The 57,671-nt window shown below is 70.3% G+C and carries 44 protein-coding genes and 1 pseudogene (1 of these 45 running past the window's edge); 26 read left to right on the forward strand and 19 right to left on the reverse strand.

What is annotated here, in order from left to right; all coding sequences use genetic code 11:
• Positions 1–240 precede the first annotated feature (240 nt).
• The 6 genes from J7E89_RS37000 to J7E89_RS37025 all read right to left on the reverse strand — a co-directional run bounded on the left by J7E89_RS37000 (position 241) and on the right by J7E89_RS37025 (position 7,727).
• Positions 241–2,181 (reverse strand): M64 family metallopeptidase, encoded by a 1,941-nt coding sequence (locus J7E89_RS37000; RefSeq protein ID WP_214980468.1) that lies wholly within the window; start codon positions 2,179–2,181, stop codon positions 241–243.
• 65 nt (positions 2,182–2,246) lie between these two features.
• Positions 2,247–3,491 carry an anhydro-N-acetylmuramic acid kinase gene (locus J7E89_RS37005; RefSeq protein ID WP_214980553.1) on the reverse strand — a complete coding sequence of 415 codons (1,245 nt, stop codon included), beginning with the start codon at positions 3,489–3,491 and terminating at the stop codon, positions 2,247–2,249.
• A 5-nt stretch (positions 3,492–3,496) separates the two neighbouring features.
• A complete protein-coding gene (locus J7E89_RS37010; protein ID WP_214980470.1) occupies positions 3,497–4,813 on the reverse strand; it encodes an MFS transporter in 1,317 nt (438 codons plus the stop codon).
• Positions 4,814–4,960: 147 nt separating this feature from the next.
• Positions 4,961–5,755 carry a hypothetical protein gene (locus tag J7E89_RS37015; RefSeq protein WP_214980471.1) on the reverse strand — a complete coding sequence of 265 codons (795 nt, stop codon included), beginning with the start codon at positions 5,753–5,755 and terminating at the stop codon, positions 4,961–4,963.
• On the reverse strand, positions 5,755–7,047 hold the full coding sequence (locus J7E89_RS37020; RefSeq protein ID WP_214980472.1) for a VWA domain-containing protein: 1,293 nt from the start codon (positions 7,045–7,047) through the stop codon (positions 5,755–5,757). The genes J7E89_RS37015 and J7E89_RS37020 overlap by 1 nt, the downstream gene beginning before the upstream one ends.
• Positions 7,048–7,313: 266 nt before the next feature.
• Positions 7,314–7,727: a cupin domain-containing protein gene (locus tag J7E89_RS37025; protein WP_214980473.1), complete on the reverse strand. Its 414-nt coding sequence runs from the start codon at positions 7,725–7,727 to the stop codon at positions 7,314–7,316.
• 52 nt (positions 7,728–7,779) lie between these two features.
• On the opposite strand from J7E89_RS37025, the gene J7E89_RS37030 reads away from it, so the two are divergent.
• The 4 genes and pseudogenes from J7E89_RS37030 to J7E89_RS37045 all read left to right on the forward strand — a co-directional run bounded on the left by J7E89_RS37030 (position 7,780) and on the right by J7E89_RS37045 (position 13,314).
• The gene (locus J7E89_RS37030) at positions 7,780–8,757 is read left to right on the forward strand and encodes a GlxA family transcriptional regulator (RefSeq protein ID WP_214980474.1); all 978 of its coding nucleotides are present in this window, start codon (positions 7,780–7,782) and stop codon (positions 8,755–8,757) included.
• A 108-nt stretch (positions 8,758–8,865) separates the two neighbouring features.
• Positions 8,866–9,240: pseudogene (locus J7E89_RS37035) on the forward strand (hypothetical protein); the annotation flags it as partial.
• Complete coding sequence (locus J7E89_RS37040; protein ID WP_214980475.1) at positions 9,192–9,953, forward strand: amino acid ABC transporter ATP-binding protein; 762 nt, start codon at positions 9,192–9,194, stop codon at positions 9,951–9,953. The pseudogene J7E89_RS37035 and the gene J7E89_RS37040, both read left to right, overlap by 49 nt.
• Positions 9,954–9,978: 25 nt before the next feature.
• Positions 9,979–13,314, forward strand: a complete 3,336-nt coding sequence (locus J7E89_RS37045) for an NACHT domain-containing NTPase (RefSeq protein WP_214980476.1) — start codon at positions 9,979–9,981, stop codon at positions 13,312–13,314.
• A gap of 6 nt (positions 13,315–13,320) precedes the next feature.
• Here the strand turns inward: J7E89_RS37045 and J7E89_RS37050 are convergent, their stop codons facing one another.
• Positions 13,321–15,120, reverse strand: coding sequence for an FAD-dependent oxidoreductase (locus J7E89_RS37050; protein ID WP_214980478.1), 1,800 nt, complete (start codon positions 15,118–15,120; stop codon positions 13,321–13,323).
• Positions 15,121–15,277: 157 nt separating this feature from the next.
• Between J7E89_RS37050 and J7E89_RS37055 the strand changes: the two genes are divergently transcribed.
• From J7E89_RS37055 to J7E89_RS37095, 9 genes are all read left to right on the forward strand, one after another.
• Complete coding sequence (locus J7E89_RS37055) at positions 15,278–15,748, forward strand: YchJ family protein (protein ID WP_214980479.1); 471 nt, start codon at positions 15,278–15,280, stop codon at positions 15,746–15,748.
• Positions 15,749–15,917: 169 nt separating this feature from the next.
• Positions 15,918–16,196 (forward strand): DUF3140 domain-containing protein, encoded by a 279-nt coding sequence (locus J7E89_RS37060; RefSeq protein WP_251061602.1) that lies wholly within the window; start codon positions 15,918–15,920, stop codon positions 16,194–16,196.
• Positions 16,193–16,903, forward strand: coding sequence for an endonuclease (locus J7E89_RS37065; RefSeq protein WP_251061596.1), 711 nt, complete (start codon positions 16,193–16,195; stop codon positions 16,901–16,903). Before J7E89_RS37060 ends, J7E89_RS37065 begins: the two co-directional genes overlap by 4 nt.
• 86 nt (positions 16,904–16,989) lie before the next feature.
• Positions 16,990–17,190, forward strand: coding sequence for a hypothetical protein (locus J7E89_RS37070; RefSeq protein ID WP_214980480.1), 201 nt, complete (start codon positions 16,990–16,992; stop codon positions 17,188–17,190).
• Positions 17,191–17,294: 104 nt separating this feature from the next.
• Positions 17,295–17,942 (forward strand): class I SAM-dependent methyltransferase, encoded by a 648-nt coding sequence (locus J7E89_RS37075; RefSeq protein WP_214980481.1) that lies wholly within the window; start codon positions 17,295–17,297, stop codon positions 17,940–17,942.
• Between the two features lie 514 nt (positions 17,943–18,456).
• Positions 18,457–20,427, forward strand: coding sequence for an NAD-binding protein (locus tag J7E89_RS37080; RefSeq protein ID WP_214980560.1), 1,971 nt, complete (start codon positions 18,457–18,459; stop codon positions 20,425–20,427).
• 229 nt (positions 20,428–20,656) lie between these two features.
• The gene (locus tag J7E89_RS37085; RefSeq protein WP_214980482.1) at positions 20,657–21,715 is read left to right on the forward strand and encodes a helix-turn-helix domain-containing protein; all 1,059 of its coding nucleotides are present in this window, start codon (positions 20,657–20,659) and stop codon (positions 21,713–21,715) included.
• A 72-nt stretch (positions 21,716–21,787) separates the two neighbouring features.
• Positions 21,788–22,414: a DUF5819 family protein gene (locus J7E89_RS37090; protein ID WP_214980483.1), complete on the forward strand. Its 627-nt coding sequence runs from the start codon at positions 21,788–21,790 to the stop codon at positions 22,412–22,414.
• Positions 22,411–23,523 carry an HTTM domain-containing protein gene (locus J7E89_RS37095; protein WP_214980484.1) on the forward strand — a complete coding sequence of 371 codons (1,113 nt, stop codon included), beginning with the start codon at positions 22,411–22,413 and terminating at the stop codon, positions 23,521–23,523. Before J7E89_RS37090 ends, J7E89_RS37095 begins: the two co-directional genes overlap by 4 nt.
• Positions 23,524–23,550: 27 nt before the next feature.
• On the opposite strand, the gene J7E89_RS37100 is transcribed toward J7E89_RS37095, so the two are convergent.
• Complete coding sequence (locus J7E89_RS37100; protein ID WP_251061605.1) at positions 23,551–25,521, reverse strand: MDR family MFS transporter; 1,971 nt, start codon at positions 25,519–25,521, stop codon at positions 23,551–23,553.
• A gap of 343 nt (positions 25,522–25,864) precedes the next feature.
• Here J7E89_RS37100 and J7E89_RS37105 point away from each other — a divergent pair, with 343 nt between their 5' ends.
• Positions 25,865–27,274: an NAD(P)/FAD-dependent oxidoreductase gene (locus J7E89_RS37105; RefSeq protein WP_214980489.1), complete on the forward strand. Its 1,410-nt coding sequence runs from the start codon at positions 25,865–25,867 to the stop codon at positions 27,272–27,274.
• Here the strand turns inward: J7E89_RS37105 and J7E89_RS37110 are convergent.
• Positions 27,261–28,337 carry an ATP-dependent DNA ligase gene (locus tag J7E89_RS37110; RefSeq protein ID WP_214980491.1) on the reverse strand — a complete coding sequence of 359 codons (1,077 nt, stop codon included), beginning with the start codon at positions 28,335–28,337 and terminating at the stop codon, positions 27,261–27,263. The two genes, J7E89_RS37105 and J7E89_RS37110, sit on opposite strands and share 14 nt — an antisense overlap.
• A 106-nt stretch (positions 28,338–28,443) precedes the next feature.
• Between J7E89_RS37110 and ligD the strand changes: the two genes are divergently transcribed.
• Both ligD and J7E89_RS37120 read left to right on the forward strand, forming a co-directional pair.
• The gene (ligD, locus tag J7E89_RS37115) at positions 28,444–29,457 is read left to right on the forward strand and encodes a non-homologous end-joining DNA ligase (RefSeq protein WP_214980493.1); all 1,014 of its coding nucleotides are present in this window, start codon (positions 28,444–28,446) and stop codon (positions 29,455–29,457) included.
• 7 nt (positions 29,458–29,464) lie between these two features.
• On the forward strand, positions 29,465–30,550 hold the full coding sequence (locus J7E89_RS37120; protein WP_214980495.1) for an ABC transporter permease: 1,086 nt from the start codon (positions 29,465–29,467) through the stop codon (positions 30,548–30,550).
• A 7-nt stretch (positions 30,551–30,557) separates the two neighbouring features.
• Here the strand turns inward: J7E89_RS37120 and J7E89_RS37125 are convergent, their stop codons facing one another.
• Positions 30,558–32,717 carry an OmpL47-type beta-barrel domain-containing protein gene (locus J7E89_RS37125; protein WP_214980562.1) on the reverse strand — a complete coding sequence of 720 codons (2,160 nt, stop codon included), beginning with the start codon at positions 32,715–32,717 and terminating at the stop codon, positions 30,558–30,560.
• Positions 32,718–32,777: 60 nt separating this feature from the next.
• Positions 32,778–35,273, reverse strand: a complete 2,496-nt coding sequence (locus tag J7E89_RS37130) for a ThuA domain-containing protein (protein ID WP_214980496.1) — start codon at positions 35,271–35,273, stop codon at positions 32,778–32,780.
• Between the two features lie 174 nt (positions 35,274–35,447).
• On the opposite strand from J7E89_RS37130, the gene J7E89_RS37135 reads away from it, so the two are divergent.
• The 3 genes from J7E89_RS37135 to J7E89_RS37145 all read left to right on the forward strand — a co-directional run bounded on the left by J7E89_RS37135 (position 35,448) and on the right by J7E89_RS37145 (position 38,625).
• The gene (locus J7E89_RS37135) at positions 35,448–36,425 is read left to right on the forward strand and encodes a multicopper oxidase domain-containing protein (RefSeq protein ID WP_214980500.1); all 978 of its coding nucleotides are present in this window, start codon (positions 35,448–35,450) and stop codon (positions 36,423–36,425) included.
• A gap of 262 nt (positions 36,426–36,687) precedes the next feature.
• Entirely contained in the window at positions 36,688–36,933 is a 246-nt protein-coding gene (locus tag J7E89_RS37140; protein WP_214980502.1) for a WhiB family transcriptional regulator, read from the forward strand.
• 84 nt (positions 36,934–37,017) lie between these two features.
• Positions 37,018–38,625, forward strand: a complete 1,608-nt coding sequence (locus J7E89_RS37145; protein WP_251061597.1) for a GMC family oxidoreductase — start codon at positions 37,018–37,020, stop codon at positions 38,623–38,625.
• Positions 38,626–38,646: 21 nt separating this feature from the next.
• Here the strand turns inward: J7E89_RS37145 and J7E89_RS37150 are convergent, their stop codons facing one another.
• Positions 38,647–39,573 carry a chitosanase gene (locus J7E89_RS37150; protein WP_251061606.1) on the reverse strand — a complete coding sequence of 309 codons (927 nt, stop codon included), beginning with the start codon at positions 39,571–39,573 and terminating at the stop codon, positions 38,647–38,649.
• 103 nt (positions 39,574–39,676) lie between these two features.
• Between J7E89_RS37150 and J7E89_RS37155 the strand changes: the two genes are divergently transcribed.
• Together J7E89_RS37155 and J7E89_RS37160 are read left to right on the forward strand one after the other, a co-directional pair.
• Positions 39,677–40,678, forward strand: coding sequence for a hypothetical protein (locus J7E89_RS37155; protein WP_214980505.1), 1,002 nt, complete (start codon positions 39,677–39,679; stop codon positions 40,676–40,678).
• Between the two features lie 168 nt (positions 40,679–40,846).
• Positions 40,847–44,044, forward strand: a complete 3,198-nt coding sequence (locus J7E89_RS37160; protein WP_214980506.1) for a Tn3 family transposase — start codon at positions 40,847–40,849, stop codon at positions 44,042–44,044.
• 115 nt (positions 44,045–44,159) lie between these two features.
• Here the strand turns inward: J7E89_RS37160 and J7E89_RS37165 are convergent, their stop codons facing one another.
• Positions 44,160–44,729 (reverse strand): hypothetical protein, encoded by a 570-nt coding sequence (locus tag J7E89_RS37165; protein ID WP_214980507.1) that lies wholly within the window; start codon positions 44,727–44,729, stop codon positions 44,160–44,162.
• A gap of 348 nt (positions 44,730–45,077) precedes the next feature.
• Positions 45,078–45,650, reverse strand: coding sequence for a hypothetical protein (locus J7E89_RS37170; RefSeq protein ID WP_214980509.1), 573 nt, complete (start codon positions 45,648–45,650; stop codon positions 45,078–45,080).
• 1,110 nt (positions 45,651–46,760) lie between these two features.
• On the opposite strand from J7E89_RS37170, the gene J7E89_RS37175 reads away from it, so the two are divergent.
• Positions 46,761–47,768, forward strand: a complete 1,008-nt coding sequence (locus tag J7E89_RS37175; protein ID WP_251061598.1) for a recombinase family protein — start codon at positions 46,761–46,763, stop codon at positions 47,766–47,768.
• Positions 47,765–50,287, forward strand: a complete 2,523-nt coding sequence (locus tag J7E89_RS37180) for a hypothetical protein (RefSeq protein ID WP_214980513.1) — start codon at positions 47,765–47,767, stop codon at positions 50,285–50,287. Before J7E89_RS37175 ends, J7E89_RS37180 begins: the two co-directional genes overlap by 4 nt.
• A 36-nt stretch (positions 50,288–50,323) precedes the next feature.
• Here the strand turns inward: J7E89_RS37180 and J7E89_RS37185 are convergent, their stop codons facing one another.
• The 3 genes from J7E89_RS37185 to J7E89_RS37195 form a co-directional block, all read right to left on the reverse strand.
• The gene (locus J7E89_RS37185) at positions 50,324–51,301 is read right to left on the reverse strand and encodes an acyl-ACP desaturase (RefSeq protein WP_214980515.1); all 978 of its coding nucleotides are present in this window, start codon (positions 51,299–51,301) and stop codon (positions 50,324–50,326) included.
• A 164-nt stretch (positions 51,302–51,465) separates the two neighbouring features.
• Complete coding sequence (locus J7E89_RS37190) at positions 51,466–53,127, reverse strand: ABC-F family ATP-binding cassette domain-containing protein (RefSeq protein ID WP_214980517.1); 1,662 nt, start codon at positions 53,125–53,127, stop codon at positions 51,466–51,468.
• 291 nt (positions 53,128–53,418) lie between these two features.
• Positions 53,419–53,835, reverse strand: coding sequence for an SsgA family sporulation/cell division regulator (locus J7E89_RS37195; RefSeq protein WP_214980519.1), 417 nt, complete (start codon positions 53,833–53,835; stop codon positions 53,419–53,421).
• A 184-nt stretch (positions 53,836–54,019) separates the two neighbouring features.
• On the opposite strand from J7E89_RS37195, the gene J7E89_RS37200 reads away from it, so the two are divergent.
• Positions 54,020–55,117 (forward strand): oxidoreductase, encoded by a 1,098-nt coding sequence (locus tag J7E89_RS37200; protein ID WP_214980521.1) that lies wholly within the window; start codon positions 54,020–54,022, stop codon positions 55,115–55,117.
• A 1,035-nt stretch (positions 55,118–56,152) separates the two neighbouring features.
• Here J7E89_RS37200 and J7E89_RS37205 read toward each other — a convergent pair.
• Positions 56,153–56,452 (reverse strand): YciI family protein, encoded by a 300-nt coding sequence (locus tag J7E89_RS37205; protein ID WP_214980522.1) that lies wholly within the window; start codon positions 56,450–56,452, stop codon positions 56,153–56,155.
• Positions 56,453–56,485: 33 nt separating this feature from the next.
• Between J7E89_RS37205 and J7E89_RS37210 the strand changes: the two genes are divergently transcribed.
• Both J7E89_RS37210 and mmpA read left to right on the forward strand, forming a co-directional pair.
• Positions 56,486–57,187 carry an endonuclease V gene (locus J7E89_RS37210; RefSeq protein ID WP_214980524.1) on the forward strand — a complete coding sequence of 234 codons (702 nt, stop codon included), beginning with the start codon at positions 56,486–56,488 and terminating at the stop codon, positions 57,185–57,187.
• A gap of 51 nt (positions 57,188–57,238) precedes the next feature.
• Positions 57,239–57,460, forward strand: a complete 222-nt coding sequence (gene mmpA, locus J7E89_RS37215; protein WP_214980564.1) for a morphogenic membrane protein MmpA — start codon at positions 57,239–57,241, stop codon at positions 57,458–57,460.
• 16 nt (positions 57,461–57,476) lie between these two features.
• Here mmpA and J7E89_RS37220 read toward each other — a convergent pair whose 3' ends face one another.
• Positions 57,477–57,671 carry the final stretch of a trans-acting enoyl reductase family protein gene (locus J7E89_RS37220; protein WP_214980526.1) on the reverse strand. 993 nt of this gene lie beyond the right edge of the window, so the window shows 195 of its 1,188 coding nt (coding positions 994–1,188); its start codon lies beyond the right edge, outside the window; it ends in the stop codon at positions 57,477–57,479.

Here is a 57,671-nt window from a genome sequence, read left to right on the forward strand (position 1 = left end):
ACCTCACAACCAGATCACTAGGCGGGGTGGCGCGGGTGGCGCCTGCGGCGGGCTTCTTCCCCACCCCGCCCCTCCCGAACTGGGGCGCTGCCCCAGACCCCGCTCCTCAACGCCGGAGGGGCTGAGAGTTGCCGCAAGCGGCCAATCCAGCCCGTCCGGGGGCTGGGGCTTGGCCCAGTTCGGGAAGGGGCGGGTAGGGGAACAAGTCCGCCGCAGGCGTCCGCACCCGCCCGCGCACACCTACCGCTCGCCGCCCCCCGCACCCGGAGGGATCAGCGTTGCGCGGAATGCCTTCGCCGGGGCGACGTTGCCCGCCGCATCGATCGTGCGGTACTCGATCGTGTGCGAGCCGTACTCCGGTGTCGCGTCGTCCCACGGCACGACCCGCGGCGTGCCGAGCTTGCCGTAGAGGAGGTCGTCGATGACCGTGCCGCCCGGCGTGAACCGGAACGGCGCGTTCGCGTCCGTCGGCCAGCCGAAGTACGTGTACCAGCCGTCACCGTCGACCCGGAACTGCGTGACCACGTAGCTGTCCTGATCGTCGCGGGCCGTGAGCTTCATCGTGAACGGGCCGTCGTAGACGTACTCCACCGGCTTCCCCGCCCGCCGCACTGTCCGCAGTGGTTCGGACAGTTCGTACGCCGCCCTGGCGGGCGTCGCGTCGACGGTCCAGGTCAGCGTCCGGTCCGTACCCGCGATGCGGGCCTTCAGCGTGTGGTCGCCGCCGCGCAGCGGCAGCTCGCCCAGGTCCAGGTCGCGGTCGTTGCCCGGGTTCGGGACCGGACGCCCGTCCAGGGTCCACCGCACCCGCGGGGCTTCGCGGCCCGCCGGATGCGTCGTGTCGGCGTACACCACCGATTCCACGCCCACCGGTGCCCCGGTGCGGGTGTGGCCCGTGAACTCCGGTGCCGTGGAAGGAGGTTCCGTGGTGGTAGTGACGGACGGGTCAACCGTCCACGTGACCGTGCGGGTCAGCGCCGCCGAGGCGCGGATCTTCGGGTCCCGTACGAACGGAGTCGGGTCCGAGACGGTCGCCGAAAGCCGGTGGTCGCGCCCCTCCGCGAGGCCCAGGCGGCGCAGGTCCAGGCTGCGCTCGCCCGCCGTCCCGTCCACCTTTCGGCCGTCCAGCCGCCATACAGTGTCGAGTTCCCCGCCCACCGGATGCAGGGTGTCGACCCACACCGTCCGGTCGTCGCCGATCGGCGCGTCGTTCGGGGTGTGGCCCTGCACCAGGTCCACCTTGGCGGAGATCGCCTGCGTCATGATCTCCCGCTCCACCTGGTCGAAGGCGTACCCGAGGGTCTTCATCATCGAGTGCTTGCTCGGTCGCCAGACCCCCTTCGTCTGGTACATGCCGCCCTCGTGGCGACCTATGACGCCGCCGGAGTCGCTGCGCTCGCCCAGCCAGCGCCACCACTTGCGCTGCTTGGCGCGCATCTCGTCCTCGGTCAGGAGCGTGTGGTGCGCGGAGCTCGGCTCGCCGCCCTCGTACACACCGCCGGGGACGCCCCGCGCGTAGTAGTCGTACTCGTCCTGGAGCTTGCCCAGGGAGTGGCCGATCTCGTGCGGGGTGATGAGCGAGGACAGCGCGTTGCCGCCGGACGCCGTGGCGAAGGTGCCGCCCGCGCCGCCGTACGTCGCGCTGTTGGCGAGCCCGACGATCTGCCGGTTCGTGCTCTTCGAGCCGGGGATCAGGTCGGCCAGTGCCGTCGCCGCCGTCGAATCGATCGACAGCAGGCGCTGCACACTGGCCGGGTTGCAGCCGCCCCAGAAGCCCATGTCCAGCGCGGTGTCACGGCGCGGCGCGTCCAGGCCGGGGTCGCAGTCGACGCCCGACTCGGCCGACGGCACTTCCACCGCCCAGACGTTGATGTAAGAACGGTACGAGGCGAACGGCTCCATGTTCCACAGCACATTGATGTGCTTGTCGACATCGGCACGGAAGCCGGGCATGTCGCCCGTGGTGTAGCCGTCACCGAGTACGACGAGATTGAAGCGCTTGTCGGCCGGGCCCGTCTGCTGGACGGGCACCACCTTGGCGTTCGCGGTCACCGGGTGCGGCGCTGCTGTGGACGCCGTCGCCGCCGTCGCCGCTGTAGCCGGTGGCGTGGTGCCTATGGCGCAGGCTGCGAGAAGTGCCCCCGCCACCGCGAGAAGCGCGGGTCTGTTCAGAAGTCTCATGGTGGTGCACCCTCCGTCTGCCGTACGACTGGTGATCACGCGGTGGCGGGAGCGTACGGGTGCGTTCAACGCCCAGTAAAGGGGACGGAGTTGTCTGTGGCCGAGATGGTGAGCCGGGCGGGCGCCGTCGCCATCCGCTCCGGGAGCCTCAGGCCGGGCCCGCCGGGCCCGCCGGGCGTGATCGAGCCGAGGACGCTCGGGCGGCGGGCGCCCGTGCACGAAGGGACCGTGCCGGGCAGGCCCTGCGCGGTCAGCCAGCCCAGAACGGCGAAGGCGTACGCCTCCTTGGCCGCCGACGGCAGCCCGAGCTCGTCCGACGTCCGCAGCGGTACGCCAACGCCCGGTTCCCCGACTCCGAGTACTCCGCCGCCGAGCTCTTCCCGCAGCCACTCCATCAGCACCGGATTGCGCGTACCCCCGCCCGACGCGATCACCTCCGTCGCCCCGAAAGGCCGGATGGCGTCGGCCACGGTCCGCGCCGTGAGCCGGGTCAGCGTGGCGACGACGTCCGCGGCGGGCAACGGCCCGAAGCCGGCGAGCGCGGCCCGCAGGTAGGGCAGATGGAACAGTTCCTTGCCCGTCGTCTTGGGTGCGGGCCTGGCGTAGTACGGCTCCTCCAGCAGCCGTCGCAGCAGCGGCCGGTGGACAGTGCCGCGGGCGGCCAGGGCACCCTCGGCGTCGTAGGCCGCCGCCGCCAGCTCGCGCACCGCCGCGTCGATCAGCGCGTTGGCGGGCCCGGTGTCGAAGGCGAGAGGTTCGCCGCGTGACGAACCGTCCCCCGCCACCGTGACGTTGCCGATCCCGCCGAGGTTCAGTGCGACAGGCACACCCGGCCGCCCGCGCAGCCACATGACGTCGACGATGCTCACCAGCGGCGCGCCCTGGCCCCCGGCGGCTACATCGCGCGTACGGAAGCCGGATACGACGGGGCGGCCCGTCGCCTCGGCGATCCAGGCCGGCTCGCCGATCTGGAGCGTGCCGTGCACCCGCCCGCCCTCGGCCCAGTGGTAGACGGTCTGCCCGTGCGAGGCGATCAAGTCGGCTTTGCCAGCGCACAGTTCGCGGTCGGCGCGCACCGCCGCGTCGGCGAAGGCCTGCCCGATGCGCGTGTCGAGCCGGCACGCGGCGGCCAGGGTCGTCCCGGCGGGCGGCAGCGCCTCGGCCAGCGCCGCCCGCAGCTCGTCGTCGTACACCGCGCTGATCATGCCGAGCGGCGTGAGCACCAGGGTGTCCCCGTCGAGGGTGAGGTCGGCGGCAGCGGCGTCGATGGCGTCGTACGACGTGCCGGACATCAGCCCGATCACCCGCAGGCTGCTCACCGCAGTGCCCGCTTGTGGTCGTCGCCGCGCAGCGACAGCAGCGCCAGGACGCTGACCGCGCACGTCACCGCCGCGTAATAGGCGGGGACGTCGACGTCGCCGGTCCGCTTGACGACCTCGGTGATGAGGAGCCCCGCGCAGCCCGAGAACACGGCATTGGACAGCGAGTACGCCAGGCCGAGCCCTGTATAGCGCACCGTCGTCGGGAACATCTCGGCCAGCATCGCCGGCCCCGGCCCCGCCATCAGTCCGACGGCCGCCCCCGCACCGAAGAGCGCCGCCCCTTTCGCGTACGTCGGTACGCCCGCATCCTGCACCAGATTCAGCAGCGGCAGCGCGAGCACGGCGACCAGCAGCGCACCGGTCAGCATCACCGTCCGCCGCCCGATCCGGTCGCTGACCAGGCCGGCGGGCAGGATCGACGCGGCGAAGCCGAGGTTGGCCAGAACGGTCGCGATCAGCGCCTCCTGGAACGTCGCGTTCAAGGTGCTCTGGAGGTACGAAGGGAGGACCACCAGGAAGGTGTAACCGGCCGCGGACCACCCCATCAGACGCCCGGCGCCCAGCGCGATGGCCCTGACCGTCTCGGCGGCGGGTGGCGGCCGTACGGGCGTGCTCTTCTCGACGACGGCCGCCGCGAAGGCGGGCGTCTCGTCCAGGCGCAATCGCAGCCACAGCGCGACGAGCCCGAGTGGCAACGTCAGCAGGAAGGGCACCCGCCAGCCCCACCCGTTCAGCTGCGACTCGGTCAGTACGGTCGCGAGGAGCGCCGCCATTCCGGCGCCCGCGAGCAGCCCGAGCGCCACCGTGAACGACTGCCACGCCCCGTACCGTCCCCGTCGGCCCGGCGGCGCGAACTCCGTCATGATCGACACCGCGCCGCCGAACTCCCCGCCTGCCGACAGCCCTTGCAGGATCCGCAGCAGCGTCAACAGCCACGGCGCTGCCGCGCCGATCGAGGCGTACGTCGGAAGCACACCGATCAGCGTCGTGGCGCCGGTCATCAGACAGATCACCAGGATCAGCGTCGGCCGGCGGCCGATCCGGTCACCGAGCCGCCCGAACACGGCGGCCCCGACGGGCCGGAAGAAGAACGCCAGGGCGAACGACGCGTACGTCTTGATGAGCCCTTCTACGTCGCTGCCGCCCTCGGGGGTGAAGAAGTGCGCGGCGATGATGGTGGCGAAGTAGCCGTAGACGCCGAACTCGTACCACTCGATGAAGTTGCCGACGGACCCCGCCACCAGCGCCCGGCGTGAGCGGACCGGTCGGGCGGCTGTCGCGGGGCCTGGACCATGGACGGGAGCGGTCATGAGGCAAGGGTGCGGACCGGGCAGCCGCACCACAAGTCCCTTGCGCCACCTGCCGTACGCCCCACCCCGGTACGGCGGCCCGCCCCGCCCCGCCGAGGCGGAACAGGGCCGGCTGCGTGGCTGTTCGTACGTGCCGCGCGCGAGCGCTCAGACGCCCGGCGGGACGCGCGAGGGCCGCCCGGAGCCGCGCGTCATGTTGTACCCCGCGATGGCCGCGGCCGCCGCGAGGACGCCCCCGCCCGCTGTCCAGAGCCAGCGCGACGACCACCAGCCGGATGAAAAGCGGTCATCGGCGGCCTCCGCCACGTCCGCGTCGGACACGCCGGGAACCAGCGGGACGGACAGCGCGCCGTCCACCGCCCGCGAACCGCCCGCGTCCTTCGCCGATGCCACGACCTCCGCGCGCACCGGCAGACCGAGGTCCTCCTGCGGCAGGTCGACGACTGTCAGCCGTACGTAGTAACGCCCCGGCAGCGGGTCGTTCGCCCACGGCTCCGCCCAGGCCCTGACCGTACGCAGCGTGCAGGACACGGTGACCGACGCGGCCTCCTTCGGTGCCGCCTTCGCCTGGCTGCCGTAGACGCAGGCCTGCCGCCGGCGCAGTCCGTCGTACACGTCGAGCTGCCAGGTCGCCGCGCCGTGGCGAGCGGCGGCCTCCGGCAGCTTCACCGTGGCCTTCACCGTGGCGGTACGCCCCGCGTCGGCGTCGAAGACCCAGTAGAGGTAATCACCGGTGGACGCGTCGGCCGTGGCCGGCTGGTCCTGCCGGATCTGCGTCGCCGTACGGAAGGTGGTGCCCGCCTCGGTCGGCGCGGCCTCCTCCTCGCCGCCCTGACTGGCGCCCGGCGAGGGCGTCGAGTCCGCGAGGACAGGGGCTGCCGTGCCGAAGAGCGCGGCAGCCGCCAGCACAACACCGCTCAGCACACGTGTCGTCGTACGCATCAGTTGGTCCTCCATACGGCGAAGCGCCAGCGCGAGATGCAGCCCCACAGGAGACCGGCGAGCAGGCCGGTCAGGGCGAGTACGCCGAGCAGCCACCAGCCGCGGCCCAGGCCGAAGGCCGCGACGTCCGACGCCTCGTCGGGGCCGTCCACCACGTCGATGGTCAGCTCGACGGGCAGGCCCGGTGTGGTTTTGACGGACGCGGGAGCGGAGAAGGAGTTGCTGACCTGGAGGCATACGCTCTCCGCCGCCGGCTTCACCTCGTCGGCCGTGGCGTCGTCCAGCGGTGCCTTCGGGTAGCGCAGGCCGGTCGAGATGACGTCCGTACGGCCGTCACCCGCCTCCGAGCCGCGCACGATCTCCCTGCCGTTCGTGGTCACCGCACGCAGGAGTACGGCGTAGTCGCGGTCGACGGCGCGGTCGGCGCCGATGCTGACCGAGGCCCGCAGTTCCTGGCCGGGCAGTACGTCCACCCGGTACCAGCGGTGCTCGGAGAACTTCTCTCGGTCGGTGTAGAGACCGGCCTTGAGCTGCGGCGCGTCCACGCACCGATCCGCGCCCTCGGTCGCCACCGGATTGACGACGGGGTCGGCGGCGCGGTCCACCAACTGCTTGACGCGGCCGGAGAGTTCGTCGGTGTGCTGCACGGCGGTGTAGGTGCCGCCGGTGGCCTCCGCGATGCACGTCAGCTGCTGGCGGATCTTCGCGTTCGGGACCAGGCCGAGCGTATCGACGACCAGGTGGGTGCCCTTCGCGGCGATCTCGCGGGCGACCTCGCACGGGTCGAGGGGGCCGCAGGTGTCCTCGCCGTCGGTGATGAGCACGATCCTGCGGGTGCCGTCACCGCCTTCGAGGTCGTCGGCCGCGCCGAGGAGGGCGGGGCCGATGGGGGTCCAGCCGGTGGGGGCGAGCGTGGCGACGGCGGTCTTCGCCTCGGTCCGGTCCAGCGGGCCGACCGGGTACAGCTGCCTGGTGTCCTTGCAGCCGGTCTTGCGGTTGTCGCCGGGGTAGTCGGCGCCGAGCGTGCGTATGCCGAGCTGAACCTCGGCCGGGACCGCGTCCAGCACGTCGTTGAACGCCTGCTTGGCGGCGGCCATCCGGGACTGGCCGTCGATGTCCTTGGCCCGCATCGAACCGCTGACGTCGAGGACGAGTTCGACCTTCGGGGAGTCGCGTGAGTCCGGTTCACCGGCGGCAGCGGTGGCTGCGGCGAGGCCGGCCGGGAGGAGGCCGGCGGCCAGGGCGACGAACAGGGCGAACGCCCCGGCCGCCAGCCGTTTTCTTGTGATCATCGCTGGATCCTATTGAAGACCGGCTCCGGTCCCCAACGGCGGGTCTTTTCCCCTACCCGCCCCTTCCCGCAACTGGGGCGCTGCCCCAGCCCCCGGTCCTCAAGCGTCGGACGGGCTGAAGTCGCCGGGGGGTGGGCCGCTGGGGCTCCGCCCCAGACCCCGCTCCTCAAACGCCGGAGGGGCTGGATGGTGCGTCGAATCCAGCCCCTCCGGCGTTTTGAGGACACGCCCGGAGGGCGTATGTGCTGAAGGAAAGCCCTCGTCCCTCAGAGCGCGTGGCCAGTGGTCGCGTCCACGTGTGACGGGACCGGGTCGTGGTGGTTGCCCACCGTCGACGTGCCCGTCGGCTCGAACAGCAGAATCGACGCCCAGTCCGCCGCCGAGGGTTTGTGCCAGACGCCGCGCGGCACGACGTACACCGAGCCGGTCGCCAGGACCACGGACCGCTCCGCGCCGCCCTCACGCAGGGCGATGGTCAGCTCCCCGTCCAGGACCTGGAAGAACTCGTCCGTATCCTCGTGGACGTGCCAGACGTGCTCGCCCGCGACCTTCGCCACGCGCACGTCGTAGTCGTTGACCCGGGTCACGATGCGCGGGCTCCACAGCGCGTCGAAGGAGCCGAGGGCCTCGGTAAGTGCGATGGGTTCGTGCTGCTCGCTCTGCTCGTACGTCGTCGTCATGACCTCACCTTCACCCCTGGTACCGGACCACCGCGAGTGCTAGAAATCGCACATGACGCAAGGATCCTCGCACCGGGTTGTCGTGATCGTCGACGAGAACTCCAACCCCTTCGAGCTCAGCTGTGCGATCGAAGTGTTCGGACTGCGGCGCAAGGCCGAACTCGGCCGCGAACTCTACGACTTCGCCCTCTGCTCCCCGCAGCCCCGCACCCTCATGCGAGACGGGTTCTTCACGCTCACGGGAGTCGCGGGGCTGGAGGCGGCTGACACCGCGGACACCCTCATCGTGCCCAACCGGCCGGACACCGACGTGCCGCGCCGCCCCGCAGTCCTGGACGCCGTCCGCCGCGCGCACGCGCGCGGCGCGCGGCTGGTGGGCTTCTGCAGCGGCGCCTTCACGATGGCCGAGGCGGGCGTGCTCGACGGCCGCCGCGCCACTGCGCACTGGCAGTGGGCGGACACCTTCCGCGCGCGCTTCCCCGCCGTCCGGCTCGAACCGGACGTGCTGTTCGTCGACGACGGCGACATCCTCACCGCGGCGGGCAGCGCCGCCGCCCTTGACCTCGGGCTGCACCTGGTCCGTCGCGACCACGGCGTGGAGGCCGCCGTCTCCGTCAGCCGCCGCCTCGTCTTCGCCGTCCACCGCGACGGTGGCCAGCGCCAGTTCGTCGAGCACCCGATCCCTTCCCTCACCTCCTCCGCCGACCCCTCCCTCGGCCCCCTCCTGGACTGGGCCAGAGGACGGCTCGGCACACCGCTGACCGTCGCCGGCCTTGCCGCCCGCGCTGCTGTCAGCCCCGCGACCCTCCACCGAAGGTTCCGCGCCCAGCTCGGCACCACACCTCTGGCCTGGCTCACCGCCGAACGCGTCGCGCTGGCCTGCCGCTTGATGGAACGCGGCGATCCCGCCGTCGAATCCGTGGCCCGGGCGAGCGGACTCGGTACGGCCGCCAACCTCCGCGCCCAGCTCCGCCGCCGCACCGGACTCACCCCCAGCGCCTACCGCGAGCGGTTCGCACCGGGAGCCTGAACCGGCCGGAATTCACCGGCTCGCAATACATTGCGGACACATTCCAGGATGCGGACGTTTCCAGCCGTGACCTGGACAAACGCACGCGCGCACTGCCACTCTCCCGCCATGCGCCCTGCCAGCCCGTTCCGCCGCCGCACGACCGCCTTCTCACCCTTCGGCGCGCTCACCGCCACGGCCGTCGTGACCGTCGCGGCCGCCACCGGCTGCGCCCCGCAGCCCGAGTCCCCGGCCGCCGCGCCCGGCGACGCCAAGGCGAGCTGCGCGCCGGGCAAACTGGCCACCGAGGTGCCGGGCAAGCTGACCATCGGCACCGACAAGCCCGCGTACGCACCCTGGTTCGACGACGACAACCCGGCCAACGGCAAGGGCTTCGAGTCGGCGGTCGCGCACGCAGTCGCCAAGAAGCTCGGCTACGGCAAGGACCAAGTGGTGTGGCAGACCGTGCCGTTCAACACCGCCTTCGCGCCCGGCGAGAAGAGACCTTCGGACGCGACACAGTCGTGCTGCGTGACGTGAACCTCGAAGTCGCCCCGCACACCGTGACCGCACTCATCGGCGCGTCCGGATCCGGCAAATCGACCCTCCTGCGCTGCGCGAACCTCCTGGAGGAGATCGACGACGGCGCGATCTTCCTCGACGGTGAGGACATCACTGACCCACGGGCGGACGCGGACGCCGTACGTCGCCGGATCGGCGTCGTTTTCCAGGCGTACAACCTCTTCCCGCACATGACGGTGCTCGACAACATCACCCTCGCGCCGAGGCGCGTACACGGCACGTCGCGTACGGACGCGGAGGCACAGGCCCGCGAACTCCTCGACCGCCTCGGCCTCGCCGACAAGGCCACCGCCTACCCGGACCGCCTCAGCGGCGGCCAGCAGCAACGCGTCGCCATCGCCCGCGCCCTCGCCGTACGCCCCCGCCTTCTCCTGCTCGACGAGATCACGGCGGCGCTGGACCCGGAGCTGGTGGGCGAGGTCCTGAACGTCGTACGGGATCTCAAGGGCGACAGCATGACGATGATCCTCGCCACCCACGAGATGGGCTTCGCGCGCGAAGTCGCCGACCAGGTGTGCTTCCTGGACGGGGGAGTGGTGCTGGAGCGCGGCACGCCGGAGCAGATCTTCGGCGACCCGCAGGAGGAACGCACCCAGCGGTTCCTGCGACGGATTGTCGAAGCCGGGCGTCTGTGACCGCTTCTGGTGATAGACCAGAACGGTGACGGTACGGGGGCGACGACTTCTCAGTTACAGCGACGCGGTAGCGATTCTCGGCGGCGACAGCGCGGCACTGGCGGCAGCCGACCAGGCGTTGGGCGGGGCGCTGTCGATGGCTACGGGCGGGGCCAGCGACGCTGTGCTCAATCTGTTCCAGGCGCGGGGAGGGGTGCTCAGGCTCGGGCGTGATCTGACGGCGGGGTTGAGGGAGCGACTGGGCTCGTCGGAGCGGGCGGAGCGTACGGAACGGATCGCGGCGGCGCATGCGGTGCTCGTGGTTACGGCGTACTTCGAGGCTCTCGGGGAGGCGGAAATCCCGTTCGATCTGGCCGAGGTGCGGCTCACGCGGCGCGATCAGGTCGGACTGGCCGGGAGTTGGGATTACGCGAATGACCTCATTCAAGGGCTGGTCGCCAGTGCGGCTCCGCAGCCCGCCCCGCATCTGCCTTACGAGCAAGTCCGCGATGAACTCCAGAGCTACTACTTCTGGCTTTCTCGTAGCGTGTTGCGATTTATTGGGGGGCTGGCCGTATGGGACAGGCTTGACGATACGCAGCGCGATGATGTGACTCACGCGCTGGGCTATGAACTGAGCCGGCAGGCAGTCCGGCGCTACGAGGAGCTCTACGCTCAACTAGCCCTCGAAGTACCGGAATTTGGGTTCTGGTCCGGTCAGATCGAGCACCAGGCCACCCGCACCGGCATTCGCCAGGCCCTCACCGGCATCGAGTCGGCCCTCGCCGGCCTGACCACCGTACGCCGGTTCACCCACGCGGCCGCCGCCCTCGCCACTGGCTACCAGGCGGCTCTGCCCCGCCCGATCCTGGCCGAGGGAGACGCTCCGACGGGCGTGTGCCTGCCCACTCTCGGCGAGGGTTACGTCGACCCCGACTTCCGCGTCCGGGCCGTGACGGAAGGCCCCCACGGGCCCGCCGAAGAGGAGTGGTGGGAGACCGCGCCGGTACGGTCCGACCTCACGGAGTACCTCGCGGGCGCCCTCACCTCGGTCGCCTCCACCACCGCGCCCCTGGTCGTCCTCGGCCAGCCGGGCGCCGGGAAGTCCGTACTGACGAAGATCCTCTCGGCCCGGCTGCCCGAGGCGGGCTTCCTGCCCGTCCGGGTCATCCTGCGCGAAGTGCCGGCCGACGCCGACGTACAGGACCAGATCGAGCACGCCGTACGCGCCACGACCGGCGAACGGGTCTCATGGCCGGATCTGATCCGGGCGGCAGAAGGGGCCGTACCCGTCCTCCTCTTCGACGGCTTCGACGAGCTGCTTCAGGCCACCGGCGTCAGCCAGTCCGACTACCTGGTGCGGGTAGCCCGCTTCCAGCAGCGCGAGGCAGATCAGGGGCGGCCCGTCCTCGCCCTGGTCACGAGCAGGACCGCCGTCGCCGACAGGGCGCACTACCCGCAAGGCGCGGTGGCACTGCGCCTCGAACCCTTCAGGGCGCGGCAGGTCGAGCGCTGGCTCGACCTCTGGAACCGGCTCAACGAGCCGTACCTCACCGCGAACGGACTGCGGCCCCTCCCCGCCGCCGTCGCCGCACGGCACCGGGCTCTCGCCTCCCAGCCGCTGCTGCTGCTGATGCTCGCCCTGTACGACGCCACAGGAAACGCGCTGCAATACGGAGCCGAAAACGACGACCCCCTGGGTGAGGCCGAGCTGTACGAGGAACTGTTGGCGTCCTTCGCCGTCCGGGAGGTGGCAAAGTCCGCCACGGCGCTGCCGCAGCGGCAACTGGCCAACCGCGTGGAGCAGGAGCTCCAGCGACTCTCCCTGATCTCCTTCGGCATGCTGAACCGGCACCGGCAGTGGATCACCACGGCGGAACTGGAGCAGGACCTGACCGCGCTGCTCGGTCGCCCCCAGTCGGCTCGGACCGACGGCTTCCGCGCGCCGCTCGACCAGGCGGAGATCGCGCTCGGCCGGTTCTTCTTCGTACAGAAGGCCCAGGCACTGCGCGACGACCAGCGGCTGGCGACGTACGAGTTCCTGCACGCCACCTTCGGCGAGTACCTGGCCGCCCGTCTCGCTGTACAGCTTCTCGTCGGCCTGCTCGACCAGCGCCCGGCGCTGTCCCTCGGCCGTGCGGGAGTCGACGACGACCTGCTGTACGTCCTGCTGTCCTACGCGCCGCTCTCGTCGCGCCAGATGCTCCGCTTCGTCGGCGCCCGGATCCGCCACCTCGCCCCGCAGGACCGTGAGCGGCTCGGTGAGCTTCTCGTCACCGTGATGGCCGACCACCGCAACCGCACCGAGCACCGCTTCGCCGAGTACCGGCCCACCGTGCGCGCGACCTCCTCGCGGCACGGCGTCTACGGCGCGAATCTGATGATGCTGACAGTGCTGGTCAGGGACGGGGTCAAGGCGAGCGAGGTGTTCCCCGGCGATGCCAATGCAGCGGGCACCTGGCACCGGTACGTCCTGCTGTGGCGGTCGGCCCTCACCGAACCGGAGTGGACGGACTTCGCGATCGCACTCGACCTCCATCACATCTGGAACGACGGCAGGCGGGACCTGGACATCTTTCCGGCGGAAGGCTTTCTCGTCGCGGAACCGGTCGACGCCTACTGGCTCTACGGCCGTCCGCCGGGTCACGGCGACCGCAGTAGCAGGGTCTGCTGGTCCCGCCCCTACCCGGAACAGATCCGGCACAAGATGGTGGTGTCCGGTGGCACCAATGACGCGGTTGTCCTGCATGCCGTGGACCCTGTCTTCCGCCGACTGGGTTCCGCCGTCACCACCTTCGTCGGTACGCCGGACGGCACGGCCACTTCGGTCGCCCACAGTCTGACGGACCTGTGGCTGGCGAGCGGCCTCGGCGCCCCGGACAGTGAACTGGGCGTCCTGTACGAGCGCTGCGGCACGTTTCTCGAGCGGTACTCCGGCCTCGACATGTCCACTCGGCGCTGCGCGACCTGGATCGTCCTGGGGCAACTGGTCAATGACGCGGCCCGGCTGCCGGCGTCCGTGGTGTCGAGTGTGCTGGGCGGGCTGTATCCGGTGGAGCTCGAGCCGCACGCGTTGGAAGCGCTGGCGCGAGCCGCCATGGCGGCGCTGGAGTCGGGCGCCACGGGGGAGGACCGCACCGCGCTCCGGAGCTACTGGGAGGCGGCCGTGGACTCGCTTCTGGGGTCGGGTGCCTTCGGCCGCGTGCTGAACCTCTGGGCACAGACTGGCGCGTCGCAGTGGGCAAGCGGGTGGTTCGGCGACGCCGCGCGTGAGGTGTTGGACCGGATGACCGACGACCAGTTGCGCGACGTCCCGCCGGAGACCCTCGCCCGGGTACGCGGCCTGGTAGCCGCGTACCCGGGACGGGCCGATCGCCCCTGACCGTCGTCACCCCAGATCGAGCGCGTTCCGCAGCCCCAACCGGTAGCGCGTCCGGTCGTGACGCTTCAGGGACTCGACCGCCGGTGGCCGGAACAGCGGCGTCACCGTGCACCGCGGCGCCGTCGAACCGACCCGGTCCAGCAGGGCGTTGACCGCCGCGCGGGCCGACGCGTTCGCGCCCTCCATCGTCGCCAGGTCGATGTCCACGGAGACGTAGTCGCCCGCCAGGAAGAAGTTGGGGATCTTCGTCGCGGCCGCCGGGCGGTTGTGGAACGTACCGACGGGATGGATCAGCAGCTCGTCGTCGTTCGTCGGGTTCGGCGTGCCGATGCCGTCCACGCCCGGGTCCAGGAACCACGAGTGCAGTGTGCTGTCACGCAGCACCGTCTTGCCCGTGTCGTTGAGCGCGGCCTTGAGCTGCGCCCACACCTCGCGCGCGACCTCCTCGCGGGTGCACTGCTTCGCCGTCTTCCCGTACAGAATCCCGGGCTTGTCCCACTCGGAGATGTCGACCGACAGGCAGTCGGCCGCCGTGCCGTCGCCGTAGTCGGCGGGGAAGTCGCGGTCCGGCCAGTGCTGGGCCTGGGCGATGGCGGTCAGGGACCAGGGTGAGTCGATGCAGTTGAGGTGGCCGTGCAGGATCGGCGTACGTTCCGTCAGATAGAACTGGATGCCCGTCATCCAGTCCGTCCTGAGCCTGTCGCAGCGGGCCAGTTGCGGGTCGGCGGCGCGCATTGCCGCGTTCCAGGTGGGGCGGGCGTGCTCCACCGGCAGGGCGCAGACGTAGTGGCCGGCGGTCACGGTCCGGCGTACGCCGCCCGGGTCCTCGATCATCGCCGCCGAGATCTTCCCGTCGGCGTACCTCATCTCCCGTACGGTCCAGCCGACCCGGAAGTCGACGCCCAGGCCCCGCAGATGGTCCACCCAGGGGTCGATCCACGCCTCGTTGGTCGGGGCGTTGAGGATGCGGTCCGGCGGGCCGTCGGCGCCCCGGCCGAGCGCGTTGAGTACGAAGGCCTCGCCGAGTGTTCCGACCGTACGGGTGCTGGCTTCCTCGGCCTTCGTCGCGACGATGTTGCGGGTGACGCCGATGGCGAGGATGCGCTGGTAGTCCTTGGACATGCGCTCGGCCCGTACGAAGTCCCACCAGGGCGTGCGCTCCCAGGTGTTGTCGCGCCGTTCGTCGCAGCTGGTCAGGAAGACGAGCGCGCGGTTCACGAAGTACGCGCTCTCGTGCGCGGGGAGGTTGGCGGCCGTTTCGAGGAGCGCGCTGAGCGCGCGGCGGATGTCGTCGAGGGTGAGGTCGGCCGGCTGGTGGCCGGGCCAGGGAATCGGCATCCGGAGGTCTTCACGGCCCGTGCGCGCGAACATCATTTCCCGCGGTGCGACGAGGTTGTCGTGGACGCCGTTGGCGTTGCCGGGGAAGGGGATGCGGCGCATCGTGTCCGGCAGGTTGTGGTAGATGCCGGGGATGAACCGGAAGCCGTGCTCGGCGGGCAGCGGCCTGCGTCCGCCCTTCGCGCTGTTCGGTACGTCCATGCTGCGGGCCTTGCCGCCGAGCGCCCGTCTCTCGTACACCGTGACCGCGAAACCGCGCTCGGCGAGCTCGTGCGCGGCGGTGAGGCCCGCGACGCCGCCGCCGAGCACGGCGACCGACTCCTGGGCGGTACGCCGGAGGCCGGCCGCCGCAGAGGGCGCCGTCGGTGCGGCCGTCGCGGGCGCCGCTCCGAGCGCCATCGCCCCGCCCGCCGTTGCTGCCGCCGCAGCCGCTGCCCCTGCCACGAACGTGCGTCTGGAACTGCCCATGCCCGTCCCCCTTATCGCCTTACCGGCGGTAACTGTCGCGTCAGGCCCAGGAGACTACGGCCGGCCCCCACGACCCGGAAGGCACGTGCGTGCACATCCCCGCGTCGGCCGCACATTGGCGCGAAAGAGCCCCACCGGCCGCAGGCACAATGGGGACATGTCCCGACGCAGTTCACGCGGTACGAGCCGCCGCCCCCAGAGCCGGTCCGTTGCCGCGCCCTCCGCGCCCCACGCGCCGCTCTCCGCCGCATCGCCCTGCCCCTGCGGGCTCCCCGCCGCCTACGGCGACTGCTGCGGGCGCTTCCACTCCGGGGCGGCCGCCGCGCCCACCGCCGAGCTCCTCATGCGCTCCCGCTACAGCGCGTTCGCGGCCCAGGACGCGGCGTACCTGCTGCGCTCCTGGCACCCCGACACGAGGCCGCAGACCCTCGACTTCGACCCGGACATGCGCTGGCAGAGCCTGGACATCCTGGCCACCACCGACGGCAGTGCCTTCCACACCACGGGAACGGTCACCTTCCGCGCCCACTACACGCACCAGGGCGAGCCCGGCGAACTCCACGAGCAGAGCCGTTTCGCGCAGCACGAGGGCGCTTGGGTCTACCTGGACGCCGTCTTCACGCGCTAGCCGGGCTGCTGCGGCCGATCGCCCCTTTTCTCCCGACCTGGGGGAGTTTCGTGCCACGTCGCAGGGGTACTGCGGACGGGACCCCAGAACCACCGGGAGGCACATCGTGGAAGGCATCACCGACCTGGAACTCGAAGCGCTCTGGGACGATTTCCACCGCGTGGTGAACATGACGTCGCAGGAACTGAGCACCTGGCTGCGCACCAGTGGCGCCGGCGAGAACACCGAGCCGCTGCCTGAGCGGGCCGGGACCGAGACCGGGCGGCAGGTGCTCACGATCCTGGGCAAGCGGCGCACGGATCTGACGGCAGACGACGTCGCGGTCATGCGGCAGGTGGTGGAAACCGTCAGCGCACAGCGGCGCACCGACCTGGAGCCGATATCGGGGGACGGCGTCTGGCGGCACCGGCTGATGCTGCTGGGGCACGACCCCCTGAAGCCGGCATGACCGCCGGCACCCGGACCCGTTCCGGCTCCCGCTCCGGCGCCCGCTCGAAGGGCGGCCAGGACGAGCGCACGGTGCGGGCACTCCTGGACGCGCACGGGCGTACGTACGCCGCCGAGGCCGGTATCCGGCTGCGTGACACCCCGCAGCCGCTCTACCGCCTTCTCGTCCTGTCCCACCTGCTGAGCGCACGGATCCAGGCATCCATCGCCGTGGCCGCCGCCCGCGCGCTGCACGACGCGGGAATGCGCGACGCGCGCCGCATGGAAAGCGCCACCTGGCAGCAGCGGGTCGACGCCCTCGGCGAGGGCGGTTACCGCCGCTACGACGAACGGACCGCCACGCAGCTCGGTGACGCGGCGCGGCTGGTCCTCGACAAGTACGGCGGCGACCTGCGCCGCATGCGCGATGCCGCCGACGGCGATACGCAGGCGCTGCGGAGCCTGCTGCGCGAGGTCCCGGGACTGGGCCCCGCCGGTACGGACATCTTCCTGCGCGAGGCACAGGCCGTATGGGCCGAGGTCGCGCCGTACCTGGACGTCAAGGCCCTCCAGGGGGCGGAACGGCTCGGGCTGCCGACGGACCCGGCCAAGCTGGCCGGCCTCGTCGACGAAGGTGAGGTGGCCTCGCTGGCGGCGGCGCTCGTACGGGTCGCACTCGACCGGCACATCGCGGAGGAGCTCCAGGACGAGCTGCGGGACACAGGCTGATCCCGCGCGAGCCGCGACGGGGCCGTTACGGCCGGGGCGCGTGGGGTACGCGAGGGGCAGCGGGACCTACGGGAGAGGTGAGCACTGTGCCCGAGCCAGGCAGCAAGAAGTACGACACGAAGCGGGCCCGGCTGCGGAAGGAGGCCGAGGACAGCGGCGTACCCGACAAGCACGCCAACGAGCAGGCCAACGAGAACCTACAGGCCGACCCGCACTACCAGAGCAGCGGCCCTCGCACCGAGCGCGGCAGGGGCCCGGAGACCGAACGCTCCGAGCGGCCCGACTGACGCAGTGGCCGCCGCAGGAGAATGAAGCGCCAGGACGGCCGTCGGCAGAGGCAGCTGGTTCCGATGCGCTGCTCGCCTCGGGGCCAGGAACTACTGTCGCGAGCATGGTCGAACACGATGCCCTCAGTTCCACCCGCGAGGCTTACGACGCTGCCGCCCCGACCTATGCGCAGTTGTTCCGCGACACGCTGCGCGACAGTCCCCTGGACCGCGCGATCTTGGGTGCCTTCGCCGAGGTCGTAAGTGCGAGTGGGGACGGTCAGGTCGCGGACCTGGGGTGTGGGCCTGGCCATATCACTGCTTATCTGGACGAGCTGGGGCTGGCGGCGTTTGGTGTTGACGCCTCTCCTGCGATGATCAAGTTGGCTCGACAGGCCTATCCAGGCCTGCGGTTCGACGTGGGCTCGATGGCCGCGTTGAACATCGCTGACGGCGTGCTGGGCGGCGTACTCTCACGTTGGTCCATCATCCACACTCCGCCGCAGGACCTCCCCGTCATCTTGGGGGAGTTCCACCGCGTGCTGGCGCCTGGCGGCCACGTTCTGGTCGGCTTTTCGGCAAGCGATGATCCGTCTCACCTGACGCAGGCCTTCGATCACACGGTCGCCCTGGCCTATCGGTGGTCGCCTGATCACCTCGCCGCGATGCTGCGCAAGTACGGGTTGGCCGAGGTAGCCCGGATGGTTCGCGAGCCTCAGCCCACCGACCGACGGCAGTTCCAGGAGATTCAACTGCTCGTCCGTAAGGCCTAGGCAGGGGCCGCCTGACCGAACACATGAGCGCATCCAACCTGCGCCGGGCCGGCCTTCACGTTCGGCCTCGGCGATGCGGGCGATCAGGTTGTCGCGGATGTCGGCAAGTCGTGTCCGCTGGGCCGGGTCCGGTCGCAGGCCGTTCAGCTGCCCGGCGCCGACGCGGGGACCCCGTCAACACACCACTGATCGGCCCCTGCGCCCCGTCACGACGGCGGCCGTCGGGGACTGCCCGATCGCTCCGACGTCGACCTCGCTGCCGCAGCAGCCGTCGGCCGCGGTGGCGTCGTACGCGCGCAAGTGCCACGGCCCGCCACGAACCGTGCGACATGCGGAGGGGAAGGGGGCCTGACGGGGCGTCTTCTCCGGGGCGCGGCTGGTCTGTTGCGAGACCCGGGCGTTCGCACCGCCGCCTCAAACCCAGGGGCCCACGAACCGGCCGCAGACCGCAAGGCACTCTGGGGGCGTGACCTCACTTCCCCACCAGGGTCAACACGGACCCCGCGACCACCACATGATCGTCAGTGGCGACGACGCACTCGCCCACCGGCTCGCCGCCGAGCTGCGCGAGGTGTACGGGGAGCGGGTGACGCTCGTCGTGCCGCCCGCCCGCGAGTCGCGCCATGCGCCCGCACCCCTCGCGGTCCGCGTTCCGGGCCGGGCGTCCGCCCTCTTCGGGCGGGTGTCGGCCGTCATGGGCCGGACCGGCGCCACGCCTCCGGGAGTCACGGGCGCGGCCGACCGGGACGACCGGCCCGCTGACGCCGTACGCGTCGTCGAAGCGTGGGAGCTCGACGACCTCGTACTGGCCGAGGCCGGCGTGGAGCGGGCCGCCGCGCTCGCACTCGTCCACGACGACGACGAGACCAACATCCGTGCCGCGCTGACCGCCCGCCGGCTCAACCCCCGTCTGCGCCTGGTCATTCGCCTCTACAACCGCAAGCTCGGCCAGCACCTGGAAGAACTCCTCGACCAGGCCGCCGCCCTCGCTTCGCCCGGAATCGACGCCGCCGCCCTCGACGCCGCGACCACCGTGCTCTCGGACGCCGACACCGCGGCCCCCGCCCTGGCCGCCACCGCGGTCGCGGGCACCAGCAAGGTCGTGCAGGCCGACGGACTGCTCCTGCGCGCCGTCGAACGCAACCCGCCCGCTCGCGGCGAGGTCGCGGACCCCGGGCTCTGCACCCTCGCGCTGCTCTCCTCCACCACCAACAACCCGGCCGGCGCCGAGGGTTCAGACCACAGCGGCGAGGAAGCGCCGCGTCTGCTGCCCGACGACCGCAGCGTCGCGGAAGCCACGGGCCGGGGCACGATCGTGCTCGAAGCGATCTCCTACACGGGTGCGAACCCGCCGCCGGGCCGGCTCGCAGGCCGCGGTCTCCCGCTCGCCGAACTCTTCTCCCGCCGCCTGCGGTGGGCGATCGCCGGCATCGCGACCGCCGTACTGGGCCTCGCCGTCGCATCCTGGCTCACCACCGGCGACCACCCCCTCCACGCCGCTTACGTCACCCTGCTCGACCTCTTCGCCATCAACGACCCCGCCGTAGGCGCACCCCTCGACCGCCAGATCCTCCAACTCCTCGCCGGACTAGCCGGGATGCTGCTGCTCCCCGTGCTCGTCGCCGCCGTACTCCAGGCCCTCGGCGCCCTGCGCAGCGCCTCCGGACTGCGCCGCCCGCCGCGCGGCCTCTCCGGCCATGTCGTCCTGCTCGGTCTCGGCAAGGTCGGCACGCGCGTGCTGGCCAGGCTGCGCGAACTCGACATCCCAGTGGTGTGCGTGGAGGAGGACCCGGAGGCGCGCGGTATCGCGCTCGCCCGCCGCCTGCGCGTACCGACCGTGATCGGCGACGTCACGCAAGAGGGCGTACTCGAAGCCGCCAAAATCCACCGCGCGCACGCCATGCTCGCCCTCACCAGCGCCGACACGACCAACCTCGAAGCCGCCCTGTACGGACGCTCCGTCAAGTCCGACCTGCGCGTGGCGCTGCGCCTGTACGACGACGACTTCGCCACCGCCGTCTACCGCACCCTGCGCGCCGCCCACCCCCGCGCCCTGACCCGCAGCCGCAGCGTCTCCCACCTCGCCGCGCCCGCCTTCGCCGGGGCGATGATGGGACGTCAGATCCTGGGCGCCATTCCCGTCGAACGTACGGTGTTGCTCTTCGCCGCTGTCGCGGTGGCCGGCCTGCCGCAGCTCGAAGGCCGTACCGTCGCCGAGGCCTTCAGCTCCGGCGCGTGGCGCCTCCTCGCCCTGGACACCGGGACCCCCGGCGACCGCCGCGACGACCTGAGCGCGGCCCGAGCAGCCGACGAGGACGGCGGCGGCAGGCGCGCCGGCGGTCCGCCGCGCCTGGTGTGGGACCTGCACCCGGGCTACGTTCTTCGCTCCGACGACCGCGTCGTCCTCGCGGCCACCCGCCGGGGCCTGGCCGAACTCCTCGGCCGTACGCCCGCGCCCCGCGCCGACGATCCGTCGACGGGCTGACGGGCTGACGGCGGCGGCGTACGGCCTGCCCGGCCGGGCACGGCTGCCGCGGCGAGCGTGTACGCCGTCGTGTCTGACCCCGCCCGGAGCTGACGACCCCTGTACGGCAGCTCCGGGCCCGCTCATCGTTCCAGGGAGACAACTCCCGGCGTATTTCCGGTTTCCGGCAATCTTTATGCTCTCTTAATGCCGAAGGGCTTCGGGAAGCATCAAGAATCCGGGGAAGCGCGTGACAGAGCCCGAAATATCCGAGGAGTATCTGGACGGCTATGCCCAGATCCTGGCGGAGGTCTCCGCGACCGGCCGCCGCCTCACCAGGGACGAGCTGGACTCGCGCCGCGCCCTCGGGGAACAGGCGGCCGAGGCCGGGCACGGCCTGCGCGCCCTCGTCGGCCGGCACCTGGCCGCCACCCGCGCCGCCTGGCCCGGCGCCTCCGCGGCGCCGGACCGGGTCCTGGCAGCGGTGGAACAGGCCGTCGACGCCTTTGCCGAGGGGTACGAGCGGGCCCAGCGGCTGGCCGTACGCCAGGAAGAGGCGGCCCGCCGCGAGTTCATCGACGACCTCCTTCACGGGCGCAGCGACCTGGGCCGCCTCGCCGCCCGCGCCGAGCGCTTCGGCCTGCGGCTCTCCCAGGCCCACGCCGTCGCGGTGGCCGAAGGCGCCGAGGCGTACGAGGACACCGACCATGTCACCCGCCGGGTGGACCGCGAACTGATCGGCCGCTTCGGCGACCGGCGCATCCTCATCGCCACCAAGGACGGCCGGCTGATCTGCATCGTGCCCGGCGACCAGGCCGATGTGCTCACCCACTTCGCCAAGCAGGCCCACGCCGCCACGGAGGGCGGCCGCGTGGCGATCGGCCGCGCGCATCCCGGCGCGGGCGGCGTGGTCCATTCGTACGAAGAGGCCCTCAGCGCCCTCGAACTGGCCGACCGCATGGCGCTCGACAGCCCCGTGCTGCGCGCCGCCGACCTGCTGGTTTTCCCCGTCCTCACCCGGGACCGGCAGGCGATGGCGGACCTGGTGCTCAGCGCGCTCGGCCCGCTCCGCCGGGCGCGCGGCGGCGCCGAGCCGCTGCTGGAGACCCTCAGCGTGTACTTCGACGCCGGCTGCGTCTCGGCTGAAGCGGCCCGCCGCCTCAGCCTGAGCGTAAGGGCACTGACTTACCGCCTCCAGCGCATCCACCAGCTCACCGGTTCCGACCCGGCCGACCCGATGCACCGCTACACCCTCCAGACGGCGGTGATCGGCGCACGGCTGCTGGAATGGCCCGCCAAAGCGATCTGACGCAGTGGACGGATGCGCGGATGGATACCCTGGGCGCCGTTGTGATTAGTGGGCATCATGAGGAGAACCAGCGTGGCCGAGTCCGTCATACCGCCGCCCGACCCACTCGCCCCCAGAGGCACGCCTCTTGGGGCCTCGCGGCGCGGAATCGTGCGGTGGTTCGCGGCTTTTGTTGCGTTCGTTGCCCTGATTCACTCCAGCATGCTGCTGCTCTACGTCGCCACGGACTTCCCGCTCTCCAAGACCTACGCGAAACAGGTCAATGGGTGGATGCGGCCGCTTTTCCCGCAGGACTGGAGCATCTTCGCCCCGGAGCCATCGAAGTTCAATCAGCACCTCGAAGTGCGCGCGAACGTCGACGGGAAGTTCGGCCGGTGGATCGACCTCACCGCGCACGACAACGCGGCGTACCGGGGTGAGCTGCTCCCCAGCATCGAGGACCAGCTCGTACTGCGCCGGGCCATGTCCCAGTACCGGACCAGCGCGGCGCGCCAAAACGCCCCCCAGGCCACCGCCCGCTCGGCGCGCTACCTGCTCAACGTCATTCTGGTGCGGCTCGACGCCATGGGGGAGAAGCCCGGACAGGCCGTACAACTGCGCCTGAAGAGCACCCGCATACCGGCGCCCGGCACCAAGGGCTCCGCAGCCGTCCCACGTCCGCAGTATCAGAACCTCGGGTACTGGAAGGTCCGCTCATGACCGTACGCGCAGCACTCGCCCAGGGCCTGGACTCTGCCGCGGGCCTCGGCCGCCAAGTCAGGGGCACGGCCCGGAAGCTGACCCTCCAGCCGCTCGCCCCGTACAGCGCGGCCGCGATCCGCATCGGCCTGGGCGGCCTGTACCTGATCCACCTGCTCCGCGAATCGGTACGCGCCGACCACCTGTGGGGGCCGGGTTCGCCGTTCACCGCAGACCTCTTCGACCAGACCCTGAAGTCCAGGGGCTGGGACGGCGCGTTCTCCTGGTGGTACTCGCTCCTCGTCACCGACAGCGCCCTCGTCTTCTGGGCCTGGTACGGACTCGCCGTCGTGGTCAGCGCGCTATTGATGCTCGGCTGGCGCACCCGCGCCACGGCCGTGCTCTTCTGGTTCCTCGTCGTGGCCTTCTACATCCGCGGATCCATGGCCAACAGCGGCTGGGCGCTGCTGAGCCTGCTCTTCGCCAACTACCTGGTCTTCGTCGCGTCGGGCCGCTACTGGTCACTCGACGCGCGCCGCCGCGCCCGCAAGGCGCAGCAGGGGACATCGTCCGCGTCGAAGTTCGTCTTCTGGGGCGCGGAGACGGAAGAGCTTCGCCGGCGCCTGGTCACCGTCCTGCACAACGGCGGCATGGCGATGATCGCGCTCCAGGTCATGGTGATCTACGGTTCCGCGGCCATGTACAAAATCCAGGGCGAGTCGTGGCGCAACGGCACGGCTCTCTACTACTCGATGATGTACGACGACTTCTCCACTTTCCCCGAGCTCTCGGCCTGGATCGTGAGTCACGGCACGTTCGCGGCCCTCATGGCGTACGTCACCGTCTTTTCGCAGATGCTGTTCCCGGCGCTGGTGTTCAACCGGCGGCTCAAGTACTGCATCCTCGTCATCATGCTGGCCACGCACATCGGCGTCGGTGTGCTGATGGCCCTGCCGATGTTCTCCGCCATCACGATCGTCGGCGACCTGGTGTTCCTGCCGACCACCTTCTGGCTGGCGGCGACCCGGCTGGTACGGACGGCGCGGGCGGCCCCGGCGGAGAAGCGGGAAGCGCCGGCCGTTCCGTCACCCCGTGAACCGGCGGACGCCGAGGTCGGTTCGTCGGCGTAATCCCGCGACGGCCGGCCAACGCGGCGCTCAGCGGCGGCCGGCCGGCAGGCTCTTGCCCTGCGCGAGGTCCTCGGCGAGCAGCCGCTTGGCGATCGCGTCGACGGCGGCCATCAGCTCCTCGTTGCCCGGCCGCCCGCCGTCCATCTCCAGCTGGTCGCCGATCCAGCGCGACCACGCGGCACCGATCACCTCGGCCTCGCGCTCGCCCGCCGGGGTGTGCGAGAGCAGGTTGCCGTCGCGGGTGAGGTAGCCCTCGTCCACCATCCGGTCGAAGACCGGCAGCAGGACCTCCGGCGGGACGTTGCGGCGGGCGGCGATGAGCCCGAGGCTGGCGTGTCCGACGATGCGGGTCAGCAGCGCGACCTGCATGACCGCCCAGGCGCCCGCGATGTCGAGACGGGTGTCGGAGCCGCTGACGATCCACCGCGCCGTGTCGGGTCCCTTGGTGCGGAGGATCTGCGCGACGGCCAGCTCCAGCAGCTTGGCCGAGTCACCCGACATGGGCGACGCGAACCCCTCACCCATGTCGGTCGAGCCGGCGCGTGCGGCGTCGCGCAGCTTGACCTGCTTGAGGAACAGCGACACGACGAAGCCCACGATCGCCACCGGGACCGTCCACAGGAACACCGTGTGCAGCGAGTCGGCGTACGCCTGGACGATCGGCCCGGCCTGCGCGGGCGGCAGCGCGTGCAGACCCTCCGGGCTCTGCGCGGCCCGCGTGAGGGCCGCGGGATCCGCCCCGCCGGCGCGGGCGGCCTCGGCGACGCCGGCGGTGAGGTTGGGGCGGAGCGAATTGGCATAGATGGTGCCGAAGACGGCGGTGCCGAAGGACATGCCGAGCGTACGGAAGAAGGTGACACCGGAGGTGGCCGTGCCGAGGTCCGCGTACTCCACGGTGTTCTGCACGGCGATCGTCAGGACCTGCATGCACAGGCCGATGCCGAGGCCGAGGACGAACATGTAGAGCGACTCCAGCCAGGCGCTGGTGCCCGTGCCCATCAGGGACAGCAGGAACAGGCCGATGCCCATGACGAGCGAGCCGATGATGGGGAAGATCCGGTACGTGCCTGTCTTGCTGACGACGTTGCCGCTGAAGACGGACGCGATGAGGAGACCGACGATCATGGGGAGCGTACGGACGCCCGAGACGGTGGCCGAGTCCCCGTCGACGTACTGCAGATACGTCGGCAGGAAGATCATCGCGCCGAGCATCGCGAAGCCGACGACGAAGCTGAGGATCGAGCAGACGGTGAACACGGGGTTCGAGAACAGCCGCATCGGCAGCATGGGCTCGGCGGCGCGCGTCTCGGCGTAACAGAACAGGGCGAGCGCGATCAGGCCGCCCGCGAAGAGACCGATGATGACGCCCGAACTCCAGGCGTACTCGTTGCCGCCCCAGCTCGTCGCCAGGATCAGCGCGCTCGCGCCGAGCGCGACGAGCGCGATGCCGAGGTAGTCGATGACGGGGCGGGTCGCCGAGCGTACGGACGGGATGTTGCGGGCGGCGGCGATGACCACGACGATCGCGATCGGTACGTTGATGTAGAACGCCCAGCGCCAGGTCAGGTGGTCCGTGAAGAGGCCGCCGAGCAGCGGGCCGATGACGGTGGCGACGCCGAAGACGGCGCCAATCGCGCCCTGGTATTTCCCGCGCTCGCGCAGCGGGATGACGTCGGCGATCAGGGCCATCGAGGTGACCATCAGGCCGCCGGCGCCGATGCCCTGGAGTGCGCGCCAGGCGATCAGGAGGGTCATGTTGCCGGAGAGGCCGCACAGGAACGAGCCGGTGATGAAGACGATTGCCGAGACCTGGAAGACGAGCTTGCGGCCGAAGAGGTCACCGAACTTGCCGACGAGGACGGTGGCCACGGTCTCGGCCAGCAGGTAGGCGGTGACCACCCACGACATGTGCTCGGCGCCGCCGAGTTCCGCGACGATCGTCGGCAGTGCGGTGCCGACGATCGTCTGGTCCAGGGCGGCCAGCAGCATGCCGAGCATGATCGTCGCGAAGACGATGTTGCGCTGCCGGCGGTCGAGCACAGGTGGGGCGGAGGCGGCCGCCGGCGCGGGTACCGGGGCCTTGGCCGGGCTGGACTCGCGGGTGGTGGTCACCCTTGCACCCTCACACCGGCATGGGCGGCGCGCATGCGGTGACGTCCGTACACCGTAGGGGCGGTGCGGCCGAATCCAGCCCCTCCGGCGTTTGAGGAGCGGGGTCTGGGGCGGAGCCCCGGGTTCGGGAAGGGGCGCGTGGGGGAAAGGCCCCGCCAGGGCTCCAGGGTCGGGCCGCCCCGTACTGGGCAGGCTTCAGCGACGGGTAATCCGGGCTGAGGGGGACGGCATGGCGGACTTCGCGGTGATCGGCGGCGGCATCGGCGGTCTGGCAACCGCGCTCTTCGCGGCCAGACGCGGCCACCGGGTGGCCGTCTTCGAACGCGACGCCCGAGCCCCCCGCGGCAGCGGGTCCACCCTCGACGAGGACTTCTTCGGCTGGCGGCGCCCCGGCGTACCGCAGGCCGCCCAGCCCCACCTCATGCTGGGCGCCGCCCGCTCCGTGCTCCGCGCCGAAGCGCCCGACGTCTACGACGCGATCATGCGGCTCGGCGCCCGCGAACGGCACGAGCTCGACTGGTTCGAGCAACGGCCCCCCGCCCGGCCCGGCGACGAGGACCTGGTGATGGTCCAGGCGCGCCGCATCGTCGTCGAGACGGCGCTCACCGACGCCCTGCGCGCCGAGCCGCGAGCCGTCCTGCGCTACGGCGAGCCCGTCACCGGCCTGCTCGTCGACCCGTCCTGCGCCCCGCCGCGCGTCCGCGGCGTACAGACCGAACGCGGGGCGTACGAAGCCGAGCTGGTGATCGACGCGGGCGGCCGCCGGTGCGCCTCGGGGGAGTGGCTGACCGGCGCGGGCTGCCGGCCCCCGGTGGTGGAGCGCCACCGTACCGGCATCGCGTACTTCTGCCGCTGGTACCGGCTGCCGGACGGGCGCGCGGACGGCCCCACCCGGCCCTGGACGGTGTCCGGCGGAACGTTCGCCGGGTGCGCCGTCTTCCCCGCCGACAACGGGGTGTTCGCCGTCACGCTGTTCGTCCACACCGAGGACCCGACGCGCGGCGCACTGCGCGACCCGGCCGTCTTCGAGGCGGCGGCCCGCACCTTCCCGCCGGGGGCGGCATGGCTGGAGCTGGGGGCGCGGCCGCTCTCCCCGGTGCTCGCGACCGCCGGTCTCGACAACCGCTGGAGCGTCCTCGTCGACGAACAGGGGCCCATAGCCACGGGCCTGATCGGCGTCGGCGACGCCGTCACCCACACCAACCCCACCATCGGCCAAGGCATGTCGCTCGCACTGTGGGCGGCCCGCCGGGTCGCCCGGGAGACGGACCACGGGAGCAGGGAACAGGGCTCGCCGGACTTCATCGCCGAGCACTACGCCTGGGCGCAGCGCACCCTCAAGCCCTGGTTCGACTTCCAGGTCACGACCGACCGCGCGATCGGCGAGCGCTTCGCCGGACGCGAGTTCACGGCAGGACCCGCCCGCCAGATGGCGGCGCTCTTCGAGTGCGCCCAGGAAGACCCGGAAGTGATGCGGGCGCGCGCCAGGGTCCGGCATCTCGCGGCGCCCCCGGCCGAGGCGTACGGCGCCCCGGAAGTCAGAGCCCGGGTCGCGGCCTGGCTGCTGGCGCACCCCGACTACGTACCGAACACCGTGGGCCCCGGCCGCAGAGAGTGGGAGAAGATCACCGCGCCCTGAGTACGTCGGCCAGGTCGTAGCTCACCGGCTCCTCCAACTGGGCGTACGTACAGCTCTCCGGCGTACGGTCCTCACGCCACCGGCGGAACCTGGCCGTGTGCCGGAAGCGGTCGCCCTCCATGTGGTCGTACGCGACCTCGCACACCGCCTCGGGCCGCAGCGCCACCCACGACAGGTCCTTCTTCCCCGACCAGCGGCTCGGGGCGCCGGGCATCCGGGAACCCTCGTGCGCGGTGACGTCCGACCAGGCCGCCCACGGGTGGCCCTCGGCCTGGGGCGACTCCATCCGCAGCGGACCCAGTTCGTCGATCAGCTCCTGGCGGCGGCGCATCGGGAACGCCGCGCACACCCCGACGTGCTGGAGCGTGCCCGCGTCGTCGTAGAGGCCGAGGAGGAGGGAGCCGACGACGGCGCCGGTCTTGTGGAAGCGGTAACCGGCGACGACGCAGTCCGCCGTCCGCTCATGTTTGATCTTGTACATCAGACGGGTGTCGGGGCGGTACGGCATGGACTCCGGCTTGGCCAGCACACCGTCGAGCCCCGCGCCCTCGAAATGCTGGAACCACTCCTTCGCCACCTCGATGTCGTTCGTCGCGGGCGCCAGGTAGACCGGCGGCGGAGCGCCCTCCAGCGCCCCGGCCAGGGCGCTGCGCCGGTACACGAACGGGGCGTCGAGCAGGCCCTCGTCGTCCAGGGCCAGCAGATCGAAGGCGATGAAGCTCGCGGGCGTACGCTCGGCGAGCGTCCGCACCCGGGAGTCCGCCGGATGGATGCGCTCGCTCAGCCGGTCGAAGTCGAGCCGGCCGTCGTGGACGATCACGATCTCGCCGTCCACGACGCAGCGCGGCGGCAGCGCGGCGCGCAGCGACTCGACCAGCTCGGGGAAGTAGCGGACCAGCGACTTGCCCGTCCTGCTGCCGATCTCCATCTCGTCGCCGTCCCGGTGGACGATCGCGCGGAACCCGTCCCACTTGGCCTCGTACTGCATGCCGGGTCCCGGCGGAATGGTGGCCACGGCCTTGGCCAGCATCGGTTTCACGGGCGGCATCACCGGCAGGTCCATGGACTGATTCTGCGACTGTTTGCGGCGGATCGCTCGATTTCGTGCTGGATGCGGAAGGAGTGCGGCAAAAGTGCGGCAAAAGCCCGTCCCGCTTAGCGTGGCGGGCATGGGTGAAGCGGTGGAGCTGCATACCGGAGAGCGGACCGTACGGCTGTCCAGTCCGGACAAGATTTACTTTCCCGAGCCCGGCTACACCAAGTGGGACGTGGCTCAGTACTACCTGGCCGTGGGGGACGGGATCACGCGCGCCCTGCGCGACCGGCCGACCACCCTCGAACGCTTCCCCGAAGGCATTGGCGGCGAGTCCTTCTTCCAGAAGCGCGTCCCCAAGAACCTGCCGGACTGGATCCCCACCGCCCGGATCGCGTTCCCCAGCGGCCGCACCGCTGACGAGATGTGCCCCACCGAGACCGCCGCCGTGCTCTGGGCCGCGAACCTGGGCTGCCTCACCTTCCACCCCTGGCCGGTACGCCGCGACCGCCCCGAACACCCCGACGAGCTGCGCATCGACCTCGACCCGCAGCCCGGCACGGACTTCGGGGACGCGGTCAGGACCGCCCACGAGCTCCACGCGCTCCTCGACGAACAAGGGCTGCGTGGCTGGCCCAAGACCTCCGGCGGCCGCGGCTTGCATGTGTACGTGCCGATCGAGCCCCGCTGGACGTTCACGGAGGTACGCCGAGCCGCGATCGCCGTCGGCCGCGAGCTGGAGCGGCGCATGCCGGGGCGGGTCACCACCGCCTGGTGGAAGGAGGAGCGCGGCGAGAAGATCTTCGTCGACTACAACCAGACCGCCCGCGACCGCACCATCGCCTGCGCCTACTCCGTACGGCCGCGCCCGCACGCACCCGTTTCCGCGCCGCTGACCTGGGACGAGCTCGACCAGACCGATCCCCGCGAGTTCGACATCGCCACCATGCCGACCCGGTTCGCCGAACTCGGCGACGTACACGCGGACATGGACGATCACGCGTTCGGACTGGAAGGCCTGCTGGAGCTGGCCGAGCGCCACGAACACGACCACGGGCTCGGCGACATGCCGTACCCGCCGGACTACCCGAAGATGCCGGGGGAGCCGAAGCGGGTGGCGCCGAGCAGGGCGAAGCACGAGGGCACGTGAAGGCTGTATGAGCGCGGGGGACGGAGAGGGCGTGCCGCGCGGCACCTCGCACGGCAGAGCGCCGACCCGCGCCGAAGAGTGGGCGGCCTTCAAGGACTCGCCCTTCCTGCCCGCCCTCGTGCTGCTGTTCATCCTGGCAGCCGCCGCCGGCCTGTTCGCCGGGTCGTACACGTACACCATGGCCAACCCCACCCCGCACCGGATTCCCACCGCGGTGGTCGGCGACATGTCCGCACCGGACGGCCGGGCCTTCGTCACCGGCATGGAGAGGGCGCTCAACGCCTCGCTCGTCCTGACCCGTTACGACTCGGACGCCGAGGCGCGCTACGCCGTCGACGAGCAGGAGGAGTTCGCGATCCTGCGGAGGACGGGCCCTGGCGTCGAGCTCGATGTGGCGGGGGCGTCGGGCGCTTCGGTCGCGCAGGTGCTCGCCGAGACGGGCGCGAAGGTCGGTAAACAGACCGGTGTACCGGTCGCGATCAGGGACATCAAGCCACTGCAGGAGGGCGATCCGCGCGGACTCGCCCTCTTCTACATCTCGCTCGCCGCCGTCATCATCGGCTTCGTCGGGGCGATTCAGCTGAGCGTTCATGCCCGCGCGCTGAACCCCGCCGAGCGCGTCGGCTTCACCGTCGCCTACTCACTCCTCGGCGCGTTCGCGATCGCCGCCGTCGTGGACTGGCTGCTCGGGGCGCTCGACCTGCCGTTCGTCGAGTCGTGGCTGATTCTGGCGCTGACGATGTTCACGTCCGGGATGGTCTTCACGATGTTCAACACCCTGATGGGGCGGTGGGCGATGCTCCCCACCTGGGGGCTGATGGTGCTCCTGGGAAACCCGTCGTCGGGCGGGGCGGTGTCCTGGCCGCTGCTGCCGTCCGTACTCGGCCACATCGGTCAGTGGCTGCCGCCGGGCGCGTCGGTCAATGCGCAGCACACGGCCGTGTACTTCCAGGGCCACCAGCACCTCTTCCCCTTCCTGGTGCTGGGCGCCTGGGCGCTGGTCTCCTCCACGGTCTTCTGGGTGTACCGGCACCGGCACCCCGGCGGGCGCGACCGCGCGCCTGCGCACGCGGCCGCGCCCGCCGGGGCGTAGCACTCGGTTACAGCTGCTTGATGCGGATGTCGCGGTACGAGATCACGTCGGTGGTCCCGTGGACCTGGAGGCCGACGTAGCCGGAGGCGTAGCGCCGACCGTCAGAGCCCGGGTCGTCGGCGCGCGGCGGGTAGAAGTCCTGCCCGCCGTTGTTGTCGAATTCATTGATCAGGACACCGTTGCGGAAGACCGAGTAGTGCTGGCCCTCCACCCGGATCTCGTAGTCGTTCCAGGTGCCCTTGGGCGTGACACCCGCGCTGCCCGGACCCACGCGGTCGAAGCCGTAGACCGAGCCCGTCTTGTACATGTCGCCGTCCGGGCGGTCCAGGATCTGCACCTCGTGCCCGTACTTGATGGCGACCCACTCCGGGCGCGGCTCCTCCGGGTGGTCGTGGACCTGCGGGAAGCGGACGAAGACACCGGCGTTGGCGTTGCCCGTGCCCGGTGCGTCGTCACGCCAGCGCAACTTGAGGGAGAAGTCCTCGTACTTGCGCTCCGGGAACCACAGCATGCCCATGCCGGGCGTCGTGGTGCTGCTCGTCATCGAGCCGTCCGCGTTGAGGCCGAACGAACCGCCGCCCACCTGCTGCCACTTGGCGAAGGAGGACTGCGTACCGTCGAAGAGATCGCGGTAGCCGGCCGTCTGTCCCGGCTTGCCGATGCCGGACTGCTTGGCGGCGCGATAGATCTTGCGGTGCTCGCGCTCGTCGATGACACCGTCGTACAGCAGCTTGTCGATGACAGTGTCGACGTGCTTGAGGAACAGGGCCTGGGAGGTCCACTCCCTCTCGTCCTCGATCAGCTCGTTTATCGTGCAGCGGTTGCGGGTGATGCGGTTCGGGACGCCCGTGTCGACCGTGCCGACGATGACGGTCAGCCGCTCGTCGTGCTCGGGGCAGTTCGGCGCGGGTACGCCGCCGCCCTCCGCGATCGTGAACGCCACCTGCTTCGCGACGGACGTGTTGCCCGCCTTGTCGGTGGCGCGGTGATCGACGGTGTGCCGGCCGACGCGGTCGACGATCACTGGTGTGATGTACGCCAGGTACGGGCCGCCGTCGAGCGAGTACTCGACCTTGTCGACGCCCGAGCCGCCCGCGTCCGTCGCGGCGAGCGTCACCTTCGCGCTGGTGATGTACGCGCCGTCGGCGTTCTTGTCGCCGGTCACCGTCGCCGTGGTCTCCGGCGGGGTCTTGTCCTCGGCCGGCGGTGCGACGACCGTGAAGTCGACCGACTTCTCGGCGGCCGCATTGCCCGCCTTGTCGGTGGCCCGGTAGCGGACCTTGTGCGTGCCGCTCTCGTGGACCATGACCGGGCCGTTGTACGCCGTCCAGGCGCCGGCCGCCCCGAGCGCGTACTCGATCGTGTTGACGCCCGAGCCGGTGTCGGAAGCGGTCACCGTGACCGTCGCCATGCCCAGGTACTGGCCTTCCGGGTTCTTCTCGCCGCTTACGGTCGCCGAGGTCTCCGGCGGGGTCTTGTCGTCTGTTGGCGGTGCGACGACCGTGAAGTCGACGGCCTTCTCGGCGGCGGTGTTGCCCGCCTTGTCGGTGGCCCGGTAGCGGATCTTGTGCGTACCGACCTCGTGGACCATGACGGGCGCCGTGTACGGCTGCCAGGCGCCGGCCGCTCCGACGGCGTACTCGCTCTTGTCCACGCCCGAGCCCGCGTCGGTCGCCGCGACGGCCACCGAGGCGTGCCCGATGTATGCGCCGTCGGCGTTCTTCTCACCGCTGACGGTCGCCGAGGTCTCCGGCGCGGTGGTGTCGTCGCCGCCTCCCTCGGTGACGGTGAGGATGCCCTGCATCGAGCCGTGGCCGGGGATGGTGCAGTGGTAGAAGTACCGGCCGGGCGTGAGGGTGACGGTGGCGGTGTGCTTGCCGCCCTGGGCGTCGCTCGGGTTGGCGAGGATGTTCAGCTGTACGTCGTTGTTGTACTCGGGGTCCGACACGTCGAACGTCAGCGTGTGCGGCATCCCGGTCGTGTTGCCGGTAGCCGCGCTGTTCTCGAAGACGATCGTCGTCTCGCCCGCCACCGCCGTTCTGGGGAAGGTGAGATAGCGGTCGATCGGGTCGCCGGCCGTCCAGGTGAGGGTCTGGGCGGCGGCGGTCCTGGTTCTGGCGTCGTCTTCACGCCCGTACGCCGCCGTCGAGGTCAGTCCGAGGACCATCAGCAGGGCGGCCGCGAGCGCCGTCCACAGGTGACGTGCTCTTCGTTTCAGCTTCACTGCCTACTCCGCCTTCCTGGCCAGGTCCTCGGCGGCCGGTGTCGGCTCGCCGCCCTTGTACGTCACGCGCCACAGCGCCGACTTGGCGTCCGAAGTGAAGAACCCGCGCCCGTAGTCGAGGACATAGAGCGAGCCGTCCGGCGCGAACTTCCAGTCCATGAGGTTGCGGATACCGTCCGCGCCCACCGGGATGATCTTCTTCAGTGACTCGGCGTGTGTGGGCAGCCCGCCGTTGCCGACGGTCTTCGGGTCGGTCAGCACGGCGTGGCGTGGCTGGTCGCCGTCGTAGAAGTCGCCCACGAACCACTTGCCGTCCCAGTAGGAGGGCCACTTGTCCTTGCTGTCGGTCGTCGCGTCGTAGCGGTAGACCGGGCCGTTCATGGTTGCCTGGCCGCCGCCCTTGAGCCACGGCAGGAGGATCTTCTGTTCCTCCTGCTTGTAGCTCGGCACGCCGTTGGCGTCGCGCGGGTAGTCGACGCCGCCGCCCTGGGGCGAGTACCAGATGGTGTTGGGCATGACGGGCGGAAGGTTGACGAGACCGTCGTTGTTCGGGGACTCGTTCTTCGGCTTGGCGCAGTCGTACCAGCCGAGCGGCTTCGTCGGGTCCGGCAGATTGCGGTCGCGGTACGGCTGGTTGTTGCCCATGCAGTACGGCCAGCCGTGGTTGCCCGGCTTCGTGATCGCGGCGAAGGTGTCGTACTTCGCCGGGCCCCAGGTGGTGCTGGGTGCCCCCGCGTCGGGGCCGACCCAGCCGGCGTACAGGATGTCGGTCTTCGGATCGACCGCGATGCGCGCCGGATTGCGCACGCCCATCACGTAGATCTCGCCGCGCGTCTTGCCGCCGCCCTCGTCCGGCTCCTTGCCGGTGAAGAGATTGCCATCGGGGAGTGTGTACGTACCGTCGTCCTCGGGGTGGATCCGCAGGATCTTGCCGTTGAGGTTGTTGGTGTTGCCGGCGGTACGGCGGGCGTCGGCGAAGGACACGCCCTTGAAATTCGGCTCCGGGTTGTTGCCCGAGTAACCGTCGCTGAAGCGGGAGGAGTTGTTGTCGCCCGTCGCGATGTAGAGGTTCTGCTTGGAGTCCCAGGCCAGACCACCGCCCGCGTGGCAGCAACTGTGGATCTGGACCGGCCACTTGAGCAGGACCTTCTCCGAGGTGAGGTCCAGTGTGTTGGTGGCGAGATCGAGGGTGAAGCGGGAGACGCGGCGCTCGGCCATGCGCGTGTCGCGGTTGATCTGCGAGTGGGGTGTGTAGTGCAGGTACACCCAGCCGTTGGTGAGGAAGCCGGGGTCCGTCTCGACGCCGAGCAGGCCTTCCTCGTTCTTGACCAGTTCGTCGCCGCCGCCCTTGTTGCCGAAGACGGTGAGGGAGCCGGCGAGGGTCACCTTCTTGGTCTTCGGGTCGTAGACGTGGACCTGGCCCTGACCCTTGCCGATGTCGGGGTTGTTCCAGTCGGTGACGACCGGCGCGTTGCTGTCGCCGCCGCCCCGGCCGATGTAGATGACCCGGCCGTCCTTGGCGGTCACCAGGCCGTGCGGTTCGCCGATCTGGTCCGAGTGGCCCGGCTGGTTGGGCGCGGTGAGGCGCTCGGCCTTGTAGTTGGCGTTGACGCTCGCCTTGCAGTCGGCGCGGGCGATGCGCGTCGTCCACTGGAGAGCACCCCGGAGGTGGTCGCGGAAGTCCGTCTCCTGGAAGGACTCGGCCGTACCGCCCATGCCGGTGTAGAAGGACCGGCCGCCGTCGTAGTCCCGGCACCAGGAGACCGGGTGGTCCCAGCCGTTGGCGCTCGTGCCCGGCTTGTACGTCGCCTCACGGACGCGCGCCACCGTGTGGACGTCGCCGGACGGGTTCTTCGTCCAGTTCAGCCACTTGTCGGGGCGCTTCCACTGGAGCGGCAGGTTCTTGGCGGCCGGGTGCTGCCGGTCGCCGACCTCCACGGTCGCGCGCTGTACGTTCGTGGGTCCGCCCGCGGCGGGCCGCGCGCCGATCAGGCCGCCGAACCAGTCGGAGTACGGCTCGGTGCGCGCCGCGTCGTGGATGCCGAGGAAGCCGCCGCCGGCTTCCATGTAGGCCTCCAGGCCTGCCTCCTGATCCGGGTCCAGGACATCGCCGCCACCGGTCAGGAAGACGACGGCGTTGAACTTGCCGAGCTTGGCGGTGGTGAAGACGCTCGCGTCGTCCGTGGCCTCCACGCGGAAGCGCTGCGCGGCCGGGCCGGACTGGCCGATCTTCTCGATGGCCTCGATACCGGCGTTGACGGTCGGTGGCTCCCCGGCGCCGGCCGATCCGTGGAAGACCAGCACGCGGACATTCGCGCCGCCGGGGGGAGTCGGCAGTGCGGGAAGCGACAACGTTGTCGCGTCAGTTGGCGGGGGTTCCGGATACGGTTTGGCGGAGGCGGCCGTGCCGCCGAGCAGGCCGGATGCGACAACTCCGGCCGTCAGGGCCGCTGTCAGTGCGCGTCGGGGTCTTGACCGGTGATGTGGTGCGCGATGCATGTGTTCACCCATCCCTCAGTGGTCACAGGAACGGCGACGAAGCTAGACCTCTTTTCGTGACGCGCCAAGAGGTATGACCGGAATAGCGCGAACTTTGTCCTTGGTGTGGATGAACTGGGCTCGTCCCGCTACGGTGTGCCCGTCAATCTCCGGACGTTGGTGGGGAGTCAGGCCATGGACAGACGAAGCTTCAACCGACGGCTGCTGGCGGGCGGGGCGGTCGCTGCGACCGGCGTGACATCGTTGTCGCTCGTGGATTCCGCACCCTCCGCGGCTGCGGCGGAGGGCCCGCCGAAGACCGCACCGGCCGGCGGCCAGATCCACCGGCTGAAGATGTACGCCGAGAAGCTGCCCGACGGGCAGTTGGGCTACGGCTTCGAGAAGGGCAAGGCGTCGGTGCCCGGGCCGCTGATCGAGATCGTCGAAGGCGACACCGTGCACATCGAGTTCGAGAACACGCTTGACGTGCCCGCGAGTCTGCATGTGCACGGTGTCGACTACGACATCGCGAGTGACGGCACGAAGCTCAGCAAGAGCCATGTCGAGCCCGGTGGGACCCGGACGTACACCTGGCGTACGCACGTCCCGGGGCGGCGCAAGGACGGCACCTGGCGGGCCGGCAGCGCGGGTTACTGGCACTACCACGATCACGTGGTTGGCACGGACCACGGCACGGGCGGCATCCGCAAGGGGCTCTACGGCGGCGTGATCGTACGGCGCAAGGGTGACATCCTGCCGGACAAGACCTTCACCATCGTCTTCAACGACATGACGATCAACAACAAGCCGGGTCACCAGAGTCCCGACTTCGAGGCCACGGTGGGGGACCGGGTCGAAATTGTCATGATCACGCACGGCGAGTTCTACCACACGTTCCATATGCACGGTCACCGGTGGGCGGACAACAGGACGGGGCTGCTCACCGGGCCCGACGACCCGAGTCGTGTCGTCGACAACAAGATCACAGGGCCTGCGGACTCGTTCGGGTTCCAGATCATCGCGGGTGAGCATGTGGGTGCGGGCGCGTGGATGTATCACTGCCATGTTCAGAGCCATTCGGACATGGGGATGGCGGGGCTCTTTCTGGTCGCCAAGCCCGACGGCACGATTCCGGGGTACGAGCCGCACCATCCGGCGGAGCACGCGCACTAGTTCTAAGGCGGGGTCCTTTTCCCGCGCATGGGGGTCGGTGCCGCGCCGGGGCGTCTCCTCGGGTGCCGAACACCGGGGCGCCGTGTTTCGTTTGGGGTGGTTGCGTTCGACACCCTGCGGGGAGCGCCCCGGCACGACCCCTCCTGCGGGAGCGGGCAATGGGGCCACCCGCCGCTCGACCCGGCAATCCGGAGTTCGTGTGGCCGGCGGTGTTGATCGGACGTTGATCGGACGTTGATCCCCGCGGGGCAGCGTGTGCGGCATGCCGATCAACATCACTACCGAACGCGAACTCTCCTGGCAGGAGACAGCACTGTGCGCCCAGGCCGGGCCCGAGTTCTTCTTCCCGGCCCCCGGCAGCTCCACCCGCGAGGCCAAGCAGCTCTGCGGCGCCTGCGAAGGGCGGGTGGCGTGCCTGGAGTACGCGCTCACCAACGACGAGCGGTTCGGCGTCTGGGGTGGACTTTCCGAGAAGGAGAGACTGCGCCTCAGGCGCGGCACCCGCTGACGGGCGCATGCCCACTGGCACGGCGGCCTGGAGCCGTCCATGCTGAGGTCCCCGCACCGTCAGCGAATCGGCCAGGGAGACGTGTTGACCAGCAGGCAGGCAACGACCGAGTACGACTACGTCATCGTCGGAGCCGGGTCGGCGGGCTGTGTGCTTGCCGCCCGCCTCTCCGAGGACCCCACGGTGCGCGTCGCGATCGTCGAGTCGGGCGGCAAGGACCGTAAGACCGAGATACGGATGCCCGCGGCCTTCCCCAAGCTCTTCAAGACGCCGTACGACTGGGACTTCAGCACCGCCAAGCAGACCGAGCTCGGCGGCCGCGAGCTGTACTGGCCGCGCGGCCACATGCTGGGCGGCTGTTCGTCGATCAACGGCATGATGTGGGTACGCGGCCACCGTGACGACTACGACGCGTGGGGCGAGGCGGCCGGGTCCGAGTGGTCGCACGACGCGATCGTGCCTTACTTCCGGCGGGCGGAAGGGTGGACCGGTGGCGCGCCCGACGGTTCGGGCCGGCCGTCGGTGTACGGAACCGAGGGGCCGCTGTCCATATCGCCACCGCGCGACCCGAATGTGACCACGGCCGCCTTCCTGGCAGCCTGCCGGAGCGCCGGTCTCACGGAGCTGGCGGAACTGAACGTCCCGGATCCCAGCGGCTTCTCCCTGACCCCGGTCAACCAGCGGGCCGGCCGGCGCTGGAGTACGGCCGACGGTTACCTGAAGCCGGCCGCGCGCCGCCCGAATCTCGACGTCATCACCGACGTCCGGGTGCGGCGGCTGGCTTTCGAAGGCACGCGTGTGACGGGGGTGGTGGCGGACGCGGGGAACGTGCTGCGCGCCCGCCGAGAGGTGATCCTCAGCGCGGGTGCCATCGGCTCCCCGCAGCTGCTGATGCTCTCCGGCATCGGAGACCCGGAGCATCTGCGGGAGACCGGAGTGGAGCTGCGGGCGGCCTCGCCCGACGTGGGCCGGCATCTTCAGGACCACCTGTCCACGGCGGTGGCGATGCGCTGCCCCCTGCCGGTCACGCTGACCGGCGCGGACACGCTCAGGAACGTGGGCCGCTTCCTGGTTTCCGGGCGCGGACCGCTCACCTCGAACGTCGGAGAGGCCGTCGCCTTTGTCCGCAGTACGCCGGAACTGGCCGCGCCCGACATCGAGTTGATCTACGCTCCGGTGCCGTTCGTCCAGCACGGCCTTACGCCGCCGACCGAGCACGGTGTCACCATCGGCGTGATCCTCCTCCAGCCTGCGAGCGAGGGCCGCATCACTCTGACCGACGACCAGGCGACTTCGGCGCCCCGCATCGACCCCGGCTATCTGACGGACGCTTCCGACCTGCGCCGGCTGACAGCGGGCGTGCGCCAGGCCGAAGCCCTCTTCGCGGACAGCGCGTTCGCCCCGTACACGGCGGGCCCGATGGCGCCGTACCCGGGGATCGTCGACGACGAGGCCCTGGCCCAGGCGGTCCGGGACTCCTGCGAAACGCTCTACCACCCCGTCGGCACCTGCCGGATGGGCACCGACGACGCGTCAGTGACGGATCCCAGGCTGCGCGTGAGGGGCGTGGAAGGCCTGCGGGTGGTGGACGCCTCGGTGATGCCCCGGATCACGCGGGGACACACGCAGGCCCCCACGGTGGCCATCGCCGAGAAGGCGGCGGAACTGATCCGTGAGGACGCGCGCGTGTGACGTCGTCGCCGGCGCTCCGGTTCAGGAAGCCGGGATGCGGAAGGTCTCGCCGTACATCTGCCACACCAGCGGCGTCTTGAGGTCCAGGTTGCCGCTGCGCAGGAACACGCGCTGTGCGGTGTCGATGCGCGAGGTGTCCTTGTGCGCCTTCTTCACCTTCATCACCGCACGTCCGGCGTCCAGGAACGCGTTCAGGTACGCCTGCTCCTTTCCGCCCTCGGCGACCGTCTTCGCGGACTTCATCGCCGCCTCGCGGATGCCGTAGAAGCCCTTGGGATCGATACCGGGGCCGTGCAGCACCATCGCGTCGTAGTAGATGAACTGGCCGAGCGTGCCGAGGCCGTCCATCTTCGCGATGCGGACGGCCGGCTCGAAGTAGATCCGGTCCCTCGTCTCGTCCTGTGCCTTGCGGAAAGCCGGGCTCTCGGCGGCCTTCGCCCACGCCGCCCGGAAACCGGGGTCCAGGCCTTCGTGCGACGCCGTGCCGTCGACCTCGCGGAGAGCGGGCAGGTACCCGGCGAGCGGGTTGTCCGGGTGGTCCTTCGTGTAGCCCTCGACGAGCTGGAGCATGTCGTTGGTGCCGGAACAGAAGCCGATGACACCGGCGGTGTAGCCGCAGCCGTCGCCGATGTCCTCGATGGAGCCGTACTGTCCGCGCCAGTTCAGGGTGGAGTTCTCGGCGCTCGCCACGATCTGCGAGGCGATCTCCTTCATTTCGGGAGCCGCGAGGCCGGGCGGCATCTTGGCTATCCGCTCGTCGAGTTCCTTGTGCTCTCGTTTCTCCTGATCTGTCCGCGGCTCCCGCTGCTTCGGCTGGTACGCCGGCCGGTCCGCGGTCAGGTCCTGACCCTCGGCGGGGGCGTCCGAAACAAGAACGTCCGAACCGCCGCCGAAGATGATGGAGGCGGCGATGGCGAGCGGTGCGCCAACGAGCGCGAGACGGGTCAGTGGTTTCACGCCGCACAGCGTACGGGGCACATGTTCGAGTGGTACGCGGCGCTCCCCTCGAAACTCAGTGGGGGCGGCCGTCCCCGCCAGGGACAATCTCCCCATGGTTCATCCTCCGCAGCGCCAGGCCGACCGACTGCTCGACGCGCTTGACCCGCTGCCGTACCCGCTGCGCATGCGCCAACTGGCCGGTCGGGCAAGGCAGCTGGCTGCCGAAGGTACGCTCCGGCCGGTCCTGGAGGAGCTCGACGGGCGCGGGCCGTACGAGCGGGGGATCGCCGCCGTCGCGGCCGCCGTCGGACGTGACGCCGACTGGGTCGCCGCACGGCTGGCAGACCCGGACGACTTTGTACGCGGCCAGGCCCTGCGGGTGGCGGGCAGGCTCGGCGTACCCGACGCGGCGTACGAGGCGGCGCTGGACGACGCGCCCGCCGCCGTACGCCACCAGCTAGTGCGCGCGATGGTCAGGGACGGCCGGACCGCCCTCGCGGAACGCATGGTCGATGCCGTACGCGACACCTGGGGCGACGCCGAGGCCGTGCGGCTGTTGCCGATCTGCGGCCACGAGACGGTGGCACGGCTGCTGCCCGCCCTGTTCCACGCCGTACACAGCTGGAAGGCGCTCGGCGCCCGCCACCCCGCCCTGGTGCTCGACGCCGCCGAAGGCGAGCTCGCCGCGCTGCCCGAGGCCCTGCGTGACGGCTGGTGGCAGCGGAACGCCCACGCGGTGGCGTCCGCGCTGGACGCCGAACCGCTGCGCGTGCTCGGACTCCTCGGCCGGTACGCACCCACCGCGCTGCCTCTCGCGCTGCGCGGCCGCCTCGGCGCCCTGGCCGCCGCGGACCCCGCGGGTGTGGTGCGGCTGCTCCTCGGGCCAGGGGGATACGCGATCCGCCGCAGCGGGGCCCTGCGCCGCAGTGTTCTCTGCCGCCTCGCACGGAACGCCCCACAGCAGGTGGTGGTCGAGCTCGGGCGGGCCATGGGGCAGTACACCCGCGACGTCGCCCGGCTCGCCATGGCTCTGCCCCCGGCGGAGCGAGGGCCCTTCTGGGGGTCCAGCCCAGGTAAGCCCAAAACACGCACCGAGATGATCTTGAAGCCCTGACCGGCTCTCCTGACCCTCTGGGGCGAGCATTCAATATCACCGGATGGCGCTGCTGTCCCGGGTATGGACCTTTCAGTCTGCTGTGGATCATCTGGTCAGGACGATGCCCCTGTGGGCCATGTGGCGCCCGCGTTCGTTGTTGGCATCGGGCTTTGTGGGGCTTTCGGGATGACGTCGATCGAGCGGACCGCGTATCCGCGTTTCAAGCGGCTGATCACCGCGCGTGAGCTGCACCTGTTCTTCTCGCCGAGCCGCGAGGAGGTGGAGTGGGCGGCAGGACAGACAGACTCGGACGGGCATCAGCTCGCGTTGCTGTTGGCGCTGAAGTCCTATCAGCGGATGGGGTGTTTCCCGAAGCTGGTGGAGATCCCGGACATGGTGGTGGACTTTGTGCGGCGGGCGGTGGAGCTGCCGGAGGGAACGCTGCCGGGGTACGCGTCGGAGCGTACGGCGGCCCAGCACCGGACGTGGGTGCGCCGGCGGACGGGTGTGCACTACGACAAGGCGAAGGCCCGGAAGATCGCCGAGGCGACGATCCGGGTGGAGGCAGCGGCGAAGAACAATCCGGCGGACCTGATCAACATCGCGCTGGAGAAGCTGGTCGAGGCCGGGCTGGAGCTGCTGGCGTTCTCCACGCTGGACGCGATGGCCTCGAAGGTCCGCGGGGAGGTGAACACGGCGATCTGCGGTGGCATCCACGACCGGATGAGCGAGCCGGAACGGGCGGCTGCGCTGCGGTTGCTGAACGTCAAGGGGTTGGACGGCAAGACGTCCTACAACCGGCTCAAGCTGGCGGCCCAGCGCCCGAGCTGGTCGAACTTCCGCAGGCAGAAGGACCACCTCCAGTGGGTTGACGAGCTCGGTGATACCGGGGTGTGGCTGGAGGGTGTTGCCTCGGGGAAGATCACCGACTTCGCCGGGGAAGCGGACGCCGCCGACGCGGCGGTGCTGCGCGACTACACCCTGGTCAAGCGGACCGCGCTGATCGCGTGCCTGGCGCACAAGGCGCGGATGCGGGCCCGCGACGACCTGACCACGATGTTCTGCAAGCGCCTCGCGGGCAAGGTGAAGAAGGCCAAGGACGAGCTGGAGGACATCCGCAAGCACCAGCAGGCCATCGTCGAGGCGCTGGTGGGCAACTACCGTGCCCTGCTCCAGCAGGTCGATGAAACCGGCCCCGCCCAGTCCGCTCAGGTCAAGGCCGCGCGGATGACCGCCGAGGCGGTCAGCGCCCTCACAGACCTGGACGAGGACGCGGATGCGGCGGAGGTGGTGCGGCGCCTCGGCGGAAAGGTCTCGCCCGCGCTCCTCGCGCTGGTCGGTGGGTTGCGGGTGCAGGCCGGCGGACTGGGTGCGGTGACGCGGGCGGTGGACTCCTTCGGCGGGTTCGCCGAGCAGTACGCGCAGATCGAGAAAGTCTCCGCCCACCACGGCGACAACTGGGAGATCCTGCTGTACGGGCAGATCGGCCGGGACCGGGCGACGATGTTCGAGCTGACCGACGTGCTGGAGCTGACCGCCACGAGCGAGGACGAGCGGGTGCTGGCCGCGCTCGCACACGCCAAGCGGCACCAGAGCGCCCGCGGCGACTACATCCCCGCCCTTGATGAACAGGGCCGACGGGTGGATGTCTCCTTCGCCACCCAGAACTGGCGGAAGGCCATTACGGACAGGAGCCGGCCGGGCCAGTTCGTGCGCCGCCACTTCGAGGCGATGGTCTTCTGCAATCTCGCCGAGGAACTGCGGACCGGCGACGTCGCGGTGGAAGGGTCGGAGGAGTACGCGGACTGGAGCAAGAAGCTGCTGCCGTGGGAGGCGGTGGAGGAGAAGCTGGACGACTACCTGGTCGAGGTGGGGCTGAAGGAGGCCGGGGACGACACGCCGTTCGACGCTGCCGTGTTCGTCGCGCAGCTGAAGGACAAGCTCACCGCCGCTGCGGCTGCGGCGGATGCCGGGTATCCGGACAACGAGGACTTGTTCATCGATCCCAGTACGGGTGTCCCGTCGCTCAAGCGGCGGCGGGCGGAGGGTCAGCGGGCCTCGGCGGAGAAGCTGGAGCAGGAGATCAAGGCACGGCTGCCGGAACGCTCGCTGCTGGGCATCCTGGCCCGTACCGCGTTCTGGATCGAGTGGTGGCGCCGTTTCGGCCCGGCCTCGGGGAGTGATCCGAAGCTGACCGATCCGTTCGGCAGGTACGTGATCACCACGTTCGTGAAGGGCACCAACATGGGCCCGACCGAAGCCGCCCGCCACATCCCCGGGGTGACCGCTCATGAGCTGTCGCTGGCGGCGAACCGGCACTTCAACATCGCCAAGCTGAACGAGGCGATCACGGACGTGGTGAACGCGCACGCCCGCCTGGACATGTCGCGGGCCTGGGGCGATGGGACCACCGCGGCGGCCGACGGCACCCACATGGACACCTACCTCAACAACCTCCTGGCGGAGACGTCTATCCGGTACGGACTGCCGGGCGGCATCGCCTACCATCACATTTCCGACACCTATATTGCGCTGTTCACGCATTTCATTCCGTGCGGGGTGTGGGAGGCGGTCTACATCATCGAGGGGCTGCTGAAGAACGCCTCGGAGATTAAGCCGACCACGATTCACGCGGATACGCAGGGCCAGAGCTTCCCGGTGTTCAGTTTGGCGCATTTGCTGGGCTTTGAGCTGATGCCCAGGATTCGGAACTGGAAGGACCTGAACTTCTACCGGCCCACCCGCAGTGTGGAGTACCAGCATATCGACGCGCTGTTCGGCGAGGCGGGCAAGAACGTCATCAACTGGGACACCATCGCCTATCACTTCAAGGATCTGATGCGGGTGGCGATCTCCGTGCGGGAGGGTGCCGTCTCCTCCACGCTGCTGCTGCGTCGCCTGCGTTCGGGCTCCCGGAAGAACGCCACCTACACGGCGTTCCGTGAGGTCGGACGTGTGATCCGTACCGTCCAGCTGCTGAAGTATCTCTCGGACCCGTCCATGCGCCGGCGGGTGACGGCGGCGACGAACAAGGTCGAGGCGTACAACGGGTTCTCTGAGTGGCTGCATTTCGGCAACCGCGGCGTCATCGCCGACAATGATCCGGTCGAGCAGGAGAAGGCGATGAAGTTCAATTCCCTGCTCACGAACGCCGTGATTTTCCACAACACGCTGGATATCGCCGAGATCGTGCGCGAACTCCAGGCGGAAGGGTGGCCAATCGAGCCTGAAGACCTCGCGGAGATCTCCCCCTACCTGACCGAGCACATCATGCGGTTCGGCGAGTACTCCACTCACGAACTGGGCATCGTCCCCGACGCGTATGAACCGAAACTGGACGTGGACTTCACCAAACTGCGCGACGACTTCGACGAAGCCGCCTGACCGGGACCCGCACAGCCCGCCTCACGACACGACATAAAGTCGTCCGGCTGGGAAGCCCAGCCGGGCGACCCGTCCGAACTCTGCTCACCACGCGTCATTAATCAGTCACCGGTGATCAGCGATCGCGTGGTGTGACGTCCCGTGGCCGTCCGGCGGACGTCGTGTCGCCTTGGTGTGTTCCGAGCCCGTGGGTCAGTAGGACGCTGAGGGGCCATCGAAAGGCACCCGGATGTGTTGCTCCGAGCACGTGAATCAGTCGGGCGTAGGTCAGGCCGGGGCTGTAGCGCTGGGTCTGGTTGCCCGAGGTGCAGACGATCAGCGTGTCCTGCGCCGTCAGGCCCAGGCTGGTTCCGGTCTGGGCGTTGAGGCCGGTGGTGGCACAGGCGGTCTGGTCGGTGGCGATGAGTTGTTCGGTGTACTCCATACGGCCGGGGTGGATGATCGATCCGCCGGTGGTGTCAGCGGTGGTCGCGGCGACGTTGTTGCCGTTGACGCGGGTGATGACAGCGGGATCGTCGGCATCCAGACCCACGACGGTGTTGCCGATGACGGACCCGTCCGAACGGTGCCAGGTCCAGGTGAACTTGCCGGTGGAGTTCCCGCCGAGACACGACAGCACCCCGTTGCCGGAGTAGACGTAGGTTCCGTAGGACAGGCCGGGCACGTCGGAGACGCAGGTACCCACCGTGCCGGTCTCCTGGACCGCGGTCTGATGGGGGTCAGGTGATCGGCAGCAGGAGTGCGAACGTGCGGAGAGCAGGGGGTGACATGGTGTGTTCCTCCGTGATTCGACGGGGGCAGAGGATGGTCGTACGTAGTTCTGATTCCCGGTGCTGAGTAGCCTTGAGTTCTACGCCGCTGGCGTGGCGTCCAGGGGATGGCGCCGAGCGGGCCAGGGAGAGGAGCTGTCGGGCTTGTGGCGACCGGCTGAGGCCGGGTTCATGGCCTGACGCCTTGTTCTGTGCGGAGAACGCGCTGCGGCCCAATGAGCCGCAGCGCGCCATGTGCTTGGCTGACCTGTCGCTCGTCGGGGTCAGTTACCGGCCAGCCCGGTGAAGTCGATGTTCACGGGTCCGGAAGTACTGTCCAGACCCTCCTGGGGATTGGCGCAGTCGAACGGGGTGGTGGTGGTGCCGACGTATTCTCCTACGACAGTGTCGCCCTGGAACTGTCCGCCGGTGACAGTGCCTCGGATGGCGGTGACGATCTCTCCGCCGGGACGGGCGCTGAGGAGGAACTCGCCCTTGACCGTACTGGAGCTGCCGTCGTTGTAGTCGAAGCGGGCTGTTCCTTCGGCCTGGCCGCCGGTGCAGCTGAGTGAACCGGAGCCCTGGATGTCGACCTGCGCGTTGGTGATATTCGGGTTGGTCGAAGAGGCGCAGGTCAGGCCGCCTGTTCCGTGCAGGGTCGCGTTCTGCGGCGTGAACAGCAGGTGAGGGCTGTACTCGAACCGCATGGTGCCGTTGCAGTGCAGGTCCAGGACACCGGCGGAGCTTGCCCGGGGGGAGCCGGCTGGCGCATCCACGGCGCCGGACACGCCTACCGACCCGGCCAGCAGCGCAGCGGCGGCCAGCGCGGTCAGGGAAATGCGAGTGGAACGAATCACGTGTTCACTCCTCGAATCAGGGTGCGGTGATTTCCGCAAGCCATGCTTGCAGCGATTGAAAACAGCAGTCAAGGATGCGTTTCCGTTAATTCCGTGACTTGAAAGCGCCACGATAAAAGCACACACGCATAAGGATTCGTTGCGCCGGAATGGAGATCTCCTTCAAGGAACAGCGACGTATGCGTGCGGGAAAGACATCCGCAACCATCTGGACATGACATGCGGCCCTCTCAGTCCGACGCCAGGCACGCGGGGAATTCAGCCCCGCATACGGACCCCTGCCGCATTCGAGACCTCCTCAGGGACCGGGGCGAGAGGCAATGGCTCACAGGTCGGCGAACCACTGCCTCGGCACCCTTTGTAGTCCCCGCCCCCTCCGCCCACAGCGCGGAATCCGGCCTTCATCACTCCTGCCGCGCACAATCGCGTTACCGGCCAACATCACGACAGTAGACGTCGTAGAGAACTCAACAATCCAGCACGCACCCCAGCTCAGCAAGGCGGCATATTCCACTTCCATGCCGGCCGTCACCAGGAGGACTCACAACCCGCCATTCCTACCTCAGCCAAACACGAGAGCTCCCTCTCGCCCCCCGAAACTCCTCTTCACACCCACCAGATGGACACCAAGTGCCCAACCTCGAAACTGCCCCCTCCGCCTCCGCACCCAAAAGCTAACGAAGAGGGCTATCACTGGCCATTTGCGCCCCCTCAGTCACGGATCGCCGCGTCTGCCCCGCCCTCTGGCCGGAACACGCCAGAAACATGACCCACCCGGAACCCATCGGAATGGTCCAGCTGCAGCACCCGACCGCACGCACGGCAGCACGCCCCCGGATGCCACATTGGAATGCCGGCACGCAACGCGGGCGGCTTCACCTTCCACACTGCGTCCCGGATTCCCGAACGTGGGCCGGACGTTCGACGAGTGGAGGGCCAAGGCCACGGATCCGACGCGGGCGTTACTCTCACAAACGCTCCTTTCCCGGAGCAAGATCAAGAACGGTCCACGGAAACACCCCGGACCGCCGATTCACTGTCACAACTCGTTCTCACTCAAAAGTGGAACCGGGCCCATTCTGGGAAATGTTTGTGACAGCATCCGGGGTCATGACGGACCCTCAAACCGCGCTCATGTCCGACGCCGACGACGTCGAGCGCCACCCCTGCCCCCGCTGTCGCACATCGTCAGGTTCACCCTGCCGCTCGCGCTCCGGCGCGGTCGCCGGCACCTACCACACCGGCCGCTTCACGAAAGTACCCCGGCTCGCGAAACTTCTGCGCGTCCCGACGCCCGCCGACCGCGGGCCCGGCCAGCCGTGGCGACCCGGCACCCCCGTCCCGGCGGCGATCGACCCGGGCACCCCGACCGCGGACATCCGCATCGGATACGCCCGGTGCTCCAGCCTCACCCAAGAGCTCCAGTCGCAGCTGGACGCGCTCGCCGCGAAGAACATCCCCCGGGACAAGATCTTCGCTGAGAAGATCAGCACCCGGGTGCGGGTCCGCCCGCAGTTCGAGGCCGCGCTCGCGTGCGCGCGGGAGATCAAGGCCCACGCCCCGCACTGCCGGGTGATTTTCACGGTGAACGAGATGAAGAGACTGGGCCGCGATGCCGCCGAGCTGACCGCGCTTGCGGACCACCTCACCGCACACGGCCTGGTACTGGAGATGCTCGCCGGACCCCTGGCCGGGATCTACGACCCCACCGGTCCGGGCCGGCTGCTGTTCGGCTTCTTCGCCGCGATGGCGGAGACCGAGCGCGAGAACATCCGCGAGGCCACCCTCGAAGGACTCGATGCCGCCTCCCGCAAGGGCAAGCACGGCGGCCGACCGCCCGTCATCACCGACGACATGCTGCACACCGTGCTCCGCCGACGCGCGAACGGCGAGACCGTCGAGCAGATCCAGCCCGACCTGCTCATCCCCACCGGCCGCCGCAAGGGCCACAACCCCAGCCTCTCCAGCATCTACCGAGCGCTCGCCGAACACGAGAAGACCCAGGCATACCCCGAGGCCATCGCCCAGGCCCACGCCGACTTCGCGACCCTCCAAGACGCGGACGACATCCCCCACCCCCGGCCCGCCCCTGTCGTCACTCCCGCTTCGGTACGGTGACCGACACCTTCAAGATCATCTCGTTGCGTGTTTTGGGCTTACCTGGGCTGGACCCCTTCTGGGCGTCCGTCGCGGAAGGGCAGGGGGAAGGCGGGTTCGGCACCGTCGACGCCGTGCTGCTCGATTCGCTGCCGCGCGGTTACGCCGCCCAGGAGGCGCGGCGGATGGCGGACCGGGCCAGGGAACGCGGCGCGCGGTGGAACACGGTGCTGCTCGCCGAGTCGTACCTGCCCGTCGCCGAGGCGCGCCACCGGCTCGTCGAGGCCACCCGCCGGCCGACTGCCGGGGACCGCGCGGAGGCCTGGCCGCTGCTGATACGCAACGCGGGCCGCTCCGGCGACCCGGCCGCCGTCACCGCCGTACTGGCGGAGATGGCGCGGCTGCGCAACGAGCAGGACCCGGTGCGCTCGCCCGCCCTGCACGCCCTCGCCGCGACGCATCCCGCGCTCTTCACCGAGGACGCGGCGCCGCACCTGGAGCGCGTCACCACGGACGCCGTCGAGGCACGGGACTCCTCCCAGGGTGCCCGACAGGACCTGAGCCGCCTCGGCCTCGCCGTGCTCCGCGAGCACGCGTCCGAACACGCGGCGACCGGGGAGCTCGCTCTGGTGGACTGGGCGCTGCGCACCCTGGCGCGCATCGCGGCGACCACCGGCGGCGCCGACCTGGGCCGGCTGGACCACATCCTGAGCCGCGGCCAGGAGCACCAGGTCTTCAACGCCCTGCGCCCCTGGCTGGACGCGGGAGCGAAGAAGGCCGACTACCGGCTCGCCTTCGCCCTCACGCGCGCCCTCGGCAAGCGGGCCGCCGCCATGCCGGAACTCCAGGAACTCCTGTGGCAGGCCGTCCTTTCCGAAGACAACCGCACCGCGCAGACCGCGATCGCGCTCTGGCTGGACCCGCCCGCCGGCCGCGACGAACGCGTCGAGCGCGTCCTCGCCCGCGAGCCGTCGGCCGCCGTGCTGGACCCCGTTCTGCGCGTGCTCACCCGGCGGCGCACAGACCTGCTCGACCAGCTCCTGGGCGACACCTCGCCGTACGGCCGCTTCCTGGCCAAGGACCGCCCGTGGACCGTCCCGGTGGGCCCGGACGTACGCCGCTGGGTGCCGCGCCAGCAGCGCGCCGCCGCCGGTCGGCTGGCGCGCGCGGCCGGGGACGAAGAGCTGCCGCTGAACGCCCGCGCCGCAGCCATAGCCCAGTCCGCGAACCTGCCCGGCACCGGCCTGGACGCGGTGCGCCAATGGACCGGCGCGGGGGACGTGGTGCTCGCCGAGGCCGCTCTCGCGGCCCTGGCGTGGACCGACCGGCCCGACGGCGCGCTCGCGGAGCTGCTGAGCCACGCCGGGAGCGACCGTGCGCGGGTCGCGGTGTACGCCGCCACGCGCGCCTCCCGGTACGTCCGCCCCTCGCGGCTCGGCGCGCTGCTGCGCGGGCTGGTGGCACCCGGCGAGGGCGCCGCGAAGGTCACCAGCCGCAAGGAGGCCGTGCGGCTCGCCGCGACCCGGCTGCCGCAGGCGGCGGCGGCGGAGCTGCTGGCCGACGCGTACGCGATGCCGGGCCAGCACCGCGACGTACGGGCCGCCTGTGTGGCGTTCGCGACCCCGCTGCTCGGCGACGACCGCGTCCGGCGCATGCTCCAGGACGCGGCGACCGGGGAGACGGCCGTGCGCACCGCAGTACTGCGCGTCCAGCCCATGGACCTGCCCGAGCCGCACCGGCCCCAGTACGCACGGCTCGTCCAGGAGGTGTGCGCCACCGAGGACGACGACCTCGCCGGCCTCGCCCTCCGGGCGCTGGCCGGGTGGATCCCCTGGGCGCCGGGCGCTCCGGCGGTCCTGGTGGCCGCGATCAGCGATCCGGGCCGCGGTTCGGCCTGGCGCGGCGCGGCGAGTGGTCTCACGTCCGCCGCCGCGCACGGCCCGGAAGCGGGCCTGGCCGTGCGCCAGGCCCTGGAAGCCCTGGTCACCGCGGACGCGAGCGCGGAAGGCACGGCCGACGACGCGGGGACCGTACGGGACCGCCCGGCGCGCCGGCGCGCCGAGTCCCTGATCACCGGGCTGATCACCGAGACCTGGCAGCGCCCCGACGCCGTACGTCCCGTGGCGAACGCCGCCGCGGGACTCCTCGCCGGCCACCGCGACTTCGTGCCGCAGGCCGCCGATCTCCTGGTGCACGCACTGGATCTCAACGCGGGGCCGGCCGAGCTGCGGGCCGCCCTGGTCCGGTTGGCCCGGCTGCACGACGGCCGTCCCGCCCTCGCGGTCCGTACCGCCGAAAGCATCGAGGACCGGCTGGACTCGGCCGCCCGCCCCGGGGACACGGACGCCCTGCTCGCCCAGGCCGGCCTGCTGTGCGAGGACGGCACTCACACCGAGGGGCTGCTGGCCGTCACCCTCACCGACGTCGGCGGCAGGCGCACGGAGTGGGCAGACCCGTGGCGAGAGCTGCTGAAACAGCTGCGCCGCCACCCGGTACAGGACGTGCGTGACGCGGCCTGTGCCGTGGTGACGGCGTACTGAGAGCTGGAGCTGCGAGCTGGAGCCGCGAGCAGGGGGTCAGGCGGAGGCGGCGCGGGCGGCCATCCGGGCCTTGCGCGCGGCCAGCTTCTCGTCGAACTTGCTCGCCTCGGCGTCCAGCCCGTTCATGTACAGGCCGAGCTCCTCCTGCGCCTTGAGACCCTCGGGGCCGAGCCCGTCGATCTCCAGGACCTTGAGGTAGCGCAGGACGGGCTGCAGCACGTCGTCGTGGTGGATGCGCATGTTGTAGATCTCGCCGATCGCCATCTGGGCGGCGGCGCGCTCGAAGCCCGGCATGCCGTGTCCGGGCATCCGGAAGTTCACGACGACGTCGCGCACCGACTGCATCGTCAGGTCGGGGGCGATCTCGAAGGCCGCGCCCAGCAGGTTGCGGTAGAAGACCATGTGCAGGTTCTCGTCGGTCGCGATGCGCGCCAGCATGCGGTCGCAGACGGGGTCGCCCGACTGGTGGCCGGTGTTGCGGTGCGAGACGCGGGTCGCGAGCTCCTGGAAGGCGACATACGCGACCGAGTGCAGCATCGAGTGGCGGTTGTCGGACTCGAAGCCCTCCGACATGTGCTGCATACGGAACGCTTCGAGCTTGTCCGGGTCGACGGCACGCGAGGTGAGCAGGTAGTCACGCATCACGATCCCGTGCCTGCCCTCCTCGGCCGTCCAGCGGTGCACCCAGGTGCCCCAGGCGCCGTCGCGGCCGAAGAGGGAAGCGATCTCGTGGTGGTAGCTGGGGAGGTTGTCCTCGGTCAGCAGGTTCACGACGAGCGCGATCTTGCCGATGTCGGTGACCTTCGACTGCTCAGGCTCCCAGGCCTGACCGTCGTCGAAGATGCCGGGGAAGTTCCGGCCGTCGGAGAACGGCACGTACTCGTGCGGCATCCAGTCCTTGGCGACCTTGAGATGGCGGTTGAGTTCCTTCTCCACCACCTCCTCCAGCGCGTACAGCAGTCGGGCGTCGGTCCACGCGTCCGAACTGCCGAGTTGGGGAGAGGTGATCGTCACTGGTGCTCCTGGGGACGGGGACTGTGGGCATAAATTACCTACGGCTTCGTAGGTTACGAGACCGTAGGTTAAGGGGGCCGTAAGAGCTGAGCCAAGTCCCCGTTTGCAATGTCCCGTTACGGTCAGTTATGCGTACAGGTCAGGCGCCCGCATCGAGAGCCATGTCACGCGACCTCGGGGCTCTCGCCCCCCTCCGCGTTCCCCGCTGCGTCCACCTCATCCACTTCATCCCCCTCATTCCTCCCAAGTTCCAGCCGCCGGGTGATCCCGATCGACTCCAGGAACGGCTCGTCGTGGCTCGCCACGATCAGTGCGCCCTCGTACGACTCCAGAGCCTGTGTGAGCCGGTGCACACTCGCCATGTCCAGATTGTTCGTCGGCTCGTCCAGCAGCAGTAGCTGTGGTGCCGGCTCCGCCAGCAGCAGCGCCGCCAGGGTCGCGCGGAACCGCTCGCCGCCCGACAGCGTCCCGGCCCGCTGATCAGCCCGCGCTCCCTTGAACAGGAAGCGCGCCAGTCGCGCCCTGATGGCGTTGTTCGTGGCCGAAGGCGCGAACTTCGCCACGTTCTCGGCCACCGTCAGCCCATCGTCCAGTACGTCGAGCCGCTGCGGCAGAAATCGCAGCGGCACATGCGCGAGCGCCTCGCCCGAGACCGGCTCCAGCTCCCCGGTGATCGTGCGCAGCAGCGTCGTCTTGCCCGACCCGTTCCGCCCGACCAGCGCGATCCGCTCCGGACCGCGTACCTCGAACTCGCCGGCGATCTCTGACCCGTACCGCAATCGCAGATCACACAGCGTCAGCACCCTGCGCCCCGGATGCACGGTCGTGTACGGCAATTCGACTCTGATCTCGTCGTCGTCGCGCACCGCGTCCACCGCCCCGCTCAGCCGCTCCTTCGCCTCCGCCAGTTTCTCGGCGTGCATGATGCGATGCTTGCCCGCCGACTCCTGCGCGGCGCGCTTGCGGGCGTTCATGACGATCTTCGGCTCGCGCTTGGTGTCGTACATCTTCTGCCCGTACCGCTTGCGCCGGGCCAGTTTCACTTGTGCCTCGGCCAGCTCCTTCTTCTGCCGGTGTACGTCGGCCTCCGCGACCCGCACCATGCGTTCGGCCGCCTCCTGCTCGACGGCGAGCGCCTCTTCGTACGCCGAGAAGTTCCCGCCGTACCAACGGACTTCACCTTCGCGCAGCTCGGCGATCTGATCGACGCGCTCCAGCAGTTCGCGGTCGTGGCTGACCACGATCATCATGCCGGACCATGCCTCGACGGCGGCGTACAGACGCTCCCGCGCGCGGCGGTCCAGATTGTTCGTCGGCTCGTCGAGCAGGAGTACGCCGGGACGGCGCAGCAGCAGCGCGGCCAGACGCAGCAGCACCGACTCACCGCCCGACACCTCGCCGATGGTCCGGTCGAGGCCGATCCGGTCGAGGCCGAGCTGGTCAAGGGTGGCGCGGGCGCGCTCCTTGACGTCCCAGTCGTCGCCGACGGCGGTGAAGTTCTCCTCCGTCGCCTCGCCGGCCTCGATGGCGTGGAGCGCGGCGCGCGTGCCGGCGATGCCGAGGGCCTGGTCCACGCGCAGCGAGGTGTCGAGGACGAGATCCTGCGGCAGATAACCGACTTCGCCGGCGACCTGGATTTTTCCCCCGGTGGGGGTGAGTTCACCGGCAGCAAGCCTCAACAGGGTGGATTTGCCTGACCCGTTGAGACCGATGAGCCCGGTTCTGCCGGGGCCGACGGTCAGTTGGAATCCGTCAAACACCGGCGTTCCGTCGGGCCAGCCGAAGGAGAGCGCGGAGCAGCTGAGATGGGTGGGGAAGGTAGACAAGGGGGCCTCCCGGTTGCTGAAGAACGAGCAAGGGCAACGGGTGGAGACACCGGGGGTGGCGGCGTGGGCGACGTACGGCGGAGGGATGGGCTGGACGGCTCAAGTGCCGAGGTCGCACGCGGCGGCGCACAGACGAAAGAGTCAAGTCTGTACGACACGGTGTCTCAGGACCTCAGACGAGCAACGTCCACTCCGATCGACGACAACAGGGCCACGACCAAAGTACGTCGTGGCCCCGGAGGACGCCAACGAATTATTCGAGTTGGCCGAGAACGCGCCCGGCCCATCCCCTCACAGGGCGTCGCGCAGCAGTTCGGCCAGGTCGTGGTCGACATCGAGATGCAGATGCTCGCTGCCGGCCGGGACGAGCTCGTGGGTGCGTTTGAGGAAGCGGCGCAGGTCGGACGTGCGGATGTGGACCATCGCGGTCCCCTCCGCGGCATGGAATTCCAGTACGGTCCGCCCGTACCCGTACGGGCGCACGCGTACGTCGCCCAGGCCGGTCCGCCGGTCCGTGCCCGTGTCCAGCAGGTCGCGGGCGAACGCCCAGGCCACCTCGATGCCCTCCAGCGTGGCGGCGGGCGGGAAGGCCATGCGTACGGCGAACGGGTCCGCGCTGTCGTAACGCAGGGTCGCCGGGACCGTCTCCATCCGGGGTGTGGATGACACCAGACGGGTCTGCACGGCTTGCTCAATCACGGGAGACACGGGCTGCTCCCTCTCACGGCTCGGGTTGATGCGTCCTGTCATAGGGACAGACGTAAGAACACGGGAATCCGTGCATGCGAGCGGGACGTGACGTGCGTCACCGTCGCCCCTCCACTCCATGAAGCCCGGTCCGGCTTCATCGCACCCTGGACGGCGTTGTCGCGGTGGGCTAGCTTCCAGCGCCATGAGGGGCTTGGGGAAGACGAGACGGATGGTTTCGCTGGGACTGTGCGGGGCGGCGCTGGCAGCAGCCTTAGCGGCGTCGGCGCAGGCGAACGTACAGGCGAACGTGCAAACGAACGGGAACGCGCCCGGCTGGCAGCTGAAGGACACCGGTAAGAACGACGTACGGTTCCGGGGCCTGGCTGCGGTCAGCAGGAAGACCGCGTGGGTGGCGGGATCAAAGGGCACGGTGCTGCGTACGTCTGACGGCGGCCGCACCTGGCGCGATGTATCGCCGCTGAGCGCAGGGGGGCTGGAGTTTCGCGACATCGAGGCTTTCGATGCCCGGCGCGCTGTGGTGTTGGCGATCGGCGAGGGGGAGGCGTCCAGGGTCTTCCGTACGGCGGACGGCGGCGAGACCTGGACCGAGACCTTCCGCAACACCGACCCGAGGGCTTTCTACGACTGCGTCACCTTCTTCGACAGCCGCAACGGTCTCGCGATGAGCGACCCGGTCGACGGCAAGTACCGCATCCTGTCCACCGGCGACGGCGGCAAGTCGTGGACCGTCCTGCCGAACGCGGGCATGCCGGCTGCGGAGCCCGGCGAGGCGGGGTTCGCGGCGAGCGGCCAGTGCCTGGTCAGCGCCGGGCCACGGGACGTATGGCTCGCCACGGGCGGCGGCGCCACGGGCCGGGTGCTGCACTCCGCCGACCGCGGCCTGACCTGGACCGCCACGGATGCCACCATCCCGGCGGGCGACCCGGCGCGCGGCGTGTTCGGCCTCGCCTTCCGCGACCGCGACCACGGCATCGCGGTCGGCGGCGACTACCGCGCGGGCCAGGCGTCACCCAAGGCGGCGGCGGTGACCGCCGACGGCGGCACGACCTGGCACCGGTCGAAGACGCCACCGCCGGCATACCGCTCGGGCGTGACCTGGCTGCCGCACACCAAGTCCGGCGCGCTGGCGGTCGGCCCCACGGGGACGGACCTCACACTGGACGGCGGCCGCAACTGGCGAACGATCGACACCGGCTCGTACGACACGGTGGACTGCGCACCCGACTTCGGCTGCTGGGCATCGGGCGAAAAGGGCCGAGTGGCCCGCCTCCAGCTCTGACCGGCCCACCGCCTCGGGCGCCGGCGGCGGGACGGGCCGGCGTCTCGGACGGGCGGTGGAGGCCGGCCTGCCCCCGGCGCTGCGACTTTGCCGAGTGCGGGGCGCTGCCCGGGGCCCCGGTCCTCAATCGCCGGACGGGCTGGTTTCCGGACCGGGGCGGAGGGGAGGGTGTCCCGCCATGTGGGGGCGCTGGTACTGAGTGGCCGGATGGGGGTTCCGCACCGCCGGAGGAGACCAAGTGGCCTGCCGCCTGCGGGCGCCGGCTGGGGCGCCGGCCCTCAACGGCCGGACGGGGTGGCTTCCGGATGGGGGTGGAGGCCCGGTTGCGCCGGCGTCTGCGGCTTTGCCGCGTGCGGGGCCGCTGCCCCGGGCGGGGGTGGGGCTGAGGCGCCCCGCCGTGTGTGGGGTGCTGGCTGGGGGCGCTGGTCCTCAATGGTCGGACGGGCTGGTTTCCGCACCGGGGGTGGAGGCCAGGTGCGCCGACGCTGCGACTTTGCCGCGTGCGGGGCGCTGCCCGGGGCCCCGGTGCTCAATCGCCGGACAGGCCGAAAGGTCGATGCATGCGGACAGTTCAGCCCCGAGTAGGGCCGCAGTTGCGCCGGGCAGGCCGTTCGCATCGGGCAAAGCCGAGCTCCGCCGGCCAGGTCAGGCTCCTGCTTGGCAGGGTTGCGATCCCGCCGGGCGAGTCCGGGCTTGCGTCGGGCGGGGGGAGCTCCTGGGTGGCTGGATCAGGCAGGCTCCGGCCGGGCTGGTTACGCGTCCGCCGGCCAGGGTCAGGTCCTTGCGGGAGGGCAAGTTCTGTCGGGTGAGTCCGGGCTTGCGGCGGGTCAGGCAAGCCGCTGCGTGGGTGGATCAAGTTCCGGTTCGGCAGGTCACGGCTCCGACGGCAAAGGCCCGGCCTTGGGCAGGCATGGCTCGGCCCTGTCGTCGGGGCAAGTCCTGCTCGGCACTATCGAGCCCTTCCGGCGATTGAGGACATAACGCCCGTAGTGCGTCCGGGGCCCCAGACCTATGCCGGAGACCTACGCCGGAGACCTACGCCGGCAACTGCTGCCGGTACGGGGCCAGTCCCGGCGCCGTCTTCGTTGCCACGAATTCGGTGATCCGGTACGCGCAGACCCCCGCCACCGTGAACGGATCCGCCGCCGCGATCTCCTCTATCCGAGCCCGGTCGTCCGCGACGGCCAGAATCACTCCGCCGTCACGCGGCTGCTTTCGCCCCGAGGCGATGAAAACCCCCGCCTCGTACTGCGCGTTCAGCCACGCCACATGCGCTTCCATCAGCTCGTCGACGCGCTCGACGGGTGCGGTGTAGGTCAACTCCAGTACGAACATGACCGCCAGGCTACCGCGTACGCTCTGACGACTATGAAGAGCCTCCGTGCCCCCGCCGACGAAGCCGAAGCCCGAGCGATCCAGGACGAACTCCGCACCCGGGTCGTACTCGATGAGCCCGGACCGCCCCCCGGCACCGGCCTCGTCACGGGTGTGGACGTGGCGTACGACGACGAGCGTGACATCGTCGCCGCGGCGGCCGTCGTCCTCGACGCCGCGACGCTCACCATCGTGGAGGAGGCCACGGCGGTCGGCCGCGTCGCCTTCCCCTACGTCCCCGGCCTGCTTGCCTTCCGGGAACTCCCCACGGTGCTCGCCGCCCTCGAATCCCTGACGGCGGACCCGGGCCTCGTGGTCTGCGACGGATACGGACAGGCTCACCCGCGCCGCTTCGGCCTGGCCAGTCACCTCGGCGTCGTGACGGGCCTCGCGACCATCGGCGTAGCCAAGAACCCCTTCACCTTCACCTACGAGCAGCCGGGCCCCCGCCGCGGCGCCGAGTCGCCCCTCCTCGACGAGGCGGGCGAAGAAGTGGGCCGCGCGCTGCGCACCCAGGACGGCGTGAAGCCGGTCTTCGTCTCCGTCGGCCACCGCGTGAGCCTGGACAACGCCTGCGCGCACACACTGCGCCTCGCGCCCGGCTTCCGGCTCCCGGAGTCGACGCGCGCGGCGGACGCTCTGTGCCGCCGTGCCCTGCGCGATGCGATTGGTGCGGATTTCGGAACAACCACGTAACTGAGTATCTGTACGGATGTTTGAACAGGCGCAATGGGACAAGGTGATCGTATGACTGCATACACGCGCCCTGAGTACCTCGACCACCTGGACCACCTCGACCACTTCGACCACCCCACACACCCCGGGCCGCCCAGGCCGGCGGTCGAATCTGTGACCGTCCACCGCGCCGGTCGCCGTACGAACATGGTCATTCTGGTCGGCGGCCTGGCCGCACTCGCGTGGACCGGCGGGATGATCTACACCATCGCGGGCTGGATCAGCGGTAGCTGAAGGCACCTCGCACGCGTCACTCCCGCACGGCCGCGACCCGGAACCTCACCCCCGCCGCCATCAGCCGCTTCAGCAGTGCGTCGCCCATCGCCACCGCCGTCGTCACCTGCCCGGACGTCGCAGGCAGCTCGTCGAAGGCCAGGCACAGTACCGATTCGGCCAGCATCTTCGCCGTCTCGTCGTAGCCGGGGTCGCCCCCCGACACCTCGGT

Origin of the sequence: Streptomyces sp. ISL-100, from assembly GCF_018614615.1 — a bacterium.
GTDB lineage: Bacteria > Actinomycetota > Actinomycetes > Streptomycetales > Streptomycetaceae > Streptomyces.

What these genes read in the sequence shown, in the direction of transcription:
- ligD (WP_214980493.1), top strand. Translation starts at nt 28,444, where the DNA reads ATGGGTGAAGCGGTGGAGCTGCATACCGGAGAGCGGACCGTACGGCTG.
- J7E89_RS37020 (WP_214980472.1), bottom strand. Translation starts at nt 7,047, where the DNA reads ATGATCACAAGAAAACGGCTGGCGGCCGGGGCGTTCGCCCTGTTCGTC.
- J7E89_RS37155 (WP_214980505.1), top strand. Translation starts at nt 39,677, where the DNA reads ATGGTTCATCCTCCGCAGCGCCAGGCCGACCGACTGCTCGACGCGCTT.
- J7E89_RS37000 (WP_214980468.1), bottom strand. Translation starts at nt 2,181, where the DNA reads ATGAGACTTCTGAACAGACCCGCGCTTCTCGCGGTGGCGGGGGCACTT.
- J7E89_RS37080 (WP_214980560.1), top strand. Translation starts at nt 18,457, where the DNA reads ATGATCGTCAGTGGCGACGACGCACTCGCCCACCGGCTCGCCGCCGAG.
- J7E89_RS37125 (WP_214980562.1), bottom strand. Translation starts at nt 32,717, where the DNA reads ATGGTCCTCGGACTGACCTCGACGGCGGCGTACGGGCGTGAAGACGAC.
- J7E89_RS37065 (WP_251061596.1), top strand. Translation starts at nt 16,193, where the DNA reads ATGACCGCCGGCACCCGGACCCGTTCCGGCTCCCGCTCCGGCGCCCGC.
- J7E89_RS37120 (WP_214980495.1), top strand. Translation starts at nt 29,465, where the DNA reads ATGAGCGCGGGGGACGGAGAGGGCGTGCCGCGCGGCACCTCGCACGGC.
- mmpA (WP_214980564.1), top strand. Translation starts at nt 57,239, where the DNA reads ATGACTGCATACACGCGCCCTGAGTACCTCGACCACCTGGACCACCTC.
- J7E89_RS37175 (WP_251061598.1), top strand. Translation starts at nt 46,761, where the DNA reads ATGACGGACCCTCAAACCGCGCTCATGTCCGACGCCGACGACGTCGAG.
- J7E89_RS37135 (WP_214980500.1), top strand. Translation starts at nt 35,448, where the DNA reads ATGGACAGACGAAGCTTCAACCGACGGCTGCTGGCGGGCGGGGCGGTC.
- J7E89_RS37015 (WP_214980471.1), bottom strand. Translation starts at nt 5,755, where the DNA reads ATGCGTACGACGACACGTGTGCTGAGCGGTGTTGTGCTGGCGGCTGCC.
- J7E89_RS37060 (WP_251061602.1), top strand. Translation starts at nt 15,918, where the DNA reads ATGACGTCGCAGGAACTGAGCACCTGGCTGCGCACCAGTGGCGCCGGC.
- J7E89_RS37055 (WP_214980479.1), top strand. Translation starts at nt 15,278, where the DNA reads ATGTCCCGACGCAGTTCACGCGGTACGAGCCGCCGCCCCCAGAGCCGG.
- J7E89_RS37050 (WP_214980478.1), bottom strand. Translation starts at nt 15,120, where the DNA reads ATGGGCAGTTCCAGACGCACGTTCGTGGCAGGGGCAGCGGCTGCGGCG.
- J7E89_RS37075 (WP_214980481.1), top strand. Translation starts at nt 17,295, where the DNA reads ATGGTCGAACACGATGCCCTCAGTTCCACCCGCGAGGCTTACGACGCT.
- J7E89_RS37105 (WP_214980489.1), top strand. Translation starts at nt 25,865, where the DNA reads ATGGCGGACTTCGCGGTGATCGGCGGCGGCATCGGCGGTCTGGCAACC.
- J7E89_RS37130 (WP_214980496.1), bottom strand. Translation starts at nt 35,273, where the DNA reads ATGCATCGCGCACCACATCACCGGTCAAGACCCCGACGCGCACTGACA.
- J7E89_RS37095 (WP_214980484.1), top strand. Translation starts at nt 22,411, where the DNA reads ATGACCGTACGCGCAGCACTCGCCCAGGGCCTGGACTCTGCCGCGGGC.
- J7E89_RS37140 (WP_214980502.1), top strand. Translation starts at nt 36,688, where the DNA reads ATGCCGATCAACATCACTACCGAACGCGAACTCTCCTGGCAGGAGACA.
- J7E89_RS37025 (WP_214980473.1), bottom strand. Translation starts at nt 7,727, where the DNA reads ATGACGACGACGTACGAGCAGAGCGAGCAGCACGAACCCATCGCACTT.
- J7E89_RS37160 (WP_214980506.1), top strand. Translation starts at nt 40,847, where the DNA reads ATGACGTCGATCGAGCGGACCGCGTATCCGCGTTTCAAGCGGCTGATC.
- J7E89_RS37010 (WP_214980470.1), bottom strand. Translation starts at nt 4,813, where the DNA reads ATGACCGCTCCCGTCCATGGTCCAGGCCCCGCGACAGCCGCCCGACCG.
- J7E89_RS37205 (WP_214980522.1), bottom strand. Translation starts at nt 56,452, where the DNA reads ATGTTCGTACTGGAGTTGACCTACACCGCACCCGTCGAGCGCGTCGAC.
- J7E89_RS37200 (WP_214980521.1), top strand. Translation starts at nt 54,020, where the DNA reads ATGAGGGGCTTGGGGAAGACGAGACGGATGGTTTCGCTGGGACTGTGC.
- J7E89_RS37110 (WP_214980491.1), bottom strand. Translation starts at nt 28,337, where the DNA reads ATGGACCTGCCGGTGATGCCGCCCGTGAAACCGATGCTGGCCAAGGCC.
- J7E89_RS37210 (WP_214980524.1), top strand. Translation starts at nt 56,486, where the DNA reads ATGAAGAGCCTCCGTGCCCCCGCCGACGAAGCCGAAGCCCGAGCGATC.
- J7E89_RS37030 (WP_214980474.1), top strand. Translation starts at nt 7,780, where the DNA reads ATGACGCAAGGATCCTCGCACCGGGTTGTCGTGATCGTCGACGAGAAC.
- J7E89_RS37100 (WP_251061605.1), bottom strand. Translation starts at nt 25,521, where the DNA reads ATGCTCGGCATGCTGCTGGCCGCCCTGGACCAGACGATCGTCGGCACC.